This window comes from Kitasatospora sp. NPDC127121, from assembly GCF_042677305.1.
Classification (GTDB): domain Bacteria; phylum Actinomycetota; class Actinomycetes; order Streptomycetales; family Streptomycetaceae; genus Kitasatospora.
The window spans coordinates 85,709-137,416 of the sequence record NZ_JBHXTQ010000011.1 but is presented as its reverse complement, the minus strand read 5'-3'; the positions used below and the strand labels follow the sequence as shown (position 1 = coordinate 137,416).

Here is a 51,708-nt window from a genome sequence, read left to right as displayed (position 1 = left end):
GTGCGGAAATCCCCGGGAACCCCCCGGACGGTCCGGCCGACTACCTGGTCCGGGTTCGCAGGACGGGCCCCTAGGGCGTGTCTGACAATTCCCGCCGGGCGCGCGACGCCGGGCATCCCGCCTGGACGCACCGGCGAAACGTCCAAGTACGACCCAGTACGAGGACGCTTCGCCGGCGCGCCCAGCCGGGCGCCCAACGCCGCGCGCTGATCCGCCGCGAATTGTCAGACACGCCCTGGCACGATCACCGACCAGGAGAATTGTCATGCGCCCTCGCGTTGTCTGCGGAATCGCGGCCGCCGTCGCCCTGTTCGCCACGGCCTGCGGAAGCGGTGCCGGAAGCGGTGCCGGAAACGGCGGCGGGGGAGGCGGAGAGCGCGGCGCGGTCGGCGCCGCCCAGACCGCCCCGGCCGGCGGCTACCCCGTCAAGGTGGCCGACTGCGCGGACCGGGAGACCACCATCGCCAAGGCCCCCGCCAAGATCGTCACCAGCAATGCCGCCGCCCTGGAGATACTGCTCCAACTCGGCGCGGGCGACCGGGTGATCGGCACCGGCTTCCCTCCCGGCAAGGGCACCCTCCCGCCGGCCCTGGCCGAACAGGGCGCCAAGGTGCCGGTGCTCGGCGACAAGACGATCCCCAAGGAGAAGCTGCTCGGCTCCGGCGCCGACCTCTACGTCGACACCTTCGGCGCGATGCCGATGATGGGCGGCGGCGCCACCGGGCCCAGCGAGGAGGAGTTCGCGGCGGCCGGCATCCAGCACGTCTACCTCCTCTCGACCGCCTGCGCCGGCACCCCCAAGGCCGCCAAGGCGCCGCGCACCGACCTGTCCGGGGTCGAGAACGACATCCGCCGCCTCGGCGCGGTCACCGGCACGGCCGCCCGCGCGGAGGAACTTGTCACCGGGATGGAGAAGCAGGTCGGCGAGGTGCGCACCGCCCTCGCCGGCGTCGCGGAGGCGCAGCGGCCCGGCTACTTCGTCTTCGACTTCGACGCCGGCACCAAGCAGCCGGTGGCGGTCTGCGGCCGGCAGGTCGCCAACGCGGTGATCACCCAGGCCGGCGCCCGCAACGTGTTCGCCGACTGCGACGCCGACTTCAAGCCCGGCTCCTGGGAGGACGTCGTCGCCAAGAACCCGGACTGGATCCAGCTCGCCGTCCGCAACCGGGGCAGCGAGGAGGCCACCCGCAAGGCCTTCGACGACGCCGAGGCGTTCCTGCGCGGCTTCCCCGCGACCCAGGGCCTGAAGGCCGTCCAGGAGGGCCACTTCGTGCGGCTCGGCTCCGAGGTCACCACCATCGCGGGCGTGCGCAACGCCGACGCCGTCCGGCAGATCGCCGCCACCGTCCACCCCGACCTCGTCAAGAACGGGCAGTAGACGGTGACGTCGGCCGTCTCCGCCGATCGGCGCGAGGAGCCCCGTCCGGCCCGCACCCTGCGGGCCGGGCCGCTGGCCGTCGCGCTGACCGCCGCCCTGGTGCTCGCGCTGACCGCCGCCGTGTCGTTCGGCGCGGTGGACATCCCGCCCGGCGAGGTCTGGTCGGTGGTCGCCCACCACCTCACCGGGCGGGCCCCCGAACCCGGCACCCGCGACCTCATCGTCTGGCAGCTGCGCGTCCCGCGCGCCCTGCTGGCGGCGACGGTCGGGGCCGGGCTCGGCCTGGTCGGCACGGCCGTGCAGGCCCTGGTCCGCAACCCGCTCGCCGACCCCTACCTGCTCGGCATCTCCTCCGGCGCCTCCCTCGGGGCGGTCGCGGCGATCGTCCTCGGCACCTCGCTCGGCCTCGACCTCGCCTTCGGCAGCGCGCTCGGCCTCACCGTCTCCCTGGCGGCCTTCGCCGGCGCGCTCGCCGCGTTCTCCCTGGTCTGGCTGGCGGCCCGGCGCGGCGGCGGCTTCTCCCCGCTGCGCCTGGTCCTCGCGGGCATCGCCATCGCCCAGTTCCTCGGCGGCATCACCAGCTACCTCGTCCTGCAGACCCGCGACGAGCAGCAGACTCGTGGCGTGCTGTTCTGGCTGATGGGTAGTCTCGGCGGCGCGGTCTGGGCCCAACTCGCTGTCCCCGCCGTCGCGGTGGTGCTCGGGCTGGCCCTGCTCCAGGCCCGTGCCCGCGGGCTCAACGCGATGCTCATGGGCGACGAGACGGCCGCCGGGCTCGGCGTGGACGTCACCCGGCTGCGCCGGGAGGTCTTCGTCGTCACCAGCGTGCTCACCGGCGTGCTGGTCGCGGTCTCCGGCGCGATCGGCTTCGTCGGACTGATGGTGCCGCACGTCTGCCGCCTGCTCGTCGGCGGCGACCACCGGCGCCTGCTGCCGCTGTCCGCGCTCACCGGCGCACTGCTGCTGGTCGTGGTCGACACCGTGGCCCGCACCGCGCTGGACGGCCAGGAACTGCCGATCGGCGTGGTCACCGCCGTCCTCGGCGCCCCCACCCTGCTCTACCTGCTGGACCGACGACTGGAGCGCACGTGAGGATCGCCGTCGAGGACCTGAGCGTCACCCTGTCCGGGCGGGCGGTGGTGGCCGGCGTCCACCTGGTCGCCGAGGAGGGGGAGATCGCCGGCCTGGTCGGGCCCAACGGCAGCGGCAAGTCCAGCCTGCTGCGCACCGTCTACCGGCACCTGCGGCCGAGCGCCGGGCGGGTGCTGCTGGCCGGGCGCGACCTGGCCGGGCTGCGCCCCGCGCAGTCCGCCCGGCACATCGCCGCGCTGCCGCAGGAGCGGGGCGGGGACTTCGAGTTGAGCGTCCGCGAAGTGGTCGCGATGGGCCGCACCCCCTACAAGCGGTCGTTCGCCGGCGACGACGCCGAGGACCACCGGATCACCGCCGACGCGCTGGTACGGGTCGGCATGGCGGACGCCGCCGACCGCCGCTTCGCCCAACTGTCCGGGGGCGAACGGCAACGGGTGCTGCTGGCCCGCGCGCTGGCCCAGCAGCCGGACGTCCTGGTGCTGGACGAGCCGACCAACCACCTGGACGTCCGGCACCAGGTCGAACTCCTCGCCCTGCTGCGGGACCAGCGCCGCACCACCCTGGTCGCGCTGCACGACCTCAACGCGGCCGCCTCCGTCTGCGACCGGCTGCACGTCCTGCACCGCGGCGCCCTGGTGGCCTCCGGGGCGCCGCGCGAGGTGCTGACCGCGGAGCTGCTGGCCGAGGTGTTCGGCGTCCGGGCGGCAGTGGTCGAACACCCGCTCACCGGTGACCCGTTGATCGCCTTCGATCACCGAACCCCGGCCGCCCCGACCCCGGCCGTCCCGACCCCGGCCGTCCCGACCGCCCCGGCTCCGGTGGAGGGTGCCGGGGCCGGGGCGGATGCTGGTGGGGCGGGGTTCGTCGGGTTGGACGCCGCCGGGGTGGAGCCCGCGCGTCAGAGCGCCTCGTAGTGGCTCGGCCGGCCGTCGAGTTCGACCAGCCGGCCGCGCTGCGCGGCGTCCTCGCTGCGCAGCAACTCCCAGTCCCCGTCGGCGCGGTGGAGTACCGAGGAGTGCCAGGGCGTCATCCAGGCGTCGGCGGCCTCCAGCAGCCGGATGCCGAACTTCGGTGCGCCCGCCGGCTGCGGGTGGATGGACAGCCGGACCGACCGGGGGTGCTGCTCGGCGATCAACTCGCCCCAGGCGCGGCTGCGCTGGATCACCCCGTACGCGCGGCGGCGGCAGTCGCGCTGCAGGGCGGAGCGGGTGCCGGTGAAGCCGACGGTGTCGTCGGTCAGGAAGCGGGTGATGCCGCGGTAGAGCCGCAGGGTCTCCTCGTCCGTCAGCACCTGCTCGCGCAACTCCTCGACGCTCGGCGCGTACTGGGCGTGCACCCGGGCGCGCTTGTCGTCGTACGGCAGGTCGCCGAGGACGTCCCGCAGGTCGAAGGTGGCGAGGTGGGCGAGGTCCTCGCGCCCGATCATCGCCGTCAACTCGTCGGAGTACTCGTCGATGTGGTCGTCGGGGACGTGGACGAGGTCGCCGAAGATGTGCCCGTCCGAGCAGATCAGGATCCGCGCGCCGGGCTCGTAGTACCCGCCGATCTCCGCGCAGAGCCCGTCGAGGAAGGTGAGCGACAGCCGTTCGCCCTCGTCGGGCAGGTGGCTGAGCACCTTCGCGGGGTTCGGCGACTTGCAGGGGAAGCCGGGCAGGGTGAAGAGGATCGGGTCGCCGGCGGTGATGAAGTCCGTCAACTGGGCCAGCTGGAACGGGAAATGCTCGGGCTTGGCGTCCAGCCCCGGGTCGGAGGCGCGGCGGTGCGGCAGCAGCAGGCCGAGGATCCGGGCGGCGAGCCGTGCGGCGTCCTGCTGGTCGGTGCCGCCCCCGGTGTTCGCGGGCTCCGGTGCGGGCTCCGGCGCGGGCGTGGGCGCAGGTGCGGTGTGGTGGTGGCGGGTGGAAACGGTGCCGGCGGGCGGCATGGTGGTCCTCCGTGGAAGGTGGTGCGGGCGTGGAGCGGACGCCGGGCCGACGTCGGGCGGACGTCGGGCGGACGTCGGCGGGCGGGCGCGGCCGCGGGGTGTTCGCAGGGTGGCCGAGGGCCCCGGCTCAGGCGCGCCGGTCGTAGCCGACGGGCAGCCGGTTGACCCCGCGCGCCAGGACGGCGGGGATCCAGGCGAGGGAGTCCAGGTCCTCGTCGGCAGCCTCGGACGGGCGCAGTCCGGGCAGCCGGGTGAGCAGGGTGGCGACGGCGGTCTGGAGTTCGGCCCGGGCCAGGGCGGCGCCGGGGCAGTAGTGGATGCCGTGGCCGAAGGCGAGATGGGCGTTGGGCGTGCGGTCGAGGTCGAGGCGGTCCGCGTCCGGGAACCGCGTCTCGTCCCGGTTGGCGGCGCACAGCGAGACGATCACCGAGTCGCCGGCCGGGACGGTGGTCCCGAACAGGTCTCCGTCCTCGGCGAGGAACCGCCAGGTGGTGAGCTCGAACGCGGCGTCGTGGCGCAGCAGTTCCTCCACCGCGCGGGCCAACAGGCCGGGGTCGTGGGCGGGCCCCTCGGAGAGGGAGTCGCGCAGCCGGGCGAGCTGGTCGGGGTGGCGCAGCAGCGTGATCAGCATGGTGGTGATCTGGTTGGTGACCGGCTCCTGGCCCGCGACCAACAGCTGGAACACCATGGAGTCCAGCTCCTCGCGGCTCAACTCGCCCGCGTCGTGGGCGGCGACGAGCCGGCCCAGCAGGTCGGCGCCGGCCGTGTCCGGGTCGTGCCGGTCGTGGCCATCGGAGGGGTTCCCGGCGCGCTTGTGGGCGACCACGTCGGCGATGTACGTCTGGAGGCCGCGCAGCCGCGCCTCGTACGCCGGGCGGCCCGGATCGTGCGGGCCGACGGGCTGCACGACCTTGCCCCAGTCGCGGTCGAACCGCACCGCCAACTCGGCTGGCAGGCCGATCACTTCGGCGAGCACCCGGAACGGGAAGTGCGCCGCGAAGCCGGCCACCAGATCGGCGCCGCCGGTCTCGGGCAGTTCGTCGACCAGCGCGTCGGCCAGCTCCTGGAAGCGCGGGCGCAACGACTCCACCCGGCGCGGCGCGAAGGCGTCCAGGACGAGCCGGCGCATCGTGGTGTGCTTGGGCGGGTCCTGGTGCAGCAGGTGGACCTGCAACTGGGAGTGCTGCGGCTCGGGCATGATCGACGCCAGCTTGTGCCAGTTCTCGTTGCCCAGTGCGTGGTTCTTGCCGAACCTGGGGTCGTTGAGGGTCTCGTGGGCGGCCTGGTAGCCGGTGACCAGCCAGGCGTGGATGCCGCTCGGGAACTCCACCCGGTGCACCGGCCCGGCCTCGCGCATCCGCCGGTAGAGCGGGTACGGGTCGCTCTTGTACGCGGGGCCGTACAGCGGTATGGGGTCCGGGAGTTGGTCGTACCCGTACGGGCAGCGCGGTTCGTCCGCCGGGTGGGCCGGCGCCGGATCGTGGACGGTGTCGGTCATCTGCGGTGTTCCTCCGGTGGTGCGGGCATGGCGGGGTGCGGGCTCTCGGGTATGGGCTCTGGGGTACGGGCTCTGGGCACGCGGGCGTTGGGAGTTGGGGAGGCGCGGTCCGGCAGGCTCAGGTCCGTGGGCGGCGGTGCAGGGCGAGCAGTGCCACGGCCGTCGCCGCGACCAGGGCGGCCAGGGCGATGCCCGTCCGGGTGCCGGTGGTGGCGCGGTCGCCGGCCAGCGCGGCGGCGCCGGCCAGGGCCGGGCCGAGGGCGAAGCCCAGGCTGCGGGCCAGTTGGACGGCGGAGCCTGCGGTGGCGAGCTTCCCGGGGGGCGAGGCGGTCATCACCAGGGCCTGGGTGGGGCCACCGTTGAGGCCCATCCCGACACCGGCCAGGGCGAGCCGCCAGGCGATGTCGGCGGCGGACCAGCCGGTGTCCAGCGGGACGAGCAGCGCCAGGCCGAGGGTGGTGACGGCGGCGCCGGCGAGCGCGGTCGGGCGGGCGCCCCAGCGGTCGGCCAGCCGTCCGCCGACCCGGCCGGCCAGCACCATGCCGAGCGGGAAGGCCAGCATGGTGAGCGCGGTGGCGGTGGCGCTCTCGCCGCCCGGACCGCGCAGGTGCTGGGCGAGCAGGTAGTGGCAGGCCGCGAAGCCGGCGGCGAGGGCCAGCACCGACGCGTTGACCCCGACGGTTCCGGCGGCCCGCAGCACCTCGGCGACCGGCCTGCCCCCGGGGCGGCGCAGCCAGACCAGCACCAGGGGGGCGGCGGGCAGCGCCAGCAGCAGCCACAGCGGCGCCTCCGGGGCCAGGGTCAGCGCGAGCAGCACGGCAGCGACGGCCGCGCCTATCAGGGCGGCGTCGCCGAGCGACGCCCGGTCGGGCGGGCGCAGGTGGCCCCGCCGCGGGGCGTACCGGCGCACGATCAGCACGGCGGCCAGGCAGACCGGCAGCTTGATCAGGAAGACCGCCCGCCAGCCGAAGTGGTCCAGTAGCAGGCCGCCGATGACCGGCCCGGTGACGGCGCCGAGCGGGCCGAGCGTCGCCGGGATGCTCATCGCCCGTCCGCGCGATTCGGGGCGGACGGAGGTGGCGGCCAGCACCGGCATCAGGACGAACAGCACCGCGCCGAAGGCGCCCTGGAGCAGTCGGGCGGCGATCAGCCAGCCCGCCCAGGGGGCGAGGGAGGCCAGCACGCTGCACGCGGCGAAGCAACTGACGGCGAGCAGCAGCGCCGAGCGGGTGCCCACCTGGTCCAGCCAGCGCCCGGCGGGCAAGAGGAGTGCCACCAGCGGGAGTTGGTAGCCGAGGGTGGCCCACTGGGCGACCCCGGCGGACACGTGCAGGCTGGCCGAGATGTCGGTGAGGGCCAGGTTGACCACGTTCATGTCGAGCATCGCGACGAACGAGAGCAGCCCGGCGGCCACGACCAGGATCCACCGGTCTGCAGGTTGTGCCTGACTGTCCATCAACGTAGCGGCGGTCAGCGGCTGTTGCGCTGCCATGAAGTCCCTCCGTTGCCCGACTGCTGTCCCGGACACCGCCTCGGCGGCGGGGTCCGGTACAGCAGTCGGAGGCGCGGGGGCTCCAGTTCCGAACATGTGAAGGAATTTTCGGACGGACAGACGGGGGCGGCGGACGGATGGCAACCGACAGCAGACAACTAACAACTAACAACTAACAGATTTCGAAATCTGTTATCTGTTAGTTGTCATCTGTTACCCGCTACCTGCCCCCGCTCAGCAGGCCGCTGCGAGTTCCCCGCCCTCGGCCGCTCGGAGCCGGGCTATCAGCTCCTCCCGGGCGCGGGCGACTCGGGAGCGCACGGTGCCGATCGGGCAGCCGGCGACCTCGGCCGCCTCGGCGTAGCTCAGGCCGACCATCTGGGTGAGGACGAAGGCCTCCCGCCGCTGGGCGGGCACCCGGTCGAGCAGGTCCCCGAGCGCGACGCCGTCCTCGAACCCGGCTGCCGGTTCGGCCCCCTGCCGCTCCGCCGCCTCCTGCCAGTCCGGCAGCGCCGCGCAGCGCGGTCGGGCGGCGGCCGTCCGGTACCGGTCGATCACCGTGCGCCGGGCGATCGACAGCAGCCAGGTGCGGGCCGAGGAGCGGCCGGCGAACGCGGGCAGGCCGCGCAGCGCGCGCAGGAAGGTCTCCTGCGCGAGGTCGTCGGCGGACTGGACGTCGGTGAGGTGGGCGACGAACCGCCAGACGTCCCGCTGGGTGGCGCGGACGAAGGCCTCGACGTCCGGGGCCCGGCCCGCGCGGGCGGTCAGTGCGAGCGCGGTGAGCTGCTCGTCATCCACGGTGGCCTCCCACCCGGCCGGTCCCACCGTGAGGGCAGTGCGGGACGATGGTCGTATGAGATGCGCGCAGTTCCGTACCGCCCTGTCGGCCCGGCTCGACGGCGAACCGACCGGACTGTCGGGTGGCCGGCTGGACGGGCACGTCGCGCGCTGCGCCGGTTGCCGCGCGTGGCTGGAGCGGGCCGAGCAACTGCGCGGCCGCGTCCGGGCGGGCGCCGCCGCCGGCCCGTCGGACGAGTGGTCGGCCCGCTTGCTGGACGGACTCGGCGTGCGGGGGTTCGGGGGCGGTCAGGCTCCGGACGGGCCGGAGGCCGTGGAGCGGTAGGACGGTGGCGCCGGCCCAAGCCGGTGCGCCGTCGTAGTCAGGCATGCGAAGGTCCTGAGGGGAGGGCTGGGAGCGGCGCCACCCGAGGCGGCGCCGCCGGCGTCCATGGGACTTCCGCGCGGCCCGCGGCGCCTCCACGGAGGAGGCGGCGGGCGGGCGTGGGTCCGGGCCCTGGCGGCACGGCGGCGAAGGCGCGGCCGAGCGGCAGGGCGACCTGCCCGCCGAGCGAACCCCGTGGGCCCTGCGGTCCCCGGCGGCGGTGGGCTGCCGGGCGGTAGGCGCAGGAGTGGGGACGGCGGGCGCGTCAGCAGGCGAGGGCGAGCGCCGGCGGGCCGCGCCGGACCACGGCATGAGTGAGCAGCACCGACCGGGATGGCCGGGTCCGGCCGCCGGTGGGTCGGGGTGCAGCCGGCGGGCGGTAGCCGAAGGGGCGCGCGAACAGCGCCAGCAGCGGGAGCACCAGCACTCCCGCGACCACGGTGCCGAGCGCGCCGAGCAGGTCGAAGAGCCGGACCAGCGCGGCGTCACCGCGCCACAGCAGCAGCGCGCAGGCCAGCGCGGCGAGCGCGTGGGCGGCGATCATCCCGAAGGACATCCCGTGCGCCATGTCGTGTGCCATGCCGTGTGCCGTCCCGGAGGGCATCCCGTGTGCGGCGGATGCTCCGGACAGGCCCGACGTACCCGGCATGCCGGGCATCCCCGCCATCCCGGCCGCGTCCAGCGCCGTCCCATCGGCCGAAGCCGAAGCCGAAGCCGAAGCCGAAGCCGAAGCCGAAGCGGACGCGGAGACCGACGCGGACGTGGATACCGATACCGGGGCGGAAACCACACCCGCCGCCGTCCCGTGGTGCATGCCCGCCATGGTGTGCAGGCCGTTGGCGGCGGGCGGGACGTCCGGGTCGAGGCCCGCCATCCGGGCCAGCTCGGCGGGGGAGAGCCCGCCGGGGATCCGCTCGGGGTTGCAGAGCAGCAGCGCGGCCCAGTCCGTGGTGGCGAGCCGGCCGAGACCGCCGCCTCCCCGGCCGAGCGCCGCGGCCTGTTCGAACAGCAGGTGCAGCGCGCTCTGGGCCGCGACCATCCAGGCGCTGATCGCGCCGAGCCCGCGCCGCTTGCCGGCGAGCAGCCAGGTCAGACCGAGGACGGCCCCGAACGCGCCGATCAGCACCGGTGGTGAGACCCCGGCTCCGGCCATGGCGACGTGCGCCGCGGCGGCCAGCGCCACGCACAGCGCGGCGAAGACCACGGCGCGCAGCAGGCGGATCCGGTCGGTCATCACGATGGCACTCATCGTCGCACCCGCCCCGCCCGGCCCGGACCGCACCCTCCGGTATTGGCCGGTTCCACCCCGTGAGACCATGCCCGGCCCCGTGCCTCCGTGTGTCGAGAGTCCGGCCCGGCCGCCGAACCAACCCGTTCGTACGACCATCGACGCGGTTTGACATCACCCCCCGCTTGCTCACTAAATGTGCACACCCCGGTACCGATAGTGGTTGCCGGGCGGACGCCGAACGCGAAGCAGGAGGCCCGGCCATGGAGACCTCGACCGGCTTGGCGGCCCCCGCCGCCGACCTCGCCGACCCCCGCTTCTGGCAGCTGCCCGCCCCCGCCCGCGCGGCCGCCTTCGCCGAACTGCGCCGACGCCCCGCGCCGGTGTTCTTCGGCGATCCCGCCGCCGGCCGGGGCTTCCACGCGCTGGTCCGCCACGCCGACGTGGTCGAGGCCAGCCGGACCCCCGCGGTGTTCCTCAGCGGCCCCGGCGTCACCACCCCGGAACCGCCCCGCTGGGTCCGGCTGGTGTTCGGCGACTCGATGGTCAACCTCGACGACCCCCGGCACGCCCAACTGCGCAGGATCGTCTCGCGAGCCTTCACCCCCCGGCTGCTCGGCCAGGTCGAGGAGGACATCCGCCGCGTCGCCACCCGCCTGGTCGACGACGTCGAGCGGCGGCGGCCGGAGGACTTCGTCACCTCCGTGGCCGCCGAGCTCCCCTTCCAGGTGATCTGCACCATGATGGGGATCCCGGAACATCCGCGCCGAATGATCCTGGACCAGGTCAACCACGCCTCCGAGAACATCGGCGTGGCCCGCCCGCTGCGCCGCCGGATCCGGATGCCCGGGCGCGGGCTGCTGGCGCTGGCCCGCATGCAGGGCATGGTCGCCTCGATCGGTCGTGAGCGCCGCCGCCGGCCCACCGAGGACCTGATCTCCGCCCTGGTCACCGCCGACGTGGACGGCCGCCGGCTCACCGGACGCGAACTCGGCGCGTTCTTCTCCCTGCTGCTGGTCGCCGGTGTGGAGACCACCCGCAACGCGCTCGCCCACGGCCTGCACCTGCTGACCGCGCACCCGGAGCAGCGCGCCCTGCTGCTCGCGGACCTCGACGGGGGGCTCGGCGGTGCGGTCGACGAGATCATCCGCCACGCCACGCCGATCATCCACTTCCGCCGGACCCTCGCCGTCGACCACGAGCTCGGCGGCCCCGGGGGCCCGCTGCTGCGCGCGGGGGAGAAGGTCGCCCTGTTCTTCGGCTCGGCCAACCGGGACGAGACGGTCTTCCCCGACCCGGACGCGTTCGACATCACCCGCACGCCCAACCCCCACCTCGGCTTCGGCGGCGGAGGGCCGCACTACTGCATCGGGGCGCACCTGGCCCGGCAGGAGATGAAGGTGCTGTTCCGCGAGCTGTTCGCCCGGCTGCCCGAGGTGCGGTCGGTCGGCGAGCCGGACATCGTGCCGTCCAACTTCGACCACCGGGTCCGGTCGCTGCGCTTCACGTTCTGAACCCTCCGAGTCCTCTGAGCACTCTGAACTCTCAGAGCCCTCCGAGCCTCCGAGCCTCCGGACCCCCTGAACTGTGCCTGGCCCGGCCGTTGGCCCTATCCGACCGGTTCCCAGACCGCGTGGTCGTGCGCGAACAGAACCCGGCGCGGCCCGTACTCCGCCACCCGGTCCAGCCAGGCCCGGTAACCGGGCAGCGGCGCGGCCACGCCCTCGCGCGACGCCCGCCGGGCGAGCACCGCCTGGCCGTACTCGGACGCGAAGTCGTACGCCTGCCCGGCCAGCATCACCGCGCCGCCGCCGGGCCGCTCGACCACCAGTGACTGGTGGCCGCCGGTGTGCCCGGGCGTCGGCAGCACCCGTACGCCCGGCCAGACCTCCGTCTCGCCGTCCAGTTCGCGGTAGTCGGCGCCGGGGAAGTCGACCAGCGCGTCGATGGTGTACGCGCCGCGCCGGGCGGCGGCCAGTTCGGCCGCCTGGACGAGGACGGGCGTGCCGGCGAGCAGCGGATTGCCGCCGCAGTGGTCGAAGTGGAGGTGGCAGTTGACCACCAGGTCGATGTCGGCGCAGGCGACGCCGACGGCCGCGAGCGCCTCCGTCAGCGGGCGGCGGACCGGGCGGTAGTGCGCTTCGGTCTCGGGCTCGCCTGCGCCGATCCCGGTGTCGAACAGCAGCAGCCCCTCCGGGCGGCGGACCAGGTACGCGAGGACCGGCTCCACCCGCGGCTCCGGGCCGCCCACCTCGGACGCAGGCCGGACGAAGTACCCGAGATCGAGGCGGCGGACCGCGTGCATGGAGCTCCCCTTGTCGCGCTGTCCCCCGTACGGGCGGCCGCGGCGGCCCCCGTTCGCAGCCTACCCGCCGATCGGCAGCCCCCGGTCGGCCTTCACCTGCTTCATCGTCAGATGCGAGTTGACCTGCGCGATCCCCGGCAGGCCCGAGAGCACGTCGGTGATGAAGCGCTCGTACGCGGCGATGTCGGCCACCGCGATGCGCAGCAGGTAGTCGGGTTCCCCGAAGAGGCGGTGCGCCTCCACCACTTCCGGCAGCTCCGCCACCCGGCGTTCGAACTCGGCGACCGTCACCTGATCCTCGTGACGCATGGTGATCGTGACGAACGGTTGGAAGCCGCGTCCGACCGCTGTGCCGTCCAGGAGCGCCCGGTAGCCGCGGATCACGCCGTCCTGCTCCAGTTGTCGGACCCGGCGCAGGCAGGGGGAGGGGGTGAGGTCCACCCGGGCGGCCAGGTCGGCGTTGGTCAGGCGGCCGTCCTGCTGGAGCTCGCGGAGGATTCTGCGGTCGATTCGGTCCATGGCGCAATATTCTGCCAAAAGGCGGGCCGGGCCAGCAGGAAGTGGCCATCGCGTGCCAGGGCTATCCGGCTACCTTCAGTGACCGAACGCACCGGACAGGTGCCGCGAGGATCACCGGACCAACGGCCGGGACCCGCCCGAACGAGCACGACAGGTCACCGCCACCCATGGACACCCACGCCCTCCTCCTCTTCCTCGGAGTCGACCTGCTGCTGGTCTGCACACCGGGGCCCGACTGGCTCTACATCGCCGCCCGAGGCCTCGGCCAGGGTCGGCGCGCCGCCTTCATCGCGGTCGGCGGCGTCTGCGCCGGCTACGCCGTCCACACCCTGCTCTCCAGCGCCGGCCTGGCCGCCGCGCTGCGTGCCGTCCCCGCCGCCCTGCCCGTCCTGCGCCTCACCGGCGCCGCGTACCTGCTGGTGCTGGCCGTCACCATGCTGCTCGCGCTGCGCAAGGGCGGGGGCGCCACGGCCCTCACCGAGCCCAAGCCGCAGCCCACCGCGACCGTGCTGCGTCAGAGCATGCTGACCGCCCTGCTCAACCCCAAGGGGCTGCTGCTCTACCTCTCCCTGGTGCCGCAGTTCGTCGAGCCGGGCGCCGCGCTGCCGGTCGGCGGGCAGGTGCTCGCCCTCGGCTCGCTCAACGTGCTGGCCTGCGCCGTCGTGTACGGGCTGGTCGCGCACGCCAGCGGACGCCTGGGCGGCCGGCTCGGCGGCACCCCTCGCGCGGCGCGCCGGATGACCCTCGTCTCGGCGGTGCTGCTGATGCTGGTGGCGGGCGTCACGGCGAGCGCCTGAGAACGGGAGCACAATGCCGGGCATGACAGAGCGTCCGACCTTCCCCGGCACCTGGCCCGCCGATCAGCCCGCGTCCGGCGATCAGCCCGCGTCCACCGAACAGCCCGCCGCCGGAGGGGAACCTGCGGACCGGCCCACCGCCGACCTCTGGGCCGCCCTCGGCGGATCGGCCGAGCTGCTGGGGCGGGTCTCCTTCCACGGCCCCGGTGACGTCCTGGCCTCCGGCCTGCCGGTGCGCAGGCTCGCCCGGGCCACCGTGGCCGCCTGCTCGCTGGCCGCCGCCGAACTCGCCGCCCACCGCGCCGGCGGCCTGGTCCCCGCCGTCCGGGTGGACCAGGGCGCCGTCGCCATGGCCTTCGTCAGCGAACGCCACCTGACCGTCGACGGCCGCACGCCCGTCAGCTTCGCCCCGCACTCCGGCTTCTGGCGCGCCGCCGACGGCTGGGTCCGCACCCACGCCAACTACCCGCACCACCGCACCCGACTGCTCGCCGCCCTCGACCTGCCCGCCGACGCCGGGCCCGAAATGCTCGCCAAGCTGCTGGGCGAACTGCCGGCGGAGCAGGTCCAGGAGCGGGCGTTCGAAGCGGGGGCGCTCGCCGTAGCCGTCGCGCCGGTGAGTGCCACCGTGCACCCCCTGATGGAGAGCCGGGTGACCGGCACCGCGCCCGTCCGCCCGCTCGGCGACGCCGGCCCGGAGCGGCCCGCCGCCGGGATCCGCGTCCTCGACCTCACCCGGGTCATCGCCGGCCCGGTCGCCACCCGGACCCTCGCCCTGCTGGGCGCCGACGTCCTGCGCGTCGACCCGCCCCACCTCCCCGAGGCCGACGACGCCCACGCCGACACCGGCTTCGGCAAGCGCTCCACCCGCCTCGACCTCACCGATCCCGCCGACCGCGCCGTCTTCGACGGCCTGCTCGCCACCGCCGACGTCCTCGTCACCGGCTACCGCCCCGGCGCCCTCGACGCGCACGGCCTCGCCCCCGACGCACTGTCGGCCCGCCACCCCGGCCTGATCGTCGCGCAGCTCTGCGCCTGGGGCTGGACCGGCCCCTGGGCCGGCCGTCGCGGCTTCGACAGCCTCGTCCAGGCCGGCGTCGGCATCGCCGCCCACGAGGCCGGCCCCGACGGCCGCCCGGGCGTACTGCCCGCCCAGGCCCTCGACCACGGCACCGGCTACCTCGTCGCCGCCGCCGTCCTGCGCGCCCTCACCGAGCAGCGCACCGGCCGGCCCGGCGGCCGGCACCTGCGGTTCTCCCTCGCCGGTACGGCCTCGTGGCTGCTGCACGGCATCCCGCCCGAGGCGCCCGCCCCTGCTGCCCCGGCGGACGGCGCTCCGGCGGACGGTGCTCCGGACACCGGGGCGTACGACCCGGCCCGGTGGCTCGCCGAGACCGACTCCGCCTACGGACGGCTGCGCCACGCCCTGCCGCCCATCGCCTACACCGGCGCGCCCACCGACTGGTCCCGCCCGCCGGGGCGCTGGGGGACGGACGCGCCGGTCTGGCTCTGAGGACGCCACGCAACCGCCGCCCCGGCCGGCGGTGTCACAGGCAGCTGGCAGCATCGGCGCATGACTGCACACGCCACCGACTACACCTGGTTCGAGCAGCGCTACCCCATCCCCGGGGCGGCCCACTGCCTGACGCTGGTCGAGGGGATCACCGCCGACGAACTGCTGCGCCGCTTCGGCGCCCTGCCCGGTCGGGAGGTCACCGGCCTGGACGCCGTGGTCGCCGCCTGGGAGACCTTCGACGACGGGGAGGACGAGGAGGCGGAGGCCCGGATCGAGCCGGAGGACGACCGGCTGCTCGTCGCCGTTACCGAACTCGACGGGTGGGCCGTCGTCGTCGAGGTCTTCGGCTACCTCGGCAGCCTGCCCGACGTCATCCGCCGCCTCGCCGACGGCACCCGGCTGGTCTCGCACTTCCGGAACGCCGTCGCGGTGGACCACTTCAACTGGTGGGAGCAGGGCAGCTGCCGGCTCCAGTTCGAGCCGCTGTTCCCCACCCAGCGGCACGGTTCGGACGCCGACGCCCCCGGTGTCCCCGCGCTGCTGACGGCCTGCGGCTTCCAGCTCGACGGGGAGGGTCACGACCTGCACACCGAGGCCGCGTTCGCGCTGGCCGAGCGGCTGACGGACGTCCGGCTCACGCCGGAACGGCTGGAGGCCGCCACATTCCGGATCGGCTACGCGCCGACGCGCTAGCTACGGAGTGAGACCCGTGGAGTCAGGCCCGTGAGGTCAGGCCGTGGAGTCAGACCCCCGCCGGGATCTGCTTGGCCCGGCCGCGCATCTGGAGGGCCGTCACGATCTCGATCAGTCCGAGGATCACCAGCCAACAGCCGGCCAGGACGGCCAACGCGGCGATCGAACCGACCGGCCAGACCAGCAGCAGCACACCGGCCACCGTGTTGGCCACGCCTGCGAAGGCCTGCCAGCCACGGGCCGGCATCGCCGGGTCGGAGACCGCGGCGGCGAGCTGGGTGATGCCCCGGAACAGCCAGCCGATGCCGATCCAGATCGCCAGCAGGAGCAGCGACTGCGCCGCGCTGCGGAAGCAGAGCAGCCCCAGCAGGACGCAGATCGCCCCGCTGATGAAGGCCAGCACCCGCAGCGCGGTGGTCGCGTGGGTGCCGAACGCGGCGATCAGCTGCACGATGCCGATGACCAGCAGGTAGAGGCCGAACAGCACGCCCACCACCAGCAGGGTCTCCTTCGGCCAGACGAAGACGACGATTCCGAGGGCCAGCGAGACGATTCCGGCGAGCAGCAGGACCTGCCAGGCTGCCTTGGCGAGTTGGCCGAGCGGACCCTGGACCGGGGAACCGTCGGGGGTGATGATCGGGGAAACCACGGTGGTGTACTCCTCGGGGCCGGGGACGGGCAGGGGCCGAACCCCAGCCTGGCCGGGCCACTGCCGACCGGCGCGTCGGGTACGGCCGTTCGGGGGACGGAGACAAGAGAGGGGGGAGAGGAAGCGGAGGGGGACGGAAGGGGGATGGGAGAGGGCGTGCGGAGGAGACGAATGTTCGATGGAGTGGCTCCGGTGGCCTTCCGGTCGCCGGAACGACACCGTCCGGCCACCTGCCGTCGATATCATCCGGCGGTATGACTTCTGAAGGGTGGGGGACCCGTTCGGTAGAGCCGGTCAGTCAGCACTACATCGTCTGCGGGGGCAACGCGCTTGCCCACCGGCTGGTCCTGGAACTCGTCGAGCACTACGAGGTCCCGGTCGTCGTCCTGGTCGCCGATCGCACCCGCGACCACGCGCCGCAGATCGAGCAACTCCCCGGCGTCGCCGCCGTCGTCGAGTACGCCAGCATCACCGACGAGGCGCTGCGCGAGGTGTCGATCGACACCGCCCGCGGCCTCGCCCTCGTCGAGGGCAGCGACCAGGACAACATCCACGCCGCGCTCAGCGCCCAAGGCCACAACCCGGACATCCGGATCGTGCTCCGGATGTTCAACCAGCGCCTCGGTGAGAACATCGAACGGCTGCTCAGGAACGGTGCCGCGCTCTCCGGATCCGCCACCGCCGCACCCGCCTTCGCCGCGGCGGCGCTCGGGCGGCCCAACTCGGTCGAGATCGGTGGACGCTTCCTGCACATCGCCTTCGACGAGGCCATCACCTCCGACCGGATCTGCGTGGTCGCCGACCACATCGACCGCCAGGACCTCAGCAAGATCCGCCTGCTGCCCGAACAGCGCGGCGACTCGGCCGACTTCGTCCGGCTCGCCAGCGAGTTCGGCGACGACGGGCCGGTCCGCCCCGGTGGCGTCCGCCGCGAAGCGGAACCGGAGTCGGTGCCCGAGGAGGAGCCGGACGGCGTGGCCGCCCTCCAAGCGCTGCGCATCGAACCCAGGGAACCGATCAGCTGGGCGCGGCGGGCGCGCTGGCGGCTGCTCGACATGATGCGCTTCTTCACCAGCGCCCGGATGCGGCTGGTGCTGCTCACCGCCCTCGCCGCGGTGCTGATGGCCTTCGGCGTTCTCTGGTACCTGAACCGGAACTTCGGCTGGACCCTCTACATCTCGCTGCTCGACCTCGCGGGCGCCGCCCAGCCCGACCAACTCGCCGACATCGCCGCCGGGACCGGGACGGGCGGGCTGTGGCAGCGGGTGGCGCAGGTGGTGATCACCATCTGCGGGATCACCTTCGCCCCGGTCGCCACCGCCATCGCGGTCGAGGTGCTCGGCTCCGGGCGGCGCGGGCAGCCCCGCAACCCCGGGGCCGGCACCCGGGACCACGTGATCGTCGTCGGCCTCGGCAACGTCGGCACCCGGGTCGCGGCCCAACTGCACGAACTGGGCGTGCCGGTGGTCTGCATGGAGCGTGACCCGCAGGCCCGGGGCATCGCCGCCGCCCGGGCGCTCGGCATCCCGGTGGTGCTGGGCGACGGCCCGTTCGAGGAGCAGTTGCGTCGCGCCCGGTTGAAGCACAGCCGGGCGCTGGTCGCGGTCAGCGGCGACGACGCCACCAACCTGGAGGCGGCCCTGGAGGCGCGCCACGGGAATCCCGAAGTCCGTGTGGTGGTGCGGCTGTTCGACGACAACTTCGCCGGGCACTTCTACGCGACGCTGGACAACGCGGCCTCGCGTTCGGTCTCGTACCTGGCCGCACCCGCCTTCGCCGCCGCCCTGATGGGGCGCGAGGTGCGCGGGATGCTGTCGGTGTTCCGGCACGTGCTGCTGATCGCCGAGTTGACGGTCGAGGACGGCAGCGGGCTGATCGGCATGAACCGGCACGACCTGGAGGACCCGGGCGGCGTCCGGGTGATCGCCGTCCGGTTCGCCCGCAGTGCGCAGTTGCAGTGGAACTTTCCCGACCGCACGCGGCGCCTCACCCCGGGCGACCAGATCGTGGTCGCCGCCACCCGTAGCGGGCTCGCCCGGCTCAACACGGCGCTGGTGGACGAGGTGTGACGGTGGCTGACGCATAACAGCTGACAGATAACAGCTAACAGATTTCAGATGACGAAATCTGTTAGCTGTTATCTGTTACTTGTCAGCTGTTACCTGTCAGCCGTCAGCCGTAAGCGGCCAGGTCACCGGTTGGTGAAGGACGGCGGGCGCTTCTCCGCGAACGCCGCCATGCCCTCCTTCTGGTCCGCCGTGGCGAACGCCGCGTGGAACAGCCGACGCTCGAAGCGCACGCCCTCGGCGAGGGTCGTCTCGAAGGCGCGGTTGACGCTCTCCTTGAGCATGACCGCAGCCGGGGTGGACATCGCCGCGACGGTCTCGGCCACCGTCAGGGCCTCGGCCAGCAGCTGGTCCGCCGGGACGATCCGGGAGACCAGGCCGGCCCGCTCGGCCTCCTCGGCGCCCATCATCCGGCCGGTCAGGCACAGTTCCATCGCCTTCGCCTTGCCGACCGCCCGGGTCAGCCGCTGCGAACCGCCGATGCCCGGGATGACACCGAGCTTGATCTCCGGCTGCCCGAACTTCGCGGTGTCCGCCGCCAGCAGGATGTCGCACAGCATCGCCAGCTCGCAGCCGCCGCCCAGCGCGAACCCGGCCACCGCCGCCACGACCGGCTTGCGCAGTGCGCCGAGCCGGTCCCAGGGGCCCAGCCAGTCGTCCAGGTAGACGTCCGGGAACCGGTTGCCCTGCATCTCCTTGATGTCGGCGCCGGCCGCGAACGCCTTCTCCGAGCCGGTGATCACCAGACAGCCGATCTCCGGGTCCCGGTCGAAGGCGGTGGCGGCCGCGACCACCTCGTTCATCAGCTGGGTGTTCAACGCGTTGAGTGCCTTCGGCCGGTTGAGCGTGATCAGCCCCACCCGGCCCTTGCGCTCGACCAGGATCGTCTCGTAGGTCTCGGTCTCGGTCATCGCCGTTGACTCCCATTCCGCTGCTCGGCGCCGCGCGGGCGCGCCCTGACCATCCAACGATCTACGACGCGCCCCGCCTCGCGCCAGTCTTGGTATGCGAGACGGTCGTCACGGGCCCGGCTCCTTCGCTGCGGAGCCGGGGCCCAGGGCTCCGGACGTAGGGCGTCAGGGGTCAGAAGCGGACCCCGTAGCGCTCGGCCGCCTGCCGGACGGTCTCCGCCTTGACCTCGCCCCGGCGCGCCAGCGCGGCCAGCGCCGCCACCGCGACCGACTGGGCGTCCACGCCGAAGTGCCGCCGCGCCGCGTCCCGGCTGTCGGAGAGGCCGAAGCCGTCCGTGCCCAGCGACGTCCAGTCCTGCTCCACCCACGGGCGGATCTGGTCCGGTACCGCGCGCATCCAGTCGCTGACCGCCAGCACCGGCCCGGGCGCCCCTGCCAGTGCCCGCGTCACGTAGGGGACGCGCGCCGCCGCGCCCGTACCGGCCGCCGCCTGCGCCAGGTTGGCCGCGTCGCAGTCCAGCGCCTCCCGGCGCAGCTCCGTCCAGGAGGGTGCCGACCAGACGTCCGCCGCCACGCCCCAGTCCTCGCCGAGCAGTTGCTGGGCGGCGAGCGCCCAGCGCACGGCGGTGCCCGAGGCGAGCAGCTGGAGCCGCGGCGCGTCGCCGGCCGGCGAGGGCTCCGCTGGGCGGTAGCGGTACAGCCCGCGCAGGATGCCGTCGGTGACGTCAGCGACGGCAGTAACGTCGGTGACATCCGTGCCGGTCGGCAGCGGCGGCTGTGGCAGCGACTCGTTGTAGACGGTCAGGTAGTAGAACACGTCCTCGCCGTGCGGGTGTTGGGGGCTGCTGCTGTACATCCGGCGCAGGCCCTCGCGGACGATCACCGCGACCTCGTACCCGAAGGCGGGGTCGTAGGACAGCGCCGCCGGGTTGGTGGAGGCGATCAACTGCGAGTGGCCGTCGGCGTGTTGCAGGCCCTCGCCGGTCATCGTGGTGCGTCCGGCGGTGGCGCCGATCAGGAAGCCTCGGCCCAACTGGTCGGCCAGGGCCCACATCTGGTCGGCGGTGCGCTGCCAGCCGAACATCGAGTAGAAGATGTAGAACGGGATCACCGGCTCGCCGTGGGTGGCGTACGCGGTCGCGGCGGCGGTCAGCGAGGCCATCGAACCGGCCTCCGTGATGCCCTCGTTGAGGATCTGGCCGGTCGCCGACTCCTTGTAGTGGAGCAGCTGGTCGCGGTCGACCGGGTCGTAGGTCTGCCCCAGCGGCGAGTAGATGCCGGCGCTCGGGAAGAGCGACTCCATGCCGAAGGTGCGTGCTTCGTCCGGGACGATCGGCACCCAGCGGTGGCCGCTGGCCTTGTCCCGCATCAGGTCCTTGACCAGCCGGACGAACGCCATGGTGGTCGCGATCTCCTGCGTGCCGGAGCCCTTGAGCAGCGTCTCGAAGGGTTTCGCGGGCAGCTCGGGCAGCGGGGTGAAGCGCACCCGGCGGGCGGGCGCGGGGCCGCCCAGCGCGGCGCGCCGCTCCCGGAGGTAGCGGGCCTCCGGGGAGTCCGGGCCCGGGTGCGCGTACGGGACCAGCTCGCCGGTCAGGGCACTGTCGGGAATGGGGAGTTCGAGCAGGTCGCGCATCGCCCGGAACTCCGCCCCGGAGAGCTTCTTCATCTGGTGGTTGGCGTTGCGGGCCTCGAAGCCGGGGCCGAGCGTCCAGCCCTTGACCGTCTGCACCAGAACCACCGTGGGGGCGCCCCGATGCTCCAGCGCCGCCCGGTAGGCGGCGTACACCTTGCGCGGTTCGTGTCCGGCCCGGGAGGTCGCGACGATCTCCAACAGCCGCTGGTCGTCAACGGTTTCGGCGATCGCCCGGAGTTCGGGCGCGGCCTGGAACAGGTGCTCGCGGACGTAGCGGGCGTCGGAGGCGGCGTAGGTCTGGAACTGTCCGTCCGGCACCGCGCCGAGCCGGCGCACCAGCGCGCCCGTGGTGTCGCGGGCCAGGAGGTCGTCCCAGGCTTCGCCCCACAGCGACTTGACGACGTTCCAGCCGGCGGCGCGGAACTGGCGCTCAAGCTCCTGGACGATCTTGCCGTTGCCGCGCACCGGTCCGTCCAGGCGCTGGAGGTTGCAGTTGACCACGAAGGTGAGGTTGTCCAGCCCCTCGCGGGAGGCGAGGGCGAGCGCGGCGGTCGACTCCGGCTCGTCCATCTCCCCGTCGCCGAGGAACGCCCAGACGTGCGAGCCGGAGGTGTCCTTGATGCCGCGCGCGGTCAAGTACCGGTTGAACCGGGCCTGGTGGATGGCCGACAGCGGTCCGAGGCCCATGGACACGGTCGGGAACTCCCAGAACCACGGCAGTCGGCGCGGGTGCGGGTACGAGGGCAGGCCGTCGCCGCCGGCCTCCTGTCGGAAGCGGTCCAACTGGGCCTCGCCGATGCGCCCTTCGAGGAAGGCGCGGGCGTAGACGCCGGGCGCGGCGTGGCCCTGGACGTACAGCTGGTCGCCGGAGCCGTCGGCCTCCTTGCCGCGGAAGAAGTGCTGGAAGCCGACCTCGTACAGCCAGGCGGCGGACGCGTACGTGGCCATGTGCCCGCCGAGGCCGCCGCGGTGGTTGCCCCTGGTCACCATGGCGGCGGCGTTCCAGCGGTTCCAGGCGGTGATCCGCCGCTCCATCGCCTCGTCGCCGGGGAACTCGGGCTCGGCGCCGGTCGGGATGGTGTTGACGTACGGGGTGTCCAGGAGCGGCGGGACGTCGAGCCGGCGCAGTTCGGCGTGTTCGACGAGGCGGCGCAGCAGGTGGGCGGCGCGGTGCGCTCCGCCGAAGTCGCGGGCGGCGTCCAGGGAGGCGCGCCACTCCGCGACCTCTTCGGGGTCGTGGTCGGGAAGCTGGTCGAGCTGGGACACGGATGGTTCCCCTTTGCCGGTGCTTCAGAGTGCCGATTCCGGGATGCGGAATAGCATTTCTCTCCATGGAAGGTCTCTATGGACGGTAGGGAGTGGTCCGGCGGCGCGTCAACCGCTACTGGAGGGTAATGTGAGCGATGATCGATCATCTTTGTGCGAACCATGGTGCCGCACCGGGACCCCGCCCGGATCCGCTCAGGCGGAGCGGTCGGCGTACTCCAGGACGTGTTCCGCCAACAGTCGCCCGACCTCCGGATCCCGCCGCCGGAAGGCCTCGATCAGCGGAGCGTGGTCGGCCGCGTTCTCGTGCAACTCCGGGCGGACCCGGTGCAGCGACAGCACCGTCCACACCTCCACGCCCAGCCCCTCCCAGGTCCGCAGCAGTGCCCCGTTGCCGGCGGCGGCCACGATCTCGCGGTGGAAGGCCACGCCGTGCCGGGCCTGCCCGAGCGCGTCACCCGCCCCGGCCGCCGCCGCCATCCGTTCCGCATGCCGCTCCAGGGCGGCGGTGTCCCCGGCCAGGCGGACGACCGCCGCCTCGGCGGCCAGCCGCTCCAGCGCGGCCCGCACCTGGTAGACCTCGCGCAGTTCGGCCGGGCTGATCTCGCGCACCCGCACGCCCCGGTTGGGCTCGGCGTCGAGCAGTCCGAGCGACTGCAGTGAGCGCAGCGCCTCGCGCACCGGCGCCTGGCTGACGTTCAACTCGGCGGCCAGGCGCCGTTCCACGATCCGGTCGCCGGGCTGCCAGCGCCCGTTCAGCAGGCCCTCCAACAGCAGTCCGCGCACCTGCTCGCCGAGCGGCACCCGGGACAGCGGGTCGGCGTCCCCGGCGGGCGGCAGCGGGATCGGGCGGGTCATGCGGGCTCCTTGATCGTGGTTCACGACTCGTGGTTCACGACTAGTGGTTCATGGCGCGTGGTGATGCGGGGCCGCAGCGCAGCCCGGTCAGGCCAGGCCCAACTCGTCGCCCACGCGCGGGGCGAGGAAGCGGGCGACCTCCGCCTCCCCGACGTTGGCGAGCGCGGCCGGGGACCAGCGCGGGGTGCGGTCCTTGTCGATCACCTGGGCGCGAATGCCCTCGACCAGGTCAGGCCCGCTCAGTGCGGCGCAGGAGACGCGGTACTCCTGGTCGAGCACGGCCTCCAAGGAGGGGAGCGTGCGAGCCCGGCGCAGTGCGGCGAGGGTCACCGTGACGGCCGTGGGGGAGTTGCCGAGGACCAGCTCCGCGGCCTCCTTCGCCTCCGCCACGCCGGAGTTCAGCAGTCGTTCGACGATCTCCTCGACGGTGTCGGCCGTGTAGCAGGCGTCGATCCAGCCTCGCTGCTCCGCGAGCGCGGACCCTGGCGCGGGCTCGGCGTGCGAGGCGACGGCGGCGGCGGGGTCGGGGCTCTCGGCCAGGGCGTCGAGCAGCGCCGCGATCCGTGTCGAGGGGACGAAGTGGTCGGCGAACCCGCACAGCAGCGCGTCACCGGGGCCCATCGAGGCCGAGGTGAGTCCGAGGTGGGTGCCCAACTCGCCCGGGGCGAGCGCGAGCAGTCGACTGCCGCCGACGTCCGGGACCAGCCCGATTCGGGTCTCGGGCATCGCGACGGTGGAACGTTCGGTGACGATCCGGAGCGCGCCGTGGGCGGACAGGCCGATGCCGCCGCCCATGGTGATGCCGTCCATCACCGCGACGTACGGCTTCGGGTAGTGGGCGATCAGCGCGTTCAGCCGGTACTCGTCGCGGAAGAAGGCCCGGGTGCCGGCCCCGCCGGCCTTGGCGTCGTCGTGCAGTGCGCGGAGGTCGGCCCCGGCGCAGAGGCCGCGCTCGCCGGCGCCGGTCAGGACGACGGTGCGCACCCGGTCGTCCGCGGCCCACTCGGTCAGCGTCGCGTGGACGGTGGTGATCATGCCGTGGGTCAGCGAGTTGAGCGCCCGCGGCCGGTTCAGCACGATCCGCCTGGCCCCACCGTCCAGGGAGACCTGGACCTCCGCCACCTCTGCGTTCATCGGGTCCGTTCCCGTCGTTCGGTCGTTCGGTCGTTCCTCGGTCTTGACGACTCCTGTCGTCCACCGTACCGGGGCGGCGCGGAGCCGTGATCACCCGACCGGGCGGTGGGCCGTCCTCACGGCGGACCGGCGGACCGTCCTCACGGCGGACCGGCCGGCTGGGCCCGGTTCGGGTCCCTACGGCCAGGCGCGCAGGGCGAGTTCGGCGGTCCGGGCCAGGTCGGCGGCGGTGGCGCCGTCCCGGGCCTGCTGCGACATGCCCTGGATGACCGTGCCGAAGTAGCCGGCCAGCGCGTGCGGGTCGGCGTCGGGCGGGAGTTCGCCGTCCGCCTGGGCCGTGCGCAGCCTGGTCTCGAAGACGTGGAGGTTGCGGTTGCGCAGGTCGCGCAGGTGGGCCTGGACCTCGGCGTCCTGCGGGGAGACGTTGGTGGCGGCGCTGATCACCAGGCAGCCGGCCGGGTGCGAGGGGTCGGGGTAGATGGCCGCCGCCTCCCGCAGGATCCGGGCGAAGGCCGCGTACGCGCTGGTCTCCTCGCGCAGGGCGGCCCCCGCGAAGGCGCCGACGGGGGAGTGCCCGTAGTGGCGGACGACCTCCTCGAAGAGCGAACGCTTGTCGCCGAACGCGGCGTAGAGGCTGCCGGGCCGGATGCCCATGGCGGTGGTCAGGTCGGTGACGGAGGTGGCCTCGTAGCCGCGTTCCCAGAACAGCCGGGTCGCCGCCGTCAGCGCCTCGTCCCGGTCGAAGGTCGGCGGTCGTCCGCGTCGGGGCCGCGTCGGGTTCTCGGTCATGCCGGAATTTTAGAACACCCGCTCAACAAGTGTGTTAGCTTCTTTCTTGAGTGAGCACTCAAAAAATGTGGTGGGCGAAGCAGGAAGGGGCTCAGCCATGGGCACGCAGGCACTCAAGGGCAAGACCGCGCTGGTCACCGGGGGTAGCAGGGGGATCGGCCGGGCGATCGCCCGCAGGCTCGGCCGCGACGGCGCCACCGTCGCCGTCGGCTACGCCCGCGATCAGGAGGCGGCGGGCGGGGTCGTCGCGGGCATCCGCGCCGACGGCGGCCGGGCCTTCGCGCTGCACGCCGAACTCGGCCGGCACGGGGACGCGGCCGCGCTGTGGGAGGCGTTCGATGCCGGGATCGGCGCGCACGCGCCCGACGGCGGCGTCGACATCATCGTGAACAACGCCGGGATCGGGCGCAGTGCCGACCTCGCCGCGCTCACCGAGGAGGGCTTCGACGAGGTCTTCGCCGTCAACGTCCGCGCGCCGTTCTTCGTCGTCCAGCACGGCCTGCACCGGATGCGCGATGGTGGCCGGATCATCAACGTCTCCAGTGGCGCGGCCCGCCTCGCCATGCCGGAGATCATCGCCTACGGCGCGACCAAGGGGGCGCTCGACACCTTCACCCTCAACCTCGCCAAGCAGCTCGGCCCGCGCGGGATCACCGCCAACTCGGTCGCGCCGGGTGTCGTCGACACCGACGTCAACGCCGGCTGGCTGCGCGGCAACACGGAGGCGGAGGCCCATGCGGCCTCGCTCGCGGCCCTCGGCCGGGTCGGGCAGCCGGAGGACATCGCGGACATCGTCGCCTTCCTCGCCTCGGACGACGCCCGCTGGGTCACCGGCCGGGTCATCGACGCCACCGGAGGGGCGGGCCTGTAGGCGTGGTGCGTTCGGCGCACGGGGGGAGTTCGGGGAGGGGGCGGGGGTAACAGATAACAGCTGACAGATGATGAAATCTGTCAGCTGTTATCTGTCGTCTGTTATCTGTTATCTGTTTGCCGTCAGTTGTCGGCCGGCGGCTGCGGGCCCGCTACGGCTGGACCCGCCCCGTCACCTCGCCGAATCCGATGACGGCGCCCTCCGGCCCCGGCGCGGTGGCGGTGATGGTGACCTCGTCGCCGTCCTCCAGGAACGTCCGGGTGGTGCCGTCCGGGAGCTTCAGCGGCTCCTCGCCGTTCCACGTCAGCTCGATCAGCGCGCCGCGGGTTTCCGGCTCCGGCCCGCTGACGGTGCCCGAGGCGAACAGGTCGCCGGTGCGCAGCGAGGCACCGTTGACCGTCATGTGGGTGAGCTGCTGCTGCGCCGTCCAGTACATCGAGGCGAACGGCGGCCGGGACACCAGGTGCCCGTTCAGCCGGACTTCCAGCGCCAGGTCCAGTCCCCACGGCTCGCCGTCGCGGTCGTCCAGGTACGCCAGCGGCTCGACGTCGCGCTCGGGCGGCGCGACCCGGGCGTGCTGCAGGGCGTCCAGCGGGACGATCCACGGGGAGACGGAGGTGGTGAAGGACTTGCCGAGGAACGGGCCGAGCGGCACGTACTCCCAGGCCTGGATGTCGCGCGCGGACCAGTCGTTGACCAGGCAGACGCCGAACACGTGCTCGCGGAAGTCGTCCAGGACGACCGGTCGGCCCAGCTCGGACGGGGTGCCGACGACGAAGCCGACCTCCGCCTCGATGTCCAGCCGCCGGGTCGGCCCGAACGACGGCGCCGGGTCGGCGGGCGCCTTGCGCTGCCCGTGGGGCCGCACCACCGGGGTGCCGGAGACGACCACCGTGCCGGCCCGCCCGTGGTAACCGATGGGCAGGTGCTTCCAGTTGGGGGTGAGCGGCTCCGAGACCGGGCGGAAGATCCGGCCAAGGTTGGTGGCGTGGTGCTCGGAGGCGTAGAAGTCGACGTAGTCGGCGACCTCGAACGGCAGGTGCAGCTGGACCTCGCCCGCCGGCAGCAGCGCAGGCGACAGCGCCTCGCGGTAGGACTCGTCCGTCAGCCATCGGGTGAGGTCGGCCCGGACCTGCGTCCAGGTCGAACGCCCTGCCGCCAGCAGCGGGTTGAGCGAGTCCGCGGCCAGCAGCACGGACGGCGCCCCGGCGGCCCGGGCGGCCGCCGCGGCGTCCAGCACGAAGTCCCCGACGCGCACGCCGATCCGGCGCCGGCCGGGCTGGTCGGCGGCGGTGAACACGCCGTACGGCAGGTTGTGCACGCCGAACGGCGAGTCCTGGGCGCTGGCGAGCCAGCTGCGGGGGGTGGTGCTCAACGGTCCTCCTGGGGCAGTGACGTGGACGGCAGCAGGCCGAGCGCGGCCAGGTCGTCCAGGGGCTCGGCGATGCTGCACGTGCCGAACGCGGTGAACGAGTTCCGGATCACCGTAACCTGACGGTCGGTCAGTGCATGGGCGGCCTTGGCCAGCACCGAGCCGTCGCGCTCCGCCAGTATCGCCGCTGCTGCGGCCCGGTCGGTCTCCTGCGCGGCCAGCAGCACGTTGAGGAAACCGTGGTGCTCGAAGCCGGTGGCCGGGTCGGTGTGCCGGACGGCGTTGTGCAGTCCGGCGGTGCACTTGTACGGCAGCCCGCGCAGGGCGCAGCCGGTGAGGAAGGCGGCTAGCTCCTCCTCGTCCGGGAACGCCTCGGCCACCACCCCGCCGGTGCGGAACTTCGCCCGGTAGGGGCTGTCGACGAGCACGTCCAGCACCTCGTCCAGGCCGTCGCCGCGCAGGAGTTCGCGCGGCAGCTCGACGGCGGCCGGGACGTCCGGCGGCAGCAGCCGGTCCAGGGCGGCGACCGCCTCGGCGGCGTCCCGGACGGCGAGTTCGACGCCGACCACCTCGAAGGGTGCGGCGGCGGCGAGCGCCGGGCCGAGCTCGGCACTGCCCCCCGGCAGTACGAGCCCGACCCTGAGCGGCGCGCCGCCCGAAGCCGCCGCGGCCAACTCGCCCAGCCGGCCCGCTCCGCACAGGAGCGGACCGACCGCCTCGGCGTACCAGGCCGCGCGGTGCCCGCGGTGCGCGGGCACCGCCTCGGCGACCGGCAGGTTCCCCGGGGGGAACACCGCGGCGTCGTCGAAGAGCCCGTGGAACAGCTCGGGGATCGCCCCGGGGCCCGTCCGGTTGGTCACGGCGGACGAGGCGGCGCTCATCGCCCGGGCCCCCGACCGGCCCAGGTCCAGGCGTAGTTGCCGTCCTCGCCGGCCCGGCCGCCCTCGCCGAGCTCCAGCGGGCGGAACGTGTCCACCATGACGGCGAGTTCGTCGAAGAACTCCACCCCGATGCTGCGCTCGTACGCGCCCGGCTGCGGCCCGTGGGTGTGCCCGCCGGGGTGCAGCGAGATCGAGCCCTGGCCGATGCCCGAGCCCTTGCGGGCCGCGTAGTCGCCGCCGCAGTAGAACATGACCTCGTCGCTGTCCACGTTGGCGTGGTAGTACGGCACCGGGATCGACAGCGGGTGGTAATCCACCTTGCGGGGAACGAAGTTGCAGATCACGAAGCCGTTGCCCTCGAACACCTGGTGGGCCGGCGGCGGCTGGTGGACCCGGCCGGTGATCGGTTCGAAGTCCCGGATGTTGAAGGCGTACGGGTACAGGTAGCCGTCCCAGCCGACCACGTCGAAGGGGTGGTGCGGCACGGTGTAGCGGGTGCCCGAGACACCGTTCGGGCCGCGGTGCTTGACCAGCACGTCGACGTCTCCGGCGGCATCCCCGGCGGCATCCCCGGGGGCGTCGACGACCAGCGGGCCGACCGGGCCGCGGAAGTCCCGCTCGCAGTACGGCGCGTGCTCCAGCAGCTGCCCGTACTTGGAGAGGTAGCGCTTGGCCGGGGTGATGTGGCTGTTCGCCTCGATGCAGTACGCGCGCAGCGGTTCGTCCCCGGCCGGCACCCAGCGGTGGGTGGTGGCGCGCGGGATGATCACGTAGTCGCCCTGGCCGACCTCGATCGAGCCGAAGACCGTCTCGACCGTGCCGGAGCCGGACTCCACGTACACGCACTCGTCACCGAGCCCGTTGCGGTACAGCTCGCTCGGGGCCCCGGCGGCGACGTACGAGATCCGCACGTCGCCGTTGCCGAGGACCAGGCGGCGGCTGCCGACGACGTCCGCGGACTTCCATTCCTGGTCCGCGAACAGCTCGTGCAGCTTGAGGTGGCGGGGGAGCAGGGGGTGGTTGGGCACCGTGGACTGGTCCGGCAGCTCCCACGGCACCGCGTTCACCACGGCCGAGGGGATGCCCCGGTGGTAGAGCAGCGAGGAGTCCGACGAGAACCCCTCCTCGCCCATCAACTCCTCGTAGTACAGCCCGCCTTCGGGTGTGCGGTGCTGGGTGTGCCGCTTGGGCGGGATGCTGCCCAGCTGCCGGTAGTACGCCATCTCCCTGCTCCTCCTCGACCGTGCTCAGCCGACCGTCCTCACGGTACGCCCGACCGTGCTCAGAGTTCCCCGGTGCTCAGAGCTTCTCAGTGTTCAGAGCTGCTCAGCGCCCGGGGTTCCCCCCGTGTTCAGGACTCCCCGTGCTCAGGGCTCCCCAGCACTCACAGGTTGCCGCGGGCGTCCTGCTCGCGCTCGATCGCCTCGAACAGCGCCTTGAAGTTGCCCTTGCCGAAGCCCAGCGAACCGTGCCGCTCGATGAACTCGTAGAAGACGGTGGGGCGGTCGCCGATCGGCTTGGTGAAGATCTGCAGCAGGTAGCCGTCCTCGTCGCGGTCGACCAGGATGCCGCGCGACTTCAGCTCGTTGATGTCCACCCGCACCTTGCCGATCCGGGCGCGCAGCTCCGGGTCGTCGTAGTACGAGTCGGGGGTGTTGAGGAACTCCACGCCGCGCGAGCGCAGCACGTCGACGGTGGTGAGGATGTCGTTGGTGGCGAGCGCCATGTGCTGGCAGCCGGGGCCGGTGTAGAACTCCAGGTACTCGTCGATCTGCGACCGCTTCTTGGCGATGGCCGGCTCGTTGAGCGGGAACTTCACCCGGTGGTTGCCGCTGGCGACGACCTTGGACATCAGGGCGGAGTAGTCGGTGGCGATGTCGTCGCCGACGAACTCGGCCATGTTCACGAAGCCCATGACCCGGTTGTAGAACGAAACCCACTCGTCCATCCGGCCCAGCTCGACGTTGCCGACGGCGTGGTCGAGGGCCTGGAACAGGCGCTTGGGCGAGCCCTCCGGGTGCTGGACCTTGCTCTGCGCGGTGATGTACCCCGGCAGGTAGGGGCCGTGGTAGCGGGAGCGGTCGATCAGGGTGTGGCGGGTCTCGCCGTAGGTGGCGATGGCCGCGCGGCGCACGGTGCCGTTCTCGTCGGAGACGTCGTTCGGCTCCTCCAGGACGGTGGCGCCGGTCGCGCGGGCGTGCGCGATGCACTTGTCGACGTCCGGGACCTCCAGGGCCAGGTCGACGACGCCGTCGCCGTGGCGGCGGTGGTGGTCCAACAGCGGGCTGTCCGGCAGCACCCCGCCCTTGATCACGAAGCGGCAGGAGCCGGAGCGGAGCACGAAGGCCTTGCGGTCGCGACGGCCGGTCTCCGGGCCGGAGTAGGCGACCAGCTCCATGCCGAACACGGCCTGGTAGAACTGGGCCGTCTGGGTGGCGTTGCCGACCACGAAGACGACCGCGTCCTGCGCGGTGACCGGGAACGGGTCGGTGGCCGGGTCGTGCTCGACGAGGCCGACGAGGCGGCGCAGCTGGTCGGCGTCGAGGCCGGCCTCGCGCTCCTCGGGGGTCAGCTCAAGGGCGTGGGACTGCGGGGTCATCGGTCGTTCCTCCACTTTTGGCCTCGGCTCTGAGGCGTCCGCTTGAGGCGGCCGCGCCGCGAACGGGTGGGCGGTGCGGCTGGCGGAGAGCTTGCTCCTGTCCGGGTGGCTGGGCAACAGGTCGGGATTTCACTGTTCAATGTGTACAAGCTGATCAGGAAATCCCGCATTCGGCTGCGCAAAATGTGCTGCCGATCGGGGCCGGTTCACGGGGTTCGCGACACCGGCTCCTGGACGGTCCCGGGCGGTGCGAGGTGGCGCAGGAACCAGGCCCCGGCGAGCTCGGCGACCTGGTCCAACGTGCCCGGCTCCTCGAACAGATGGCCCGCACCCGGCACCACCGCCAGTTCGCTCACGCAGTGCAGCCGGGTCCGGGCCCGCCGGTTCAGGTCGATCACGGTGGTGTCCAGGCCGCCGACCACGAGCAGCGTCGGGGCGCTCACCCGGCCCAGGACGTCGGGACCGGCGAGGTCGGGGCGCCCGCCGCGGGAGACCACCGCGCCGACGGCGGGCCCGAGCGAGGTGGCGGTGTGCAGGGCGGCGGCGGTGTGCAGCGCGGCCGCGGCGCCGGTGCTGGCGCCGAAGAGGCCGAGCGGCAGGCCGCGGGTCTCCTCCAGCCGGCCCAGCTCCTCGGCGACGGCGGTCAGCCGGTCACCGAGCAGACCGACGTCGAACACCTTGCGGCGGTCCGGCTCCTCGGCCTCGGTGAGCAGGTCGAACAGCAGCGTGGCCAGCCCGGAGCGGTTCAGGTACCGGGCGACGTGACGGTTGCGCGGGCTGCGCCGGCCGCTGCCGCTGCCGTGCGCGAAGAGCACGATGCCGCTCGGTGCGGCGGGGACGGTCAGCCGGCCGGCGAGGCGCACACCGGCGGCGCGCAGGACCAGCTCGCGGTCCACGCCCACCGGCCCTGGCGCGCGCCGCCCGCCCGCGGCCTCGGCGAGCAGCCGTAGGACCTCCTCGTCGCCGGTCTGCGCGAAGTCCCCGTAGAACTCGCCGATCGAGAAGAACGGCGACGGCGTACCGACGCAGACCAGCTCGTCGGCGACCTCGGACAGGCGCTCCGTCCAGTCCGCCGGGGCCACCGGGACGGCGAGCACCACCCGGGCCGCGCCCCGGGCCCGGACGATCCGGCAGGCGGCCCGGGCGGTGGAGCCGGTGGCGACGCCGTCGTCCACCACGATCACCGTGCGGCCGCGCAGGTCGGCGGGCGGGCGGCCGCCCCGGTAGCGGCGGGCCCGGCGCTCCAACTCGGTGCGCTCGCGCCGCTCCACGGCGGCCAGCTGGTCGTCGCCGACCCCGGCCAGCCGGATGACCTGCTCGTTCAGCACCCGGACGCCGTCCTCGCCGATCGCCCCCATGCCCAGCTCGGGCTGGTAGGGCACGCCGAGCTTGCGGATCACGCAGATGTCCAGCGGCGCGCCGAGCGCGGCCGCCACCTCGGCGGCCACCGGAACCCCGCCCCTGGGCAGGGCCACCACCACGGTGTCGGCGCCGCCCAAGTGGCCCACGCGGGCGGCCAGCCGCCGGCCCGCGTCGGTCCGGTCGGTGAAGTGGGTCCCGGTGCCGTGCATGACGCGCCCTCCGTGTTCCACGGTACGTCCGGGCGGCGTCGGGCGGGGCACCGAGGGCGCGGGCCTGGGGTGCGGGCCGGGGGGCCGAGGGGGCGGCCCGTATTCCCGGCCCGCACCCCCGGGCTCGTTCCTCGTTCTGCGCGGCGGCTACGGCCGCATCTCGTACGCGCCCGACAGCTCCTCGACCCGGGCCCACACGGCGGCGGCCCGCTCCGCGTTGGCGACCGGCCGGCGCACGTTCGCCAACGCCCAGGCGGCCTGCTCCGGGGTCGTCGAGGCCTTGCCGTGCAGCTCGGTCGCGTGCGCGGAGAAGTCGCGGACCAGCGCGTCGAAGATCTGGTCCAGGACGTCCTCGTCCAGGCCGGTCAGCTCCGCCTGCTCCAGCACCAGCTGGCCGTAGACGATCAGCGCGAACAGCTGGCCGATCTCCAGCAGGAAGTCCAGGTCCGCCTGCTGCTCCTTGCTCGGCGCGTGGCTGAGGAGCAACTCGCAGAAGCCGTCGGCCTGTTCGCGGAAGCGGGCGACGTTCGGCAGCTGGGTGTGGCGGTCGTACGCGGTGCGCCAGTCGTGGAAACGGATCGCGCCGAGGCCGCGTGCCGCACCCTGGCGGAACAGGAAGGCGTCATCGGTGGCGTCCAGCCGGGTCGGCACCGGGGCGTAGTCGCTCGGGGCGAACAGGTAGTTGCCCATGAACTTGAGGATCAGCGCCAGGTTGACGTGGACGGTGCCCTCCAGCTTCGGCAGGCCGCGGATGTCCTTCGCCGCCTTGTCGAAGTAGGTGTCCGCCTCGAAGCCCTTGGCCGCGATGACGTCCCACATCAGGTCGATGACCTTCTCGCCCTCGGTGGTGACCTTCATCTTGGTCATCGGGTTGAACAGCAGGTAACGGCGGTCCTCGGGGGAGGCGGTGCGGAAGTAGTCCACGGCCCGCGCACTGAACATCTTCATCGCCACCAGGCGGGCGTACGCGTCGGTCAACTCCCGCCGCACGTGGGGGAAGTCGGTGACCTTCCGGCCGTACAGCACCCGGTTGTGGGCGTGCGTGACGGCCTCGTACATCGCGTGCTCGCAGATGCCGACCGAGGCCGTGCAGAGGTTGAACTTGCCGACGTTGACGGTGTTCAGCGCGGCGTCGAAGGCGGCCTGCCCGGTGTGCAGCACGTCCTCGGCGCGCACCGGGTAGCCCTCCAGCCGGAACTCGCTGACGTACATCTGGGCGTTCACGACGTTCTTGACCAGGTGGTACGCGTCGTGGCGGCTGTCGGCGGCGAAGAAGACGTAGCCCTCGGGGCCCTCGACGTCGGAGCGGCGGCCGAACACCGAGACCAGGCCGGCCACGTTGCCGTTGCCGATGTAGTACTTGGAGCCGGTCGCGGTGAAACCGCCCTCGCCGTCCGGGGTGAGGATCATGTCGGTGGAGTAGATGTCGGCGCCGTGGGTGCGCTCGGAGAGCCCGAACGCCATGACGTGACTCTCCGTCAGAAGCTTGGCGGCGCGGGCCCGGACGGCCTCGTTCTTGCTCTGCCAGACCGGCCCGAGGCCGAGAATGGTGACCTGCCAGGTGTACCAGTAGCCGAGGCCGTAGAAGCCCAGGATCTCGTTCAGCTCGGCGATCCGGGAGGTGTCCCAGCGCTTGCCCGGGTCGGCCGCGGACGGGGTCAGGAACTCCGCGAACAGGCCCTCCTTGGCGGCGAATTCGAGGAAGTCGGCGTACCAGGTGCGGTCGACGTAGGTGTCGATCAGCGCCTTCTTGCCGCGGGACTCGAACCAGTCCACGGTCGCGCGCAGCAGCCGGCGGGTCGGCTCGTCGAACTGCGCGGGGTCGTACGTACGCGGGTTGAAGAGCATCACGGGCTCCCGGGGGTCGAGGGTGAGGGGCGGCGGGTGGTGGCTGCTGGGTGGCGGCGAACAGCGAACAGATAACAGATGACAACTAACAGATTTCAGATTCTGTTATCTGTTACCTGTTGTCTGTCACCCGCGGCGAGGCGGTGCAGGGTGGCGAGCACGTCGTCGAGCCAGGCGAGGGTCATCCGCTCGTACTCGATGCCGCCGCGCAGCACCACGTGCTGGAGCTCCTGCCGGGTGTCGAGCGCGGTGAGGTCGGGGAAGTCGCGCTGCTCGCCGTGCAGGTAGCGGGCGAGCAGGGCGGCGTGGCCCTCGCGGTGCCGTTCGACCTCGGAGATCAGCGCGGCCGGGTCGTCGAAGGCGGCGGCGCGGATCTTGACCGCGAGCTCGTGTCGGACGGACTCCGGCTCGACCGGTTCGCGCAGCCAGTCGGCGAGCACGGCCCGTCCGGCGTCGGCCGCCGAGTAGACCTTCTTGTCCGGCCGGCCGTCCTGGGCGACCTCCTCGGCGGCGACCCAGCCGTCGGCCTCCATCCGCCGCAGCACCTTGTAGATCTGCTGGTGGGTGGCGGTCCAGAAGCGCCCGATGGAGCGGTCGAAGCGCCGGGCCAGTTCGTAGCCCGAGCCCGGCTGCTCCAGCAGTGAGACGAGGATCGCGTGCTCCAGTGCCATGTCCCGCATCCTGCTATGCAACGAATTGCATAGGCAATGGGGGTCCGGAGTGGTGAGACGCAGGTCACCGGCGTGATCGGATGGTTATCGATCATTTGTGGCCAAAGGGCGCAAATCATCGGATAAGCGCCAGAATGGGTACGGGGCAAGAGCCCTCCATGTTCCGAACCATAGGAGGTGGTATCGGTGTCTACCCAGATTCCGATGGGCATGGAGCATCACCCGGACATCGTCGAACTCCGGGAGCACTACGAGCGGATCACCTCGACCCCGCGCGCCCAGGCCACGGAGGCCCTGGCCGTGCTGGCCGGCCTGTTCCTGGCGGCATCGCCATGGATCGTCGGCTTCACCGCCTTCAACACGCTGACCGTGACCTGCCTGATCGTCGGCCTGGCCTACTGCGTGCTGATGGCGGGATACGGGTCGGCCTACGAGCGCACCCACGCGAGGGCCTGGGCGGCCACCGTGCTCGGTGCGTGGACGATCGTCTCTCCCTGGCTCGTCTCCGGATCGGCCGCGCAGGGTAGGAACATCGTCACCTGCGTCATCGTCGGCGCCGTGATGTTCCTGCTCGGTCTCGCGGCGATCTCGATGGCCACGATCACGGCGAACGGAGCAGCGATGCGGCTCGGCCGGGCCGGCCGCGCCAAGGGCTGACGTCACTGACAGTCCGCGTCCGGGGCGTGGAGGGCCGAACCGTCCTCCGCGCCCCGGCGCACGTCGTCAGGGAGCCGCGGCCGTCACGGGTGGGTCGTTGGCCGTCATGGGCGGGTGGGTGGCCGTCACGGGCGGGTCATCCGCAGGACGTCCAGGGCCTCGTCGAGCTGTTCCCGGGTGAGCTTGCCCTGTTCCACGTAGCCGTGCTCCAGCACGACCTGTCGGATCGTCTTCCGTTCGGCCAGCGCCTGCTTGGCGACCTTCGCCGCCTCCTCGTACCCGAGGTAGCGGTTCAGCGGGGTGACCACCGAGGGGGAGGACTCCGCGTACTCCCGGGCCCGTTCGACGTTGGCGGTGATGCCGTCCACCGTCCGGTCCGCGAGCAGCCGGGCGCTGTTGGCGAGCAGCCGCACCGACTCCAGCACGTTGCGGGCGAGCACCGGGAGCATCACGTTCAGCTCGAAGTTGCCGCTCGCGCCGGCCAGGGTGACCGTCGCGTCGTTGCCGACCACCTGGGCGGCGACCATCAGCACCACCTCGGGGAGCACCGGGTTCACCTTGCCCGGCATGATCGACGAACCGGGTTGCAGGTCCGGCAGGTTGATCTCGCCGAGGCCGGTGCGCGGGCCCGAGCCCATCCACCGCAGGTCGTTCGCGATCTTCGTGAAGCCGACGGCCACCGTGCGCAGTTGCCCGCTCAGCTCGACCAGGGCGTCGCGGGCGCCCTGCGCCTCGAAGTGGTCCCGGGCCTCGGTCAGCGGCAGGCCGGTGGTGCGGGCGACCTCCTCGATCACCGCCGCCGGGAAGCCCGGTGGGGTGTTGATCCCGGTGCCCACCGCCGTGCCGCCGAGGGGCAGTTCGGCGACCCGGGGGAGCGTCGCCAGCAGCCGCTCCCGCCCGTGCCGCACCTGAGCGGCGTAGCCGCCGAACTCCTGGCCGAGGGTGACCGGCGTGGCGTCCATCAGGTGCGTCCGGCCCGACTTGACCACCTGCGCGAACTCGGCGGCCTTGCGTTCCAGCGCCTCCGCCAGGTGCTCCAGCGCCGGGATCAGGTCGTGCGTGACGGCGGCGGTGGCGGCGATGTGGATCGAGGACGGGAAGACGTCGTTGGACGACTGGCTGGCATTCACGTGGTCGTTCGGGTGGACCGGGCGGCCCAGCCGCTCGGCGGCCAGGGTGGCGATCACCTCGTTGGCGTTCATGTTGGACGAGGTGCCCGAACCGGTCTGGAACACGTCCACCGGGAACTCGTCGTCCCACCGCCCCTCGGCGACCTCCTCGGCCGCCGCCGCGATCGCCGCCGCCGTGTCCTCGTCCAGGACGCCGAGACGGGCGTTCACCCGGGCCGCGGCGGCCTTGATCCCGGCCAGCGCGGCGATGTGCGCGCGCTCCAGCCGCTGTCCGGACACCGGGAAGTTCTCCACCGCCCGCTGCGTCTGCGCCTGCCACTTCGCGGCGGCCGGCACCCGGACCTCGCCCATCGAGTCGTGCTCGACGCGGTACTCCCGCTGGTTCTCCTGCTCGTCACCCATCACGCGCTGCACCTCCTGAACGGGCCGGTGGTCCGGCCCCGAGCGGTCTCCGATCACCACAGCCGCGCGCGGGCCCCGGGTATTTCCGCCCGGCCGCATCCGGTGTTGCAGCCCGGCCACGCTCGCCGTTCCGGCCCGGCCGCATCCACGGTTACGGCCGGGCCGCGCCCGTCGTTGCCGCCGGGTCCGCCAGGCCGCATCCGGTCGTTACCGTCGCGTCCGGTCGTTACCGCCGGGACAGCTCGGCCGCGCCCGTCGTTACCGCCGGGGCAGTTCGGCGCGGACCAGTTCGCCCGGCGTGGTGCCGGCCTGGGCGACCAGGGCGCCGCCCGGCGCCCAGAAGCCGGAGCCGCCCGAGGTCTGCGGCTGCTCGCCGCTCGCCCCGGCGGAAGTGGCCAGCACGGCCCACACCCCGTGGGTGGCGGCGCGGTCGCGGAGGTGCCCGTCCCGGCGGGCGGCCTGCGCGGGCCCCGCGCCGTACAGGGTGGAGGCGACGTAGGCGTCGATGCCGAGCGCGGCGGTCTCCTCGGCGTGCGCGGGATCGGCGGCGTCGGCGCAGATCGCGAGGCCGAACCGCAGGCCGTCCAGTTCCAGGACGGCGGGCCCGTGGCCGGGGGTGAACCGGTCGTGCTCGGCGCCGTGCAGCCGCGTCTTCCGACACACGACGACGGCGCCTTCGCCGGTGACGGCCAGGGTGGCGATGGACTCGCCCCCGTCGGGCTCGGTGACCGGCGCGCCGACCAGGGCGGTCGTGCCGGTCGCGGCGCAGGCGGCGACCAGCGGGGCGAGGCGCGGATCGGCCGGGCCGAGCGCGGGTGCGGCCAGGTCGTAGCCGGTCAGGGACAGCTCGGGGAACACCACCAGGCGCGCGGCGGCCTCCCGTACGGCCTGCGCGTGCCGTTCGACGTTCACGGCCACGGTGTCCGGGCGGCCGGCGTCGGCGCAGGCGGGCTGGGCGACGGCCACGGTGACGGTGGCAGTGGGGGCGGCGGTGGCGGTGGTGGCGGCGATCAGGGGTGCGGGCATGGCGGTGTCTCCGGGCACGAGGTGGAAAAGATCAACGTATGCGCAGGTCCGGGCGGTGGACAAGGGTTTCGCGTGGCAGCCGGGACGGAGCCGCCCGGGGCGGACGCACGCACCGCTCCGCGCTGCGCCCGGAGCGGCCGCGGCCCGGAACATGATCACCCGAATGGATGAATAGCTGCGTGGAGTGCTTCAAACTGCCGTACGCCACTTCGTACGCTCCTGCCCAGGCCGGATTCACACCGGCCCCACCCGGATCGCCGCTGCTCGGCATCACTGCTGCTGCTCGGCATCATCGCTGCGCGGCATCACCGCCGCTCGGCGCGGGTGACCGGCTAGTGGGGGCGGACTCATGACGACGACAGGGCGGGGCATGACCGGGGGCACGGAAGACCGCGGGGGGACGGACCCGGGGACGGAGTCGAGGACGGCCCCGGCCCCGGCCCCGGACGCGGTCCCGGACGCGGGGAACGGACGCGGGAAGGTTCGTGGAAACGCCAGGGGCGGCGGCCTCACCAGGCGGCAGATGCTCGGCGCCTCGGCCGCCTTGGGCGGCGCGGCCTGGCTGCTGCGCGGCACCATCGGCCCGGACAGCGCCGAGGCGGCCACCCCGGTGCCGCCCGGCCTGCCCGCCGGCACCGAGTTGTACCAGCGGGTCTTCCAGAACTGGTCCGGCGAGATCCGCACCGACCAGCTGTGGACCTGCGCGCCCCGCACGCCCGAGGAGGTGCCGGCGCTCGCCGACTGGGCGCACGCCAACGGCTGGCGCCTGCGCGCCACCGGCTACCGGCACACCTGGGCGCCGCTCACCGTCGCCAACGGGACCCCGGACAGCGCCCGCGTCCTGCTCGTGGACACCAGCCGCCACCTCACCGCGATGACCGCCGACTCGCCGACCACCGTCCGGGTCCAGACCGGCGCCACCATGGAGGACCTGCTCGCCCACCTGGCCGGCCGGGGCCTTGGCCTGACCGCGTGCCCGGCACCCGGCGAACTCACCGTCGGCGGGGTGCTCGCCATCGGCGGCCACGGCACCGCCGTACCCGCCGCCCACGAACTCCGGCCGGAGGGGCACGGCTACGGCTCGGTCAGCAACCAGGTCGTCCGGCTCACCGCCGTCGTCCTCGACCCGGTCACCGGCCGCTACACCCTGCGCACCTTCGAGCGCGCGGAGGCCGACAGCGCCGCCTTCCTGGTGCACCTGGGCCGCGCCTTCCTCACCGAGGTCGTGCTGCGGGCCGGCGCGGACCGGCCGCTGCGCTGCGTCAGCCGTCTCGACATCCCGGCCAGTGAACTGTTCGCCCGCCCCGGCACCGGAGGCGGCGGTGGGATCCTGGGCGGCGGGCTCCTGGGTGGCCTGCTCGGCGGTGGCGGCCCGCGCACCCTCGCCGACTTCGTCGAGCGCGACGGCCGGGTCGAGGCGATCTGGTTCGCCTACACCGAGTACCCCTGGCTGAAGACCTGGAGTGTCGCCCCGGCCAAGCCGCTGGGCTCCCTGCCCGTCGACCAGCCCTACAACTACCCCTTCTCGGACAGCATTCCGGAACCGGTCGCCCGGCTCGCCGGCCAGATCCTCGCCGGCGCCTGGGGATCGGCCCCGCTGTTCGGCCAACTCCAGTACCTGATCGCCAAGGTGGCGCTCACCGGCGACCTCACGGACGTCCTCCTCTCCGGCGGACTGCTGCGCGACCTGCTCAGCGGCGACCTGATCACCCACCTGCTCGCCGGTGGCCTGCGCTCCGACCTCTGGGGCCCGTCGCGCAGCCTGCTGCAGTACGTCCGGCCCACCACCCTGCGGGTGACCGCCAACGGCTACGCGGTCCTCGCCAAGCGTGCCGACCTCCAGTGGGTGGTCAGCGAATTCGCCGCCTACTACCGGAAGTTGCTGGCCGACTACCAGGCCCGGGGGGAGTTCCCGGTGAACGGCGCGGTGGAGATCCGGGTCACCGGCGTGGACGACCCGACCTCCTCCGGCGTCCCCGGCGCGCGGCCGCCGCTGCTGTCCGCGCTGCGTCCTCGGGCGGACCGCCCGGAGTGGGATACCGCGATCTGGCTCGACGTCCTGGCCTTCCCCGGCACCCCGGGGCTGGAGCGCTTCGCCCGCGACCTGGAGCAGTGGCTGCTGCGCACCTTCGACGGCACCCGGGCGGGCCTGCGGGTCGAGTGGTCCAAGGGCTGGGCGTACACCGCCGACGCGGCCTGGTCCGACCCGGACCTGCTCGGCCGGGTCATCCCCGCGAGCCTGCGCGACGGCGGCGGGCCGGGCTGGGACGAGGCGGTCGCCGTCCTGGACCGGCACGACCCGCACCGGGTGTTCGGAAACCCCTTCCTGGACGGGCTGTTGAAGTAGTGGAGCACATTTGACGGAACGTCAGATGTGCTCCATGACGATCACCGCGAGGGTGTCCGGAGCCAGTGCGCGGAAGACGTGCGGGGCGTCGCCCGGGTAGCTCACGTAGTCGCCCGGGCCCAGCTCGACCGGGGCCTCCGTCGGTCCGGCCAGCGCCCGGCCCGAGCCGACCAGCACGTGCTCGACGGTGCCGGGCATGTGCGGGTCGGAGGCCCGGGTCTCGCCCGGCTGCGCCTCGATCCGGTAGATGTCGCGCCGGGCGTTCGGCGGGCAGGAGGACAGTACGGTCGCCGCGTAGTCGGCGCGCTCGGAGTGGGTCACCGGGCCCTCGCCGGCCCGGATCACCCTGACCGCCGGGCGCGGGGGGTCGACCAGGCGGCTGAACGGTACGTTCAGCGCGACGGCGAGGGCCCAGAGCGTCTCCACGCTCGGGTTGCCCGCGCCCGACTCCAGCTGGGAGAGCGTCGACTTGGCGATGCCCGCGCGCCGGGCCAGCTCCGCCATCGACAGCCCGCCGCGTTCGCGCTCGCGCCGGATGGAGACGGAGATCAGGCCGATCAGATCCGCGCCGGAACCCGCGCTCGGGGTGGTCCGGTCACTCATGCTTGCCACTCACGCTCTCTCCTGGTTCCTTCTCCGGCCCCCGTGCGGCTGGTGCCGTTCATGCTGCCACTCGTGAGGGCGGCTGTCCGCATCTGCCCGCCGTTCGCCCTGTCGGTCCAATCGTTCGCCTTGACGAACGGCGGGCGATGGGTTCACGCTGGTGGACATGCGTTCGCTACTCCGAACACTGGAGCGTGCCACCCTTCGGGACATCGCTCTCGTCTGCCTCGCCGACGCACTCGTCGGCGCCTCCTTCGGCGCGATCAGCGCCTCCGGCGGCCTGCCCCTGTGGGTGCCGGTCGCGCTCTCCGTCCTGGTCTTCGCGGGCGGCTCCCAGTTCGCGGCGGTCGGCGTGGTGCTGTCCGGTGGCGGTGTGCTCGCCGCCGTCGCCACCGGGCTGGTGCTCAACGCCCGGCTGCTGCCCTTCGGCTTCGCCGTGGCCGACGTGCTCGACGGTCCGTGGTGGCGGCGGCTGTTCGGCGCGCAGCTGATCACCGACGAGACCGCCGCGTTCGTCCTGCGGCAAGACGACGGGCGGCGGCGACGGGCCGCGTTCTGGCTCTGCGGGCTGGCGCTGTTCGTGGTGTGGAACGTCTCGGTGGTGCTCGGGGCCCTGGCCGGAGGGCTGATCGGGGACACGGACGCGCTGGGCCTCGACGCGGCCTTCCCCGCCGTGCTGCTCGCGCTCGTGCTGCCCTCGCTCGCGGACCGCCGGGTCCGTACCGCCGCCGTGGCCGGCGCCGTCGTCGCGGTCGCGGCCACGCCGTTCGTCCCGGCGGGGCTGCCCGTCCTGCTCGCCCTCGTCGGGCTGTTGTTCGCCGGGCGGCCCGGAACGCGCGAGGGGCGTGACGGTCGTGACGGTCGTGAGGTGCGGGAGGGGCGTGAGGTGCGGGAGCCGCAGAACTCGCTGCAGTTGCGGGAGCCGCGGGAGTCGCGGAAGGGGGCGTCGGTCGAGGAACCGGACGTCCCGGTGGTCGAGCGGGAGGAAGCCCGATGATGCCGTTGTACGCCGTGCTGCTGCTGGCCGTCGGGACGTACGCCTTCCGCCTCGCCGGGCCGCTCCTCGGCCACCGGCTCGCCCTCTCGGAGCGCGTGCGGCACCTGCTCGCCGTCGCCGCGGCCGTCCTGCTGGTCGCCCTGGTCGCCACCGGTGCCCTCACCCAGGGCCAGGGCTTCGCCGGTTGGGCTCGCCCGGCCGGCGTCCTGGTCGCCGGTGTGCTCGCGCTGCGGCGGGCGCCGTTTCCGGCGGTGGTGGTTGCGGGTGCGGCGACGACGGCGCTGCTGCGGCTGTGCGGGGTGGGGTGAGCGGGGTGGGGTGAGCGGCGCGCCCGTCAGCCGCCCAGCGCCTTGAAGAAGATCGTCGTCGGGTGCGCGACCCCCGCGGGGTCGGTCGCGTAGTCCGGCACCGAACCGACCCGGGTCCACCCGGCCGCCTCGTACAGCCGCTCGGCCGGGCTGCCCGTCTCGGTGTCCAGCACCAGCAGCCGCAGCCCCAGCTCGGCCGCCCGCTCCTCCAGCACCGCCAGCAGTCGCCCGGCCAGCCGCTGCCCCCGGTCCGCCGGATGCACCATCAGCTTGGCGACCTCGCCCCGGTGCCGCCCGTTCGTGGGCACCGCCCGGCGCAGTTGGATCGTCCCGGCGAGCCGCCCGTCGGCCTCCGCCCGGACCGTCCACAGCAGCAGCCGCTCCGCCGCGACCTCCGGGGCCAGCGCCCGCCACCACGCCACGGCCTCGGCCAGCCCCAGCGGCGCGAGGAAGCCGATCGACCCGCCACCGTGGACGGTGTCCACCAGCAGCCCGGCCAGTTCCTCCGCCGCGCCGTCCAACTCCTCCGCCGCCACCTGACCGACCGCGTACGCCTCGCCCGCCATGTCGTCTTCCTCACTCGCTCGCGCCCGCCCGCCGCCCGGGCGGTTGCGCCATACTCGCCGGTACTGCGCCGAGACCGGGATCCCGTCGATATCCCGCCGACACTACAAGGAGCTTCGATGACGAAGCCGACCCGGATCGACCCGTCCGACCTGCTCGCCGTCGGCGACCTGCTCTCCGACGAGGAGCGGCTGATCCGCGACACCGTCCGGAGGTTCACCGAGGAGCGGATCCGCCCGCACATCGGCGACTGGTTCGAGCGCGGCGTCTTCCCGGCCCGCGAACTCGCCCCCGAACTCGGCGCCCTCGGCGTGCTCGGCATGCACCTCGGCGGCTACGGCTGCGCGGGCGCCGGCGCGGTGGCGTACGGGGTCGCCTGCATGGAGCTGGAGGCGGCCGACTCCGGGCTGCGCAGCTTCGTCTCGGTGCAGGGCTCGCTCGCGATGCGTTCGATCCACGCCTTCGGTTCCGAGGAGCAGAAGCAGCGCTGGCTGCCCGGCATGGCCGCGGGTGAGCTGATCGGCTGCTTCGCCCTCACCGAGCCGGACTTCGGCTCCGACCCGGCGAACATGCGGACCCGCGCGGTGCGCAAGGGCGGCGACTGGGTGCTCTCCGGCAGCAAGATGTGGATCACCAACGGCAGCATCGCCGACGTCGCCGTCGTCTGGGCGCAGACCGAGGAGGGCGTGCGCGGCTTCCTGGTCGAGCGCGGAGCGCGCGGCCTGACCGCCACCGACGTGCACGGCAAGCTCTCCCTGCGCGCCTCCGTCACGAGCGAACTCGCCTTGGACGAGGTGGTGCTGCCCGCCGACGCCGTCCTGCCGGGCGTCACCGGCCTGCGCGGACCGCTCTCCTCCCTCAACGAGGCCCGCTACGGCATCCTCTGGGGCACCGTCGGCGCCGCCCGCGACTGCTACACCGCCGCCCTCGACTACGCGAAGAGCCGGATCCAGTTCGACCGCCCGATCGCCGGATTCCAGCTCACCCAGCACAAGCTCGTCGAGATGATGCTGGAGGTGGAGAAGGCCTACCTGGTCGCCCTGCGGATCGGCCGGCTCAAGGAGGAGGGCGCGGCCCGCCCGCCGCACATCAGCTTCGGCAAGCTCAACAACGTCCGCACGGCGCTGGAGATCGCCCGCAGCGCCCGGACCGTCCTCGGGGCCAACGGCATCACCACCGAGTACCCGGTGCTGCGGCACGCCAACAACCTGGAGTCGGTGCTCACCTACGAGGGCACCAGCGAGATCCACACCCTGATCCTGGGCGAGGCCATCACCGGCGAGTCCGCCTACCACTGACGGGCCGTCCACCTCGGGAATTCCGGTGGCCGGGACCGTCGCGGCCCGGCTACCGTGCCCACCGTGAACAGCAAGCCCACCACGCCCGGCACCGCCCCGACCACCACCCTCTGGCGCCCCACCGGCCCCGAGGAACTGGCCCTGGTCGAGGCGTCCGGCCGGCGCGCCTGGCCGCCTCGGCTGCCCGAGCAGCCGATCTTCTACCCCGTCCTCAACGAGGACTACGCGATCCGCATCGCCCGCGACTGGAACGTCCCCGCCTCCGGCGTCGGCTACGTCACCCGCTTCGAGGTCGACACCGCCTTCCTCGCCCGCTATCCGGTGCGGCAGGCGGGCGGCCGTACGATCCTCGAACTCTGGATCCCCGCTGAGGAGTTGCCGGAGCTCAACCGGAACATCGTCGGCCGCATCGAGGTCGTCCACGAGTTCCGCCCCCAGCCGTGACGCGCCCAGCCGCGCCGGGCCCCGCCGTGACGCGCGCCGCCGCGCCGGGCCCGGGTGAGGTCCGCCCCGCCGCGCCGGGCCCGGTTGGTGCGCGCCCGGGTGAGGAAGGCCCGGGTGGGGCGCCCGCAACCGTGCCCCACCCGGCAGCGACGGCGCGCGAGGTGCGCGCGGACCACGTGCTGCTCAGCTCCGCCCAGCGGACCAGCACCACCGCGCTGCTCACCCAGGCCGCCGCCCGGCGCGGCCTCGACACCGCCGTCCTGGACGGCCCGGCCACGGTCGAGCGCCTCGCGGGGCGGCCCGTCCACTGGTACGGCGGCCCGCTCTCCGCGGCCCGGATCGCCGGACCGCTCGGCCTCGCCCTGCTCGAACCCGACGACGACTGGCTCACCGGCCTGCCCGAGGAGTTCACCCGGCGCCGGATCGAGCTCACCACCCTCGCCGAGGCGTGGACGCTGCGCCGCCCGGCATTCGTCAAGCCACCCGCCGACAAGTCGCTCCCGCCCGCGGTCTACCCGGACGGCACCCGGCTGCCGCGCACCGGCGACCGGATCGGCCCCGACACGCCCGTCCTGGTCAGCGAGCCGGTGACCTTCGCCGCCGAGTACCGGCTGTTCGTCCGCGACGGCGAGGTGCTCACCGGCAGCCGCTACGCCCGCTTCGGCCGGCTCGACCCGGCACCGCTGACCGCCGAGGCCGGCGCCTTCGCCCGGCGCCTGCTCGCGGCAGTCGGCGACACCCTGCCCAGCGCCGTCGCCCTGGACGTCGGCCCGATCGCGGACCCGTACGACCCGGCCGAGCACTGGGCCGTCGTCGAGGCGAACCTGCCGTGGTTCGCGCACTGCTACGCCGCCGACCCGGACCGCGTCCTGGACGTCGTGCTGCGCGCCGCCGGACCGGTCTCCCAACTCGCCCAGGCCGACCGCCGGTTCGTCCGTACGGCCGCCTGACACCCGGCGGACACCCCGCGTTCGGCGGGTGGACGCCGGGCGGTACGGCGGGAGGTGGAGCATGGCGCGGTCGGCGGCGCCCTCGGCGGGCGCGGCCGGATGTGTACGACCGAAAGGAACCCCGCCATGTCCGCTGCCCAGTGGCCCCGCCCCCGGGTGCTCGTCGTCGGGATCGACGGCGTCCGCCACGACTACCTGGAGCACGTGCCGATGCCGCGCCTCCAGGAACTCGCCGAGGCCGGGTTCCTGGTGCCGGTGACCGTGGCGGACACCACGCCCACCATGTCCGGGCCGTGCTGGGCCACCATCGTCACCGGCGTCGAGCCCGCCAAGCACGGTGTCTGGGGCAACCACCTCGGCGGCAACCGGCTCGACGTGTTCCCCGACTTCGCCACCCGGCTCGCCCGCGGCGACCGCCGCCGCACCTTCGTCGCGGCAGGCTGGGACCCGCTGATGATCAACGAGTCCGGCGGCCCGCTGTTCCGCGCCCCCGGCCGACTCTCGTACATCGCCCCGGCCGAGGACACCCCCGAAGCCTGGGAGGCCGTCGACGAGGAGGTCACCCGCGAGGCCGTCCACGTCCTGGGCACCGCCGACCCGGAAGCCTCCTTCGTCTACCTCGGCGCCGTCGACGAGACCGCCCACTTCCTCGGCTGCGGCGACGAGTACCGGGCGGCCATGCGCACCGCCGACGAACGCCTCGGCCGACTGCTCGACGCCGTCCGCGGCCGTGCCGACCACGCCGACGAGCAGTGGACCGTCATCGTCGTCACCGACCACGGCCACGTCGACGCCGGCGGCCACGGCGGCCGCACCGTCGAGGAGCGCACGGCCTGGGTCGCCTGCGCCGGGCACGGCATCCCGGCCGGCCCGCCCACCGGGGAGATCCGCCACCCGGACGTCGCCGCCCAGGTGTACGCCTCGCTGCTGCGCCCCATCGACCCGCACTGGACCCTCGACGGCCGGCCCTTCCCGGTCGCCCGGCCGGTGCCGGTGCCGGAGGCGGTGTCGGTACCGATCTGACCGGTGCTCTGATCGGCGGTCCGGCCGGTGCTCTGACCAGAGTTCCGACCAGTGATCCGACCAGCGGCCGGCACCGTTGCCGGCACCGGGCCCGACGATGCCTCAGGGGCGCGCTGATGCATCCGGGTGCAGCAGGCCGGGCTGCGCCGGAGACCGGCTTGAGTGACGCTCGATCGAGGCCCGGGCGGCACTTGAAGACGGTGTGCCAGCCTGGGCGCCCCACCGTGTAACCCCGAGACCGGGTCGCTGGACATACCTCTGAAGGTGGAGACGGTACCCCGTGGGATGGAGACAAGATCGCGACCTCGTGGTGACGCTCCGGAGGCGCGGCACGGGCCACGATGGATACACCCGGACGGCAGACCTCGCCGACCGGACCGGAACCGGAGACGGAGAGGACAGGCGGGCATGAAGGGCATCGTGAGCAAGGTCGCACTGGGAGTCGCGGGCACCGGCATGGCCGTCGCCGTGGCCGCCGTGGCAATCGGCCCGAGGGTGTCCGATTGGTACGACGGACGCCACCAGGAGCAGGCCACCTACGACACCGGCAGCCAGGCCAAGGCCGAGCGCCGTTCGATGCCGACCTGGCTGCCCGACAACGCCTCCTCGGTGAAGTACCTGATGTCCACCACCGGCGACGACCGCCTGCTGCGTGCCACCCTTCCGGAAGGACGGCTGCCCGTCGGCTGCAGCACCGGCCTGCCCGGCAAGTCCGCGCACTCGGTGCCGCTGTCGCTCAAGGCCGGCTGGTTCCCCGAGGGCGTCGCGGCCAAGGCCAGTGGCACCTGCGGGCACTACAACGTGACGCTCACCGGCAACCAGCTCTACGCGTGGCAGGACGGCGCGGCGGTGCAGGCGGCCCTGCGCTCGGAGCGGCCCACCAAGCACTGAGCCGGGTGCCGTGCACTGAGCCGAGCACCGTGCACCGAGCCGGGTGCCGTGCGCCGTGCACGCCGTGAGGCTCCGAGTACGCCGACAGGCTCCGATCGGCCCGCCGGGCACCGACAGGTGCGGGCGGGCCGTCGTCGTGCGCGAGTGCCGCCGGGGTGGCCGACGGTGGACCAGAGGGAGGACCCCCGCTGTCGGAAACGGCCTGGGCTGCGATAGGACGGGGCGTGGACAAACCCGTCCCGCCCCCGTCCCGTCCCCCGTTCCGTGAGGAGCCCCATGCCCGGCCCGACCGTCGGCCCTGCCGGCGACACGTCGACCGCTCCCTCCGCCGCCCCCACCACCGGCCAGTCCCGCCCCGGCCGGGCCACCATCGCCGTCCTGGGCGGCCTCGTGGCGCTCGGCCCGCTCACCACCGACCTCTACCTGCCCGGGCTGCCCGAGATCGCCGACGACCTGGTCGCCGAACCGGCCGCCGTCCAGCTCACCCTCACCTTCTCCATGTTCGGGGTCGCGGCCGGGCAGTTGCTCTTCGGACCGCTCAGCGACCGCTACGGCCGCCGCCCGCCGCTGCTCGCGGGGCTCGTCCTCTACACCCTGGCCAGCGTGGTGTGCGTGATCGCGCCGAGCCTGACGGTGCTGATCATCGCCCGCTTCATCCAGGGCGCGGCCGGATCCGCGGGGCTGGTCATCGGCCGGGCCGTCGCCCGGGACCGCTTCCAGGGCGTCGCGATGCTGCGGTTCCTGGCCTCCATCGCGCTGATATCCGGGCTGGCGCCGATCCTCGCCCCGATCGTCGGCGCGCAACTGATGCGGTTCACGTCGTGGCGCGGCACCTTCGGCGCGCTGACCGCGCTCGGACTGCTCCTGACCCTGGCCGCCTTCGGGGCGCTGCGCGAGACACTGCCGACGCAGGCCCGGGGCACCGGCGGGGTGGGTGCGGCGCTGCGCACGATGGGGCGGTTGCTGCGCAACCTGCCGTTCCTCGGGCTGGCACTGACCAGCGCCTTCGCCTTCGGCGCGCTGTTCGGCTACATCAGCGGGTCGTCCACGGTGCTTCAGCACGTGTACCAGGTCTCGCCGCAGACCTACAGCCTGCTCTTCGGGGCGAACTCGCTGGCCATCGTCGTCATGACGCAGTTGAACGGACGGGTACTCGCGCGCCGCTTCGCTCCGCGGGGGCTGATGCTGGCCGGGCTGGCGACGGCGGTGGTCGCCGGGGTGGCGCTGGTGTTGCTGACGGCGGTCTGGGACTTCGGGCTGGTCGGGTTCTGCCCGCCGTTGTTCGTGATGATGGGCAGCATGGGTGTGGTCCTGCCGAACACGGCCGCGCAGGCGCTCAGCCTGGTCGAGCCGCGGGCGGCCGGGACGGCGTCGGCGCTGCTCGGCACCGGCAACTTCCTGTGCGGGGCGGTGGTCGCACCGCTGAGCAGTCTCGGCGGCCGGCCGTCGGCGGTGCTGCTGGCGGTGGTCGTCCTGGCGAGCGGAGTGCTGGCGATGGCGGCGTACGTGACGCTGTGCCGGCCCGGGCGGATGAAGGCGGCGGAGGCCGAGGTGATGGCGGGGAGCTGACGGCGGACGGCCGCCGGCCGCCGGCCGGCGACGAACAGCGGACAACGAACAACGAACAGATAACAGCTGACAGATAATGAAATCTGTCAGCTGTTATCTGTTATCCGTTCCCTGTTGACCGTCAGCCGTCGCCGTCAGCCATCAGTCGTCAAGCGCAGCTCAGGCGATCGAGAAGTCGTCGCCGAAGACGTTGCCCTGGCCGTACCAGCCGTGCAGGTACACGGTGACGGTGCCGGAGGCACCGGTGGTGAAGGGGACGGTCAGCTTGGTCCAGCCGGAGGCGTTGGTCCAGGAGCTGGCGGTGGCGTCACCGCTGACGCCGAGGTACGCGTAGTTGCCCTGCACCCAACCACTCAGCGTGTAGCTGGTGTTGGCCTTCAGCGTGACGGTCTGCGAGCACTCGCCGGTCTGGCCGGCGGTCGCCGCCGCCTGGAGCGCGTAGGACCCGGAGTGGACCGGGGTGGAGACCACGGCGCCGCCGCTCTGGCAGGTCCACGGGGCGAGGCTGCCGGTCTCCAGGCCGCCGTTGACCAGGCCGGTGGGCGGCGGGGTCGTCCCGGTGACGGTCAGCGCGTACGTGGCGGTGTGGGTGCCGGACGGCCCGGTGGCGGTCACGGTGAGCGGGTAGCTGCCCGCCGTGGCGGCCGAGGTGGTGGCGATGTTGAGGGTGGCGCCGGTGCCGGCGGTGACGCTGCCGGGGGTGACGGTGGCGGTGACGCCGGCCGGGGCGCCGCTGACCGACAGGTTGAGGTTCTGCGCCGAGCCCGCCGTCACCGCCGTGGCGATGGCCGCGGACGTGGACGAACCAGCGGCCACGGTGCCGGAGTTCGGGTTCACCGCGACCGAGAAGTCGTTGCCGGGCTGGGTGCCCGTGACGTTCAGGGTGAAAACGCCGGTGTGACTGCCGGAGGCCGCGCTGCCGGTGACCGTCAGCTGGTAACTCCCGGGCGCCACCGCCGAGGTGGTGGTGACGTTGAGGGTGGCGCCGGTGCCGGCGGTGACGCTGCCGGGGGTGACGGTGGCGGTGACGCCGGCCGGGGCGCCGCTGACCGACAGATTGAGGTTCTGCGCCGAACCCGCCGTCACCGCCGTGGCGATGGCCGCGGACGTGGACGAACCAGCGGTGACCGTCGCGGAGTTGGGGTTGACGGCCACGGAGAAGTCGTTGGTCACCGTCGATCCGCTGGTGAACGGCGCGAAGATGTGGGTGAAGTCCCAGGTGTTCTGGCTGATGCCGGAGCAGGAGTCGTCCCCCGCCTTGCCCGGGCAGCCGCCGTTGTCGCGCTGGAGCGCCCAGAAGGACAGCGTGTTGATGCCCTTCGACACCGCCCAGTTGTAGACGGTGGTGGCGTTGGCCACGGTGAAGGTCTCGGCCGCGCCGTAGTCGTCGATGCCGGGCATCTCGGTGATCCCGATCGAACCCCACAGCTGGGCGGGGGTCTTGGTCGGGTAGAGCTTGGCGAGCTGGTTGTAGAGGCCCTGCGCGGAGGTCTGGGTGTCGGCCGCCATGTCGTGGGTGGCGCCGTCGTAGTAGTCGAAGGTCATCATGTTGACGACGTCGATCCGGGCGTTGTTGCTGACCGCGTTCTTCAGCACGGCGAGGCCGCTGGAGGCCAGCCCGGTGGTGGTGGTCGGCAGCGTGTAGGAGAACTGGACGTTGCGCCCGTTGGCGGCGGCCCAGTCCTGCACGATCTTGATCGCCTTGTTGCGGCGGTCGATTCCGGCCGTGTTGGTCAGCGAGTTGTCCTCGATGTCGAGGTCGATCCGGCTGACGTCGTAGGTGGTGACGAGGTTCTCGAAGGCTGCCGCGATCTGGTTGACGTCGGTGCAGCTGTCGGCCAGTTCGGTGCCGGTGTTGTCGGCGGTGTAGCCGCCGAAGGAGGGGATCACGTCCCCGCCGTTGGCCCGGATGGTGGCGATGTCGGCGCCGAAGGTCGAGGAGGAGACCGGCTTTGAGGTGTCGCCGTTCCAGTACGGGGTGCAGGAGCCCTTGGTGGCGGCCTGGAGGAACGCCATCGTCAGGTGCTTGGCCCCGGACTGGGCGGCCAGGGCGGCGGGGCTCTGCCCGGTCCAGGACTCGAAGTAGGGGGCGAAGACCCGGCTGGGGAGCGGGGTCGCGGCCTGGGCGGAGCCCGTCCCGGCGGCGACCAGGCCGGCCGACACGGCCAGCGTGGCACAGGCCGTCAGGGCCGCCTGGATGGTTCTGCGTAGACGCATGGATTCTCCAACATACGTGGTGGGGCAGGACGTTGGGGATACGCGCATGATCGGGGCGCGACGGCCGTGTGGGGTCGGCCGCGCGGGCCCGGACGTGCGGGTGTGCGGGTGTGCTGACGTGCGGGACTGCTGGGTGTCCGGGTGTGCGGGCGCGCGGAAGCCCACCGACTCGCGCGGAGGCGGGTGGCGGGTACGCGTGTGCGCACGCCGTACGGAGCGGGGGTGGTGCGGGACAGGGCAGGGCAGGGCAGTGCCTCAGCCGCCGGTGGTCACACCCCCACAGTGCATCCCGGTCGGATCGACATGCTTATGGTTGGACTAGACCACTGGTCTGTCAAGAGACCTAACAGTTCGTCAACACACCGCCCCCGCGGCCGAAGGGCCGTCCGATCGGCCGGGTGTGCGCGGTGCGGCCGGGGCTGTGGAGGTGGGCGGTGCGGCGGAGGTGGCCGGTGGTGCGGGGTGGCCGCGCTGCCGAAGGGCGGATGCACCGAAAAGTGGCGCCGCCGAAGAATGGAGGTGCCGTGGCCGCGCGCCCCGCCCCGGGGGCCCGGCCCCCGCC

Annotated in this window: 45 protein-coding genes; 20 read left to right on the top strand and 25 right to left on the bottom strand. The window is 73.3% G+C overall.

The genetic code is table 11. From position 1 onward, the window contains the following. Nucleotides 1–265 precede the first annotated feature (265 nt). The 3 genes from ACFVHI_RS09260 to ACFVHI_RS09250 are packed head-to-tail and all read left to right on the top strand — an operon-like array spanning nucleotide 266 to nucleotide 3,384. Entirely contained in the window at nucleotides 266–1,378 is a 1,113-nt protein-coding gene (locus ACFVHI_RS09260) for an ABC transporter substrate-binding protein (protein ID WP_380337230.1), read from the top strand. Nucleotides 1,379–1,381: 3 nt separating this feature from the next. Beyond that, nucleotides 1,382–2,470, top strand: a complete 1,089-nt coding sequence (locus tag ACFVHI_RS09255) for a FecCD family ABC transporter permease (protein ID WP_380337227.1) — start codon at nucleotides 1,382–1,384, stop codon at nucleotides 2,468–2,470. Then, on the top strand, nucleotides 2,467–3,384 hold the full coding sequence (locus ACFVHI_RS09250) for an ABC transporter ATP-binding protein (protein ID WP_380337224.1): 918 nt from the start codon (nucleotides 2,467–2,469) through the stop codon (nucleotides 3,382–3,384). Before ACFVHI_RS09255 ends, ACFVHI_RS09250 begins: the two co-directional genes overlap by 4 nt. Here the strand turns inward: ACFVHI_RS09250 and ACFVHI_RS09245 are convergent. From ACFVHI_RS09245 to ACFVHI_RS09230, 4 genes are all read right to left on the bottom strand, one after another. Beyond that, the gene (locus tag ACFVHI_RS09245; RefSeq protein WP_380337221.1) at nucleotides 3,369–4,391 is read right to left on the bottom strand and encodes an L-tyrosine/L-tryptophan isonitrile synthase family protein; all 1,023 of its coding nucleotides are present in this window, start codon (nucleotides 4,389–4,391) and stop codon (nucleotides 3,369–3,371) included. The genes ACFVHI_RS09250 and ACFVHI_RS09245 overlap by 16 nt on opposite strands. A 127-nt stretch (nucleotides 4,392–4,518) precedes the next feature. Further along, nucleotides 4,519–5,889, bottom strand: coding sequence for a cytochrome P450 (locus tag ACFVHI_RS09240; protein ID WP_063349866.1), 1,371 nt, complete (start codon nucleotides 5,887–5,889; stop codon nucleotides 4,519–4,521). A 118-nt stretch (nucleotides 5,890–6,007) separates the two neighbouring features. After that, entirely contained in the window at nucleotides 6,008–7,381 is a 1,374-nt protein-coding gene (locus tag ACFVHI_RS09235; RefSeq protein WP_380337218.1) for an MFS transporter, read from the bottom strand. Between the two features lie 234 nt (nucleotides 7,382–7,615). Next, nucleotides 7,616–8,179 (bottom strand): sigma-70 family RNA polymerase sigma factor, encoded by a 564-nt coding sequence (locus ACFVHI_RS09230; protein WP_079135986.1) that lies wholly within the window; start codon nucleotides 8,177–8,179, stop codon nucleotides 7,616–7,618. Nucleotides 8,180–8,234: 55 nt separating this feature from the next. Here ACFVHI_RS09230 and ACFVHI_RS09225 point away from each other — a divergent pair, with 55 nt between their 5' ends. Then, the gene (locus ACFVHI_RS09225; RefSeq protein ID WP_380337215.1) at nucleotides 8,235–8,504 is read left to right on the top strand and encodes a zf-HC2 domain-containing protein; all 270 of its coding nucleotides are present in this window, start codon (nucleotides 8,235–8,237) and stop codon (nucleotides 8,502–8,504) included. A 304-nt stretch (nucleotides 8,505–8,808) separates the two neighbouring features. Here the strand turns inward: ACFVHI_RS09225 and ACFVHI_RS09220 are convergent, their stop codons facing one another. Then, complete coding sequence (locus ACFVHI_RS09220; protein WP_380337213.1) at nucleotides 8,809–9,792, bottom strand: hypothetical protein; 984 nt, start codon at nucleotides 9,790–9,792, stop codon at nucleotides 8,809–8,811. 242 nt (nucleotides 9,793–10,034) lie between these two features. Between ACFVHI_RS09220 and ACFVHI_RS09215 the strand changes: the two genes are divergently transcribed. After that, nucleotides 10,035–11,285: a cytochrome P450 gene (locus ACFVHI_RS09215; protein WP_380337210.1), complete on the top strand. Its 1,251-nt coding sequence runs from the start codon at nucleotides 10,035–10,037 to the stop codon at nucleotides 11,283–11,285. A 95-nt stretch (nucleotides 11,286–11,380) separates the two neighbouring features. On the opposite strand, the gene ACFVHI_RS09210 is transcribed toward ACFVHI_RS09215, so the two are convergent. Together ACFVHI_RS09210 and ACFVHI_RS09205 are read right to left on the bottom strand one after the other, a co-directional pair. Beyond that, entirely contained in the window at nucleotides 11,381–12,076 is a 696-nt protein-coding gene (locus ACFVHI_RS09210; RefSeq protein ID WP_063349871.1) for an N-acyl homoserine lactonase family protein, read from the bottom strand. A 60-nt stretch (nucleotides 12,077–12,136) separates the two neighbouring features. Continuing rightward, on the bottom strand, nucleotides 12,137–12,595 hold the full coding sequence (locus ACFVHI_RS09205) for an Lrp/AsnC family transcriptional regulator (protein ID WP_063349872.1): 459 nt from the start codon (nucleotides 12,593–12,595) through the stop codon (nucleotides 12,137–12,139). Between the two features lie 167 nt (nucleotides 12,596–12,762). Between ACFVHI_RS09205 and ACFVHI_RS09200 the strand changes: the two genes are divergently transcribed. From ACFVHI_RS09200 to ACFVHI_RS09190, 3 genes are read left to right on the top strand one after another with little or no spacing between them, the layout of a single operon-like run. Continuing rightward, on the top strand, nucleotides 12,763–13,392 hold the full coding sequence (locus ACFVHI_RS09200; protein ID WP_063349873.1) for a LysE family translocator: 630 nt from the start codon (nucleotides 12,763–12,765) through the stop codon (nucleotides 13,390–13,392). Between the two features lie 22 nt (nucleotides 13,393–13,414). Beyond that, nucleotides 13,415–14,905: a CoA transferase gene (locus ACFVHI_RS09195; RefSeq protein ID WP_380337205.1), complete on the top strand. Its 1,491-nt coding sequence runs from the start codon at nucleotides 13,415–13,417 to the stop codon at nucleotides 14,903–14,905. Nucleotides 14,906–14,965: 60 nt separating this feature from the next. After that, nucleotides 14,966–15,601: a DUF6461 domain-containing protein gene (locus ACFVHI_RS09190; RefSeq protein ID WP_063349874.1), complete on the top strand. Its 636-nt coding sequence runs from the start codon at nucleotides 14,966–14,968 to the stop codon at nucleotides 15,599–15,601. Between the two features lie 49 nt (nucleotides 15,602–15,650). Here ACFVHI_RS09190 and ACFVHI_RS09185 read toward each other — a convergent pair whose 3' ends face one another. Further along, nucleotides 15,651–16,250: an HdeD family acid-resistance protein gene (locus tag ACFVHI_RS09185; protein ID WP_063349875.1), complete on the bottom strand. Its 600-nt coding sequence runs from the start codon at nucleotides 16,248–16,250 to the stop codon at nucleotides 15,651–15,653. Nucleotides 16,251–16,504: 254 nt separating this feature from the next. Between ACFVHI_RS09185 and ACFVHI_RS09180 the strand changes: the two genes are divergently transcribed. After that, entirely contained in the window at nucleotides 16,505–18,319 is a 1,815-nt protein-coding gene (locus ACFVHI_RS09180) for an NAD-binding protein (RefSeq protein WP_380337201.1), read from the top strand. 122 nt (nucleotides 18,320–18,441) lie between these two features. On the opposite strand, the gene ACFVHI_RS09175 is transcribed toward ACFVHI_RS09180, so the two are convergent. From ACFVHI_RS09175 to ACFVHI_RS09155, 5 genes are all read right to left on the bottom strand, one after another. Then, nucleotides 18,442–19,227, bottom strand: a complete 786-nt coding sequence (locus tag ACFVHI_RS09175; protein WP_063349877.1) for an enoyl-CoA hydratase — start codon at nucleotides 19,225–19,227, stop codon at nucleotides 18,442–18,444. Nucleotides 19,228–19,399: 172 nt separating this feature from the next. Next, the gene (gene aceE / locus ACFVHI_RS09170) at nucleotides 19,400–22,126 is read right to left on the bottom strand and encodes a pyruvate dehydrogenase (acetyl-transferring), homodimeric type (protein ID WP_380337198.1); all 2,727 of its coding nucleotides are present in this window, start codon (nucleotides 22,124–22,126) and stop codon (nucleotides 19,400–19,402) included. A gap of 195 nt (nucleotides 22,127–22,321) precedes the next feature. Then, entirely contained in the window at nucleotides 22,322–22,984 is a 663-nt protein-coding gene (locus ACFVHI_RS09165; RefSeq protein WP_063349879.1) for a GntR family transcriptional regulator, read from the bottom strand. An 87-nt stretch (nucleotides 22,985–23,071) separates the two neighbouring features. Continuing rightward, nucleotides 23,072–24,118: an enoyl-CoA hydratase/isomerase family protein gene (locus tag ACFVHI_RS09160; RefSeq protein ID WP_380337195.1), complete on the bottom strand. Its 1,047-nt coding sequence runs from the start codon at nucleotides 24,116–24,118 to the stop codon at nucleotides 23,072–23,074. A 177-nt stretch (nucleotides 24,119–24,295) separates the two neighbouring features. Then, on the bottom strand, nucleotides 24,296–24,907 hold the full coding sequence (locus ACFVHI_RS09155) for a TetR/AcrR family transcriptional regulator (protein ID WP_063349881.1): 612 nt from the start codon (nucleotides 24,905–24,907) through the stop codon (nucleotides 24,296–24,298). Nucleotides 24,908–25,004: 97 nt separating this feature from the next. Here ACFVHI_RS09155 and ACFVHI_RS09150 point away from each other — a divergent pair, with 97 nt between their 5' ends. Further along, entirely contained in the window at nucleotides 25,005–25,778 is a 774-nt protein-coding gene (locus ACFVHI_RS09150; protein ID WP_380337192.1) for an SDR family oxidoreductase, read from the top strand. Nucleotides 25,779–25,929: 151 nt separating this feature from the next. Here the strand turns inward: ACFVHI_RS09150 and fahA are convergent, their stop codons facing one another. From fahA to ACFVHI_RS09115, 7 genes are all read right to left on the bottom strand, one after another. After that, nucleotides 25,930–27,153: a fumarylacetoacetase gene (gene fahA, locus ACFVHI_RS09145; RefSeq protein WP_380337189.1), complete on the bottom strand. Its 1,224-nt coding sequence runs from the start codon at nucleotides 27,151–27,153 to the stop codon at nucleotides 25,930–25,932. Then, on the bottom strand, nucleotides 27,150–28,031 hold the full coding sequence (locus ACFVHI_RS09140; RefSeq protein ID WP_380337186.1) for a hypothetical protein: 882 nt from the start codon (nucleotides 28,029–28,031) through the stop codon (nucleotides 27,150–27,152). Before ACFVHI_RS09140 ends, fahA begins: the two co-directional genes overlap by 4 nt. Beyond that, nucleotides 28,028–29,254, bottom strand: a complete 1,227-nt coding sequence (locus tag ACFVHI_RS09135; protein ID WP_380337183.1) for a homogentisate 1,2-dioxygenase — start codon at nucleotides 29,252–29,254, stop codon at nucleotides 28,028–28,030. The genes ACFVHI_RS09140 and ACFVHI_RS09135 overlap by 4 nt, the downstream gene beginning before the upstream one ends. A 161-nt stretch (nucleotides 29,255–29,415) precedes the next feature. Continuing rightward, nucleotides 29,416–30,630 carry a 4-hydroxyphenylpyruvate dioxygenase gene (gene hppD, locus ACFVHI_RS09130; protein ID WP_063349886.1) on the bottom strand — a complete coding sequence of 405 codons (1,215 nt, stop codon included), beginning with the start codon at nucleotides 30,628–30,630 and terminating at the stop codon, nucleotides 29,416–29,418. 206 nt (nucleotides 30,631–30,836) lie between these two features. Beyond that, complete coding sequence (locus ACFVHI_RS09125) at nucleotides 30,837–32,201, bottom strand: phosphoribosyltransferase family protein (protein ID WP_380337180.1); 1,365 nt, start codon at nucleotides 32,199–32,201, stop codon at nucleotides 30,837–30,839. Between the two features lie 147 nt (nucleotides 32,202–32,348). Continuing rightward, the gene (locus tag ACFVHI_RS09120; RefSeq protein WP_380337177.1) at nucleotides 32,349–34,049 is read right to left on the bottom strand and encodes an acyl-CoA dehydrogenase family protein; all 1,701 of its coding nucleotides are present in this window, start codon (nucleotides 34,047–34,049) and stop codon (nucleotides 32,349–32,351) included. Between the two features lie 95 nt (nucleotides 34,050–34,144). Further along, nucleotides 34,145–34,720: a PadR family transcriptional regulator gene (locus ACFVHI_RS09115; protein WP_063349889.1), complete on the bottom strand. Its 576-nt coding sequence runs from the start codon at nucleotides 34,718–34,720 to the stop codon at nucleotides 34,145–34,147. Nucleotides 34,721–34,906: 186 nt separating this feature from the next. Between ACFVHI_RS09115 and ACFVHI_RS09110 the strand changes: the two genes are divergently transcribed. Continuing rightward, the gene (locus ACFVHI_RS09110) at nucleotides 34,907–35,377 is read left to right on the top strand and encodes an SPW repeat protein (RefSeq protein WP_063349890.1); all 471 of its coding nucleotides are present in this window, start codon (nucleotides 34,907–34,909) and stop codon (nucleotides 35,375–35,377) included. A 125-nt stretch (nucleotides 35,378–35,502) separates the two neighbouring features. On the opposite strand, the gene ACFVHI_RS09105 is transcribed toward ACFVHI_RS09110, so the two are convergent. Next, entirely contained in the window at nucleotides 35,503–36,909 is a 1,407-nt protein-coding gene (locus ACFVHI_RS09105; protein ID WP_063349891.1) for an aspartate ammonia-lyase, read from the bottom strand. Between the two features lie 258 nt (nucleotides 36,910–37,167). After that, entirely contained in the window at nucleotides 37,168–37,935 is a 768-nt protein-coding gene (locus tag ACFVHI_RS09100; RefSeq protein ID WP_380337173.1) for a carbon-nitrogen hydrolase family protein, read from the bottom strand. A 523-nt stretch (nucleotides 37,936–38,458) separates the two neighbouring features. On the opposite strand from ACFVHI_RS09100, the gene ACFVHI_RS09095 reads away from it, so the two are divergent. Further along, nucleotides 38,459–40,282, top strand: coding sequence for a cholesterol oxidase substrate-binding domain-containing protein (locus tag ACFVHI_RS09095; protein ID WP_380337170.1), 1,824 nt, complete (start codon nucleotides 38,459–38,461; stop codon nucleotides 40,280–40,282). Nucleotides 40,283–40,303: 21 nt separating this feature from the next. On the opposite strand, the gene ACFVHI_RS09090 is transcribed toward ACFVHI_RS09095, so the two are convergent. Further along, entirely contained in the window at nucleotides 40,304–40,885 is a 582-nt protein-coding gene (locus ACFVHI_RS09090) for a helix-turn-helix domain-containing protein (RefSeq protein ID WP_063349894.1), read from the bottom strand. A gap of 166 nt (nucleotides 40,886–41,051) precedes the next feature. Between ACFVHI_RS09090 and ACFVHI_RS09085 the strand changes: the two genes are divergently transcribed. Then, the gene (locus ACFVHI_RS09085) at nucleotides 41,052–41,882 is read left to right on the top strand and encodes an AzlC family ABC transporter permease (RefSeq protein WP_380337167.1); all 831 of its coding nucleotides are present in this window, start codon (nucleotides 41,052–41,054) and stop codon (nucleotides 41,880–41,882) included. After that, nucleotides 41,882–42,190 (top strand): AzlD domain-containing protein, encoded by a 309-nt coding sequence (locus tag ACFVHI_RS09080; protein WP_063349896.1) that lies wholly within the window; start codon nucleotides 41,882–41,884, stop codon nucleotides 42,188–42,190. The genes ACFVHI_RS09085 and ACFVHI_RS09080 overlap by 1 nt, the downstream gene beginning before the upstream one ends. A gap of 26 nt (nucleotides 42,191–42,216) precedes the next feature. Here ACFVHI_RS09080 and ACFVHI_RS09075 read toward each other — a convergent pair whose 3' ends face one another. Beyond that, nucleotides 42,217–42,756: a GNAT family N-acetyltransferase gene (locus ACFVHI_RS09075; protein WP_380337164.1), complete on the bottom strand. Its 540-nt coding sequence runs from the start codon at nucleotides 42,754–42,756 to the stop codon at nucleotides 42,217–42,219. Nucleotides 42,757–42,873: 117 nt separating this feature from the next. Between ACFVHI_RS09075 and ACFVHI_RS09070 the strand changes: the two genes are divergently transcribed. From ACFVHI_RS09070 to ACFVHI_RS09045, 6 genes are all read left to right on the top strand, one after another. After that, entirely contained in the window at nucleotides 42,874–44,052 is a 1,179-nt protein-coding gene (locus tag ACFVHI_RS09070; RefSeq protein ID WP_380337161.1) for an acyl-CoA dehydrogenase family protein, read from the top strand. 63 nt (nucleotides 44,053–44,115) lie between these two features. Then, nucleotides 44,116–44,496, top strand: coding sequence for a hypothetical protein (locus ACFVHI_RS09065; RefSeq protein WP_063351514.1), 381 nt, complete (start codon nucleotides 44,116–44,118; stop codon nucleotides 44,494–44,496). A gap of 176 nt (nucleotides 44,497–44,672) precedes the next feature. Further along, complete coding sequence (locus tag ACFVHI_RS09060) at nucleotides 44,673–45,446, top strand: ATP-grasp domain-containing protein (protein WP_380337248.1); 774 nt, start codon at nucleotides 44,673–44,675, stop codon at nucleotides 45,444–45,446. Nucleotides 45,447–45,572: 126 nt separating this feature from the next. Continuing rightward, nucleotides 45,573–46,469: an alkaline phosphatase family protein gene (locus ACFVHI_RS09055; RefSeq protein WP_063349899.1), complete on the top strand. Its 897-nt coding sequence runs from the start codon at nucleotides 45,573–45,575 to the stop codon at nucleotides 46,467–46,469. 408 nt (nucleotides 46,470–46,877) lie between these two features. Then, nucleotides 46,878–47,360 carry a hypothetical protein gene (locus ACFVHI_RS09050; protein WP_063349900.1) on the top strand — a complete coding sequence of 161 codons (483 nt, stop codon included), beginning with the start codon at nucleotides 46,878–46,880 and terminating at the stop codon, nucleotides 47,358–47,360. A 276-nt stretch (nucleotides 47,361–47,636) separates the two neighbouring features. Next, nucleotides 47,637–48,929 (top strand): multidrug effflux MFS transporter, encoded by a 1,293-nt coding sequence (locus ACFVHI_RS09045; RefSeq protein WP_063349901.1) that lies wholly within the window; start codon nucleotides 47,637–47,639, stop codon nucleotides 48,927–48,929. A 159-nt stretch (nucleotides 48,930–49,088) separates the two neighbouring features. On the opposite strand, the gene ACFVHI_RS09040 is transcribed toward ACFVHI_RS09045, so the two are convergent. Further along, nucleotides 49,089–51,146: a glycosyl hydrolase family 18 protein gene (locus ACFVHI_RS09040; RefSeq protein ID WP_380337157.1), complete on the bottom strand. Its 2,058-nt coding sequence runs from the start codon at nucleotides 51,144–51,146 to the stop codon at nucleotides 49,089–49,091. Nucleotides 51,147–51,708 lie beyond the last annotated feature (562 nt).

Coding starts and splice junctions, on each gene's coding strand:
- ACFVHI_RS09160 (WP_380337195.1), bottom strand. CDS start 24,118: ATGAACGCAGAGGTGGCGGAGGTCCAGGTCTCCCTGGACGGTGGGGCC.
- ACFVHI_RS09140 (WP_380337186.1), bottom strand. CDS start 28,031: ATGAGCGCCGCCTCGTCCGCCGTGACCAACCGGACGGGCCCCGGGGCG.
- ACFVHI_RS09155 (WP_063349881.1), bottom strand. CDS start 24,907: ATGACCGAGAACCCGACGCGGCCCCGACGCGGACGACCGCCGACCTTC.
- ACFVHI_RS09215 (WP_380337210.1), top strand. CDS start 10,035: ATGGAGACCTCGACCGGCTTGGCGGCCCCCGCCGCCGACCTCGCCGAC.
- ACFVHI_RS09085 (WP_380337167.1), top strand. CDS start 41,052: ATGCGTTCGCTACTCCGAACACTGGAGCGTGCCACCCTTCGGGACATC.
- ACFVHI_RS09210 (WP_063349871.1), bottom strand. CDS start 12,076: ATGCACGCGGTCCGCCGCCTCGATCTCGGGTACTTCGTCCGGCCTGCG.
- ACFVHI_RS09080 (WP_063349896.1), top strand. CDS start 41,882: ATGCCGTTGTACGCCGTGCTGCTGCTGGCCGTCGGGACGTACGCCTTC.
- ACFVHI_RS09200 (WP_063349873.1), top strand. CDS start 12,763: ATGGACACCCACGCCCTCCTCCTCTTCCTCGGAGTCGACCTGCTGCTG.
- ACFVHI_RS09070 (WP_380337161.1), top strand. CDS start 42,874: ATGACGAAGCCGACCCGGATCGACCCGTCCGACCTGCTCGCCGTCGGC.
- ACFVHI_RS09220 (WP_380337213.1), bottom strand. CDS start 9,792: ATGAGTGCCATCGTGATGACCGACCGGATCCGCCTGCTGCGCGCCGTG.
- ACFVHI_RS09100 (WP_380337173.1), bottom strand. CDS start 37,935: ATGCCCGCACCCCTGATCGCCGCCACCACCGCCACCGCCGCCCCCACT.
- ACFVHI_RS09075 (WP_380337164.1), bottom strand. CDS start 42,756: ATGGCGGGCGAGGCGTACGCGGTCGGTCAGGTGGCGGCGGAGGAGTTG.
- ACFVHI_RS09260 (WP_380337230.1), top strand. CDS start 266: ATGCGCCCTCGCGTTGTCTGCGGAATCGCGGCCGCCGTCGCCCTGTTC.
- ACFVHI_RS09120 (WP_380337177.1), bottom strand. CDS start 34,049: ATGCTCTTCAACCCGCGTACGTACGACCCCGCGCAGTTCGACGAGCCG.
- ACFVHI_RS09235 (WP_380337218.1), bottom strand. CDS start 7,381: ATGGCAGCGCAACAGCCGCTGACCGCCGCTACGTTGATGGACAGTCAG.
- ACFVHI_RS09150 (WP_380337192.1), top strand. CDS start 25,005: ATGGGCACGCAGGCACTCAAGGGCAAGACCGCGCTGGTCACCGGGGGT.
- ACFVHI_RS09135 (WP_380337183.1), bottom strand. CDS start 29,254: ATGGCGTACTACCGGCAGCTGGGCAGCATCCCGCCCAAGCGGCACACC.
- ACFVHI_RS09125 (WP_380337180.1), bottom strand. CDS start 32,201: ATGCACGGCACCGGGACCCACTTCACCGACCGGACCGACGCGGGCCGG.
- ACFVHI_RS09105 (WP_063349891.1), bottom strand. CDS start 36,909: ATGGGTGACGAGCAGGAGAACCAGCGGGAGTACCGCGTCGAGCACGAC.
- ACFVHI_RS09245 (WP_380337221.1), bottom strand. CDS start 4,391: ATGCCGCCCGCCGGCACCGTTTCCACCCGCCACCACCACACCGCACCT.
- ACFVHI_RS09165 (WP_063349879.1), bottom strand. CDS start 22,984: ATGACCCGCCCGATCCCGCTGCCGCCCGCCGGGGACGCCGACCCGCTG.
- ACFVHI_RS09050 (WP_063349900.1), top strand. CDS start 46,878: ATGAAGGGCATCGTGAGCAAGGTCGCACTGGGAGTCGCGGGCACCGGC.
- ACFVHI_RS09195 (WP_380337205.1), top strand. CDS start 13,415: ATGACAGAGCGTCCGACCTTCCCCGGCACCTGGCCCGCCGATCAGCCC.
- ACFVHI_RS09205 (WP_063349872.1), bottom strand. CDS start 12,595: ATGGACCGAATCGACCGCAGAATCCTCCGCGAGCTCCAGCAGGACGGC.
- ACFVHI_RS09115 (WP_063349889.1), bottom strand. CDS start 34,720: ATGGCACTGGAGCACGCGATCCTCGTCTCACTGCTGGAGCAGCCGGGC.
- ACFVHI_RS09240 (WP_063349866.1), bottom strand. CDS start 5,889: ATGACCGACACCGTCCACGATCCGGCGCCGGCCCACCCGGCGGACGAA.
- ACFVHI_RS09095 (WP_380337170.1), top strand. CDS start 38,459: ATGCTCGGCGCCTCGGCCGCCTTGGGCGGCGCGGCCTGGCTGCTGCGC.
- ACFVHI_RS09090 (WP_063349894.1), bottom strand. CDS start 40,885: ATGAGTGACCGGACCACCCCGAGCGCGGGTTCCGGCGCGGATCTGATC.
- hppD (WP_063349886.1), bottom strand. CDS start 30,630: ATGACCCCGCAGTCCCACGCCCTTGAGCTGACCCCCGAGGAGCGCGAG.
- ACFVHI_RS09190 (WP_063349874.1), top strand. CDS start 14,966: ATGACTGCACACGCCACCGACTACACCTGGTTCGAGCAGCGCTACCCC.
- ACFVHI_RS09045 (WP_063349901.1), top strand. CDS start 47,637: ATGCCCGGCCCGACCGTCGGCCCTGCCGGCGACACGTCGACCGCTCCC.
- ACFVHI_RS09180 (WP_380337201.1), top strand. CDS start 16,505: ATGACTTCTGAAGGGTGGGGGACCCGTTCGGTAGAGCCGGTCAGTCAG.
- ACFVHI_RS09055 (WP_063349899.1), top strand. CDS start 45,573: ATGTCCGCTGCCCAGTGGCCCCGCCCCCGGGTGCTCGTCGTCGGGATC.
- ACFVHI_RS09040 (WP_380337157.1), bottom strand. CDS start 51,146: ATGCGTCTACGCAGAACCATCCAGGCGGCCCTGACGGCCTGTGCCACG.
- ACFVHI_RS09175 (WP_063349877.1), bottom strand. CDS start 19,227: ATGACCGAGACCGAGACCTACGAGACGATCCTGGTCGAGCGCAAGGGC.
- ACFVHI_RS09225 (WP_380337215.1), top strand. CDS start 8,235: ATGAGATGCGCGCAGTTCCGTACCGCCCTGTCGGCCCGGCTCGACGGC.